A 56,094-nucleotide genomic window follows, 5' to 3' on the forward strand; every position below is an offset into this window, starting at 1 on the left:
GACCAGGACCTCGTAGAAGACGGCGCGTTTGAACCATTCGGGGTCGCGGTCCTTCGCCGGAGTGTCCTCGAAGGTGTCCGGTACGGGCTCGTTGACGATCATATGGTGGGTGACCCTCCGATCTGCGGTGCCGGTCCGACGGCGAGCACATGCGCACGGCCCGGCTCCAGTCGGACGAAGTTGGTCCTGCCCCAGTAGTACGTCTCGCCGGTCAGCTCGTCATGCACCGGCACGCACTCGTCCCGGTCCAGGCCGATTCGCGGCATGTCCAACGAGACCGTGGCCTCCTGGGTGTGGTGGGGGTCGAGGTTGACCGCCACCACAACCGTGTCCGAGCCCGTGCGCTTGCTGTACGCGATCAGGGCATCGTTGTCAGTTTGGTGGAAGTGAAGGTTGCGCAGTGCGCGCAGGGCGTCGTGGCGCCTTCGGATCCGGTTCAGGCTGGTGATCAGCGGAGCGATCGTCCTGCCCTCGCGCGCGGCCGACTCCCAGTCACGCGGCCGAAGTTGGTACTTCTCCGAGTCGAGGTACTCCTCGCTGTCCGGGCCGGCCGCGGTGTTCTCGCACAGCTCGTACCCCGCGTAGACGCCCCAGGCGGGTGACAGGGTGGCGGCCAGCACGGCCCGTGCCTCGAAAGCGGGCCGTCCGCCGTGCCGGAGGTAGCCGGGCAGGATGTCCGGGGTGTTGACGAAGAGGTTGGGCCGCATGAAGGCGGCGCTCCCGCCCGACAGCTCGGTGAGATAGTCGGTGAGCTCCTGCTTGGTGTTGCGCCAGGTGAAGTACGTGTACGACTGCTGGAAACCGACCGTCGCCAGCCTCTCCATGATCGCGGGCCGGGTGAACGCCTCGGCCAGGAAGATCACGTCCGGGTCCCTGCGGTTGATCTCGGCGATGACCCGCTCCCAGAAGACCACCGGCTTGGTGTGCGGGTTGTCCACGCGGAAGATCCGGACACCGTGGTCCATCCAGAAGCGCAGCAGCCGCACGCACTCGGTGATCAGCCCCGGCATGTCCTCGTCGAAGGCGATCGGGTAGATGTCCTGGTACTTCTTCGGCGGGTTCTCCGCGTACGCGATCGTGCCGTCGGCGCGGTGGTGGAACCACTCCGGGTGCTTCTCCACCCAGGGGTGGTCGGGGGAGCACTGGAGCGCGAAGTCGAGGGCGACCTCGAGACGCAGATCCGCTGCCCGGCGGACGAACGCGTCGAAGTCGTCGATGGTGCCGAGAGCCGGGTGGATCGCGTCGTGCCCGCCCTCCGGTGAGCCGATCGCCCACGGCACACCGACGTCCCGACGGCTCGCCGACAGGCTGTTGTTGGGACCCTTGCGGAAGGTCGTGCCGATGGGATGGACCGGCGGGAGGTAGACGACGTCGAAGCCCATCTCCGCGATGGCGGGCAGGCGTTCGGCGGCGGTGCGGAACGTGCCGTGGGCGGACGGGTCCAGCTGTCCGCTCTCCGAGCGCGGGAAGAACTCGTACCAGGATCCGAACAGCGCGCGCTCGCGCTCCACGAGCAGAGGCAGCGGCAGTGAGCGGGAGACCCGTTCGCGCAGGGGGTGGGCGGACAGGACCGAGGTCACCTCAGGGGTCAGGGCGGCCGCGAGACGGGTGGCCGGTGGCCGCGACGCGTCGCGCAGACCTTCGGCCGCCGCCCGCACCGCCGACCGTCCGCCCGGGTCCGGTACACCGGCCGCGGCGCGCTCGAGCAGCGCGGCGCCCTCTTCCAGGATCAGCCCCGTGTCGACGCCGGCCGGGACCTTGATGCCGGCGGCCAGGCGCCAGGCGGCCACCGGGTCGCTCCAGGACTCCACCAGGTACGTCCAGTGGCCCACGGAATCCGGCGTGACCTCGGCGCCCCACCGGTCGGTACCGGGAGCGAGCTCGCGCATCGGGGTCCAGGGGCCGGCCAGTCCCGTCGGATCGCGCAGGACGACATTGGCGCCGACCACGTCGTGGCCCTCACCGAAGACGGTCGCGCTGACCTGGAAGCTCTCCCCGCAGACCGCCTTGGCGGGGCGACGCCCGCACTCGACCACCGGGTGGACGTCGACGACCGGGGTCCGGTCGACCTGAGTGGGATCGACCGGGTCACGGCCGTCGGCCGGGTGTGCGTCCATGTCCTTCGCCTCCGCCGTTCTCGATCGCGCCTGCCGTTCACAGCTGTCCGGGAACCTTCCGGTCACTGCCCCGTCTCAGGGACACCCCCCGGCCGTACGGCCCGTTCGGCCGGCCTGAAGGTCGTGACCGTCCCGGGAGTCCGCGGACGGCGCGCTCCCGTCCCGGACGCGGTGGCAGAAGCCGACGCCGCCGAGGGGGCGGGCTCCGCCTTCGAAGTGCCCGAAGCCCGCGCACCGCCGCGCAGATACTGCTCGGCGGCGTCCACGGCCTCCCGCGCGCAGCGCTTCCCCATCAGGACGCACAGGGTGTACCCCGAGTTCTCGAAGTCGCCCCGCACCGCGTGGTCCATGGGGGCCACGAGCAGCAGACGTTCCCAGGCCCGGTATTCCTCCAGGTGCCTGGCGACCTCGGCTTTGGCGGGCAGCAGCATGGCGCTGGTCACCTTTCCACTCTCCAGGACTGCGCACGGGCCCGTCCGGCTGGTGCGGGGCGGGCGTGTACAGAGAGGCACCGGCCTGTCATCGAGGTCGGCGCCCTCACTCATGGTGCCTGTGTCACCACGAAGCGTCTTGTTAGCTGTTCAACTACCCCAGAAGCGGTCAGGAGTGCTCTCGTGTTGCACGAACGGAGTAGCACTCGCATCCTTGGACTTACTCAGGAGCGACCAACACTCACGCTTCGTATTCGGGGCTCGTCCGGAAAGGGCGAGAGGGAGCAGGAGCTTCGCCGGTGAGGAGCCAACGAAGATGAAATCTGCAGTTCCCTGCTACTACCACCTCGACGTCGAGGTCAGTCCGGACCGAGTGGGACAGGTCAGGCGCATCATGGCCGCCCATCTCCGGTACTGGAACCTCGAGTTCCTCGTCGAGTCCGTCTGCCACTGCGCCGAATCACTGCTGGACACCATCGCCCAGCACTCGGCCGACAAGAACACGACCGTCGAGATGTGGTGGAACGGCAAGCACCTCATCACCGCCGTCTCGGACAACGACCAGGACATCCGCCCGCACAACGCACCCCAGGGCTGTCTCGCACGAATCGCCGCCCTGAGTGACAACTGGGGCTGCTGTGCCACGGGCGCCGGCGGAAAGATCATCTGGTTCTCCTGGCGGGCCCGTTCCGCCGAACGCGCCCCCCTGGTCCCGGCCGGCCCCGTGCCGAGCCTGCGGGAGGCATGCCGGACACCCCGGGCGCTGTCGTTGCCCGTGCCCGCCTTCGCGGCGGCACGGAACGACGCGGAGGCCGCGATCACCGTACGGTGATCGGGTGCGCACCTGGACCGGACGCCCGTACCCGCTGGGGGCGTCATACGACGGCGAAGGAACCAACTTCGCCCTGTTCACCGAAGCCGCCGAACGGGTCGACCTCGTTCTCGTCGATGACGACGGTGCCTCGCGCACCGTCACGATGACCGAGGTCGACGGATACGTGTGGCACTGCCGACTGCCCGACGTCGGGCCGGGCCGCCGCTACGGCTACCGGGTCCACGGACCATGGGACCCGGACGCCGGACACCGCTGCAACCCGGCCAAGCTGCTCCTCGACCCGTACGCGAAAGCGGTCGACGGACAGATCGACAACGACGCCTCGCTCTACGAGAGGGCGGCCGACGGGCCCGATCCCGCGGACAGCGCCGGGCACACCATGCTCGGCGTGGTGACCGATCCGGCCTTCGACTGGGGCGAGGACCGTCCACCGCTGCGGCCGTACGCCGAGACGGTGATCTACGAGGCCCATGTGCGCGGTCTGACCCGCACCCACCCGGACGTCCCCGCCGAACTGCGCGGCACCTACGCGGGCCTGGCCCATCCGGCCGTCGTCGGGCATCTGACCTCGCTCGGCGTGACCGCGGTCGAGCTGATGCCGGTGCACCAGTTCACCCAGGACGGCTTCCTGCGGGACAGGGGCCTGTCCAACTACTGGGGCTACAACACCATCGGCTTCTTCGCCCCGCACCACGCCTACGCGGCGCACGGCACCCGCGGGGAGCAGGTCACCGAGTTCAAGTCGATGGTCAAGGCGCTGCACGCGGCGGGCCTGGAAGTGATCCTCGACGTCGTCTACAACCACACCGCCGAGGGCAACGAGAACGGCCCCACGCTCTCCTTCCGCGGCATCGACAACGCCTCCTACTACCGTCTGGTGGAGGGGGACGCGGCGCACTACTACGACACCACCGGCACCGGGAACAGCCTGCTGACGCGGCACCCGAACGTACTGCAGCTGATCATGGACTCGCTGCGGTACTGGGTGACGGAGATGCACGTCGACGGATTCCGGTTCGATCTGGCGGCCACGCTCGCGCGGCAGTTCCACGACGTGGACCGGCTCTCGGCGTTCTTCGACCTGATCCAGCAGGATCCGGTCGTCGGACGCGTGAAGCTGATCGCCGAGCCCTGGGACCTTGGTGACGGCGGCTACCAGGTCGGCAACTTCCCGCCCCTGTGGTCGGAGTGGAACGGCAAGTACCGGGACGCGGTGAGGGACTTCTGGCGCTCCGGCGACCACACGCTCGGTGAGTTCGCCTCCCGCCTGACCGGATCCGCCGACCTCTACCAGCACGACCGGCGCCGGCCGCGCGCGGGAATCAACTTCGTCACCGCGCACGACGGATTCACCCTGCGCGACCTCGTCTCGTACGACGACAAGCACAACGAGGCCAACGGCGAGGGCAACCGGGACGGCGAGAGCGTCAACCGTTCCTGGAACTGCGGTGCAGAGGGCCCCACCGACGACGAGGCGATCCTCGAACTCCGCGCCCGCCAGCAGCGCAACCTGCTCGCCACCCTGCTGCTCTCCCAGGGCATCCCGATGCTCGCGCACGGCGACGAGCTGGGCCGCACCCAGCGGGGCAACAACAACGCCTACTGCCAGGACAGCGAACTGTCCTGGATCGACTGGCGGTTGGACGACGAGCAGCGTGAACTCATCGAGTTCACCCGCCGTGCCGTGGCGCTGCGCGCCGCTCACCCCGTCCTGCGCCGCCGCCGCTTCTTCCTCGGCGACACGGCCACGCACGAGCGGCAACCGTTGCCCGACCTGGTGTGGCTGCGGCCGGACGCGCGCGAGATGACGGAAGCGGACTGGCGGCGCGCCGACGCGCACGCCCTCGCCGTGTTCCTCAACGGCGACGCGATCGCCGAGCCGGACCCGTACGGCGGCCCGGTGGTCGACGACTCCTTCCTGCTGCTCCTGAACAGCTACTGGGAGCCGGTCGTCTTCCGCCTTCCGGGTGCCGAATACGGTGAGCGATGGACGGCACGGATCGACACCGCCGACCCCGCGGACCTCCCCGACGAACGGGAGCGCAAGGCCGATACCGACGTCCGTCTCGAAGCACGCAGCCTGCTGCTGCTGTCCAGGTCCCCCCGGGCCGCCGAAGGGGAGACGACCGGCGGCTGAGCCGGGTGGGCCGAGCAGAACGAGCGCCGTGCACCCATCCGAGGGACACTGGAGCGGGGACCCCGGTCACCGGGGTCCCCGCAACCGGCCCCGGACCCGGGGGATGCGCATGTCCATCACGCCGGCACAGGCAGCGCGACAGGAGCTGACCGGATTCGAGGGTCAGCTGACCGGACCCGACGACCCCGGGTACGACCGCGCGCGCACGGTCTACAACGCGATGATCGACCGACGGCCCGCCCTGGTGGCGCGCTGCACCGCACCCGAGGACGTCTCAGGCGTCCTGGGCCGGCCGCAGGAGATGGCGCACCTGGGCGCGGGCTCTCATGACGACGGGATCGTCGAAGGCGCAGGCGGTCCGGGCGGCGGCCCGCCGATCCGAGAGCGGCGAGCTCTCGGCGAGGCGTTGCCCGTCGGCCCGGTCGGCCGTCACCTGCGCGTCGAACCACGGGCGGAGCGCCTGTGCTGTCCAGGTGTGGTACCCGAGGGGGTCCGCGGCGATCCGGTCGACATGGGTGGCGAGGTGCTGGGCGGCGCGCAGGCCGAGGGCCACGCCGTGTCCGAAGGTGGGGTTGGTGTGGATGAGGCTGTCCCCGGCGTTGACCAGGCCGGTGACGACGGGTCCTTCATCGTCGGCGAGTCCGGTCCAGCGGTTGTCCAGGCCGGCCATCGGCAGGACCGCTGACCGTGGTTCGGGGGCCAGGCCGAGCCAGGCGGCGGTGGCGGGGAAGCGGCGGGCGACGGCCTCGAACACGGCGGGGTCGGTGAGCGCGCCGCGGGTCGGATCACCCGTGGAGAGCACCAGGCTCACCGCGAAGGTGTCGTTGTCGGAAGGGAAGACACCGGCGAGCGCGAACGGTGCGGCCGAGCCGGTCTTCACCCGCCCGGCGTCACGGGGGCCCTCGGCACGCAGGCGGTACCAGCGGCACAGGTAGGCGATCCCGGTGCGATGGCTGTCGACCACCGGTGGGCGGCAGCCTGCCGCGATCAGCCACCCCGGCACCGGTGAGCGCCGCCCGGACGCATCGACGACGAGGTCCGCCCGGTGCGCTTGCGCCCCCACCCGCACGCCGGTCACCCGGGGCGGCCGGCCCTCCTTCACGAGGAGACCGCGCACCCGGCACCCTCCCCGCACGACAACGGTGCGCTCCCTCCGCACGGCCCTGGTCAAGGCGGTCTCCAGCACGATGCGACGGCTGCGCAGGGTCACCAAGTCCTCGTCGCCGGCCCGATGTGGCGGATGCGCCCCGAACCAGTCGAACTCGTGGTACTCCCGGGCTCCCCGTGCCAGCAGGTCCGCGTAGACGTCCGGGGTCTCGGCGCGCAGGACGGTGCGCACGGGCGCGAGGAGCGAGTGGGGCTGGACGGCCTGCGGGCATCGAGGCCTGTCCCAGTGGAAGAAGTCCCGGTTCAGGTCCTCTCCGGCCTGCCTCGCGTCCTGCTCGAACAACGTGACCGTGTGGCCCCGCCGACCGAGCATGAGCGCCGTCCCCAGCCCGCTGATACCCGCACCGATCACCGCAACCCGCGCCACTGAGCTCCCCTTCGCGTCGTGTTGCGCGACGAGCCTACTGTTCGGCGATCTTGGCGTCGGTGCCGGGGAGTCGTGCGGGCGCGCGGGGTGGGCGCGCGGGGCGGAAGAGGTGACCGCACGAGATCGGCCGTGTCGGGCGCACGGCCGGGTTCCCCGCTCGCGGCGTCGAGGCCGGCTCGGACTCCCTCGACTTCGCGCGGTCCGCCGGCGACGGGCGCGGTCGTGCCCAACTCCCTTGCGCCCGACGGTCATCTGGATGCGCGGGCAGTAACGGGACGGCCGGACGGACGGGTGACGCACCCGTCACCGGCGTGCGGGCCCGTGTTCCGGTCGACGCCCTGATGCCGTCCGTCGGCTCAGTAGCCGTCCGGCGACGGCGCGTTCTGGGCGCGGTCGACGGGCAGATGGGCGCCGGAGATCCCGCTCGACCAGTCCGAGAGGAGGAACGCCACGACCCGGGCGACCTCCTGCGGGGCGACCGGCCGACCGGTGGGCAGCTCGGCCGCCACGAACCCTGCGAACGCCTCCGGTTCCTCCCGGCGCATCCGGTCCCAGCGCCTGCCCGGGACGAGCATCGAGCCGGGCGAGACGGCGTTCACCCGGATCCCGTCCGGTCCGAGCTCGCGGGCGAGCGAGGCGGCCAGCTGGATCTGGGCTGCCTTCGCGACGCCGTACTGGACCGGCGGGCCGGGCTTCCAGCCGGAGATCGAGGAGACCACCACGACCGATCCGCCGCCCGCCGCCCGCAGCGGTGGCACCGCGGCCCGGATCAGGCGCGCCGCATGGCCGACGTTCACCTCCCAGGTCGCCGCCCAGTCCCCTGAGTCCGTCGCCTCGAGACGGCCGCCTCGGGAGCCGCCCGCGCAGGCCACCACTCCGTCCAGTCCGCCAAAACGTTTCTCCACAGCCGCGACGAAGCTCTCCAGGTGCTCCGGCTCGGTGACGTCGAGCGCCCGGGTGTACAAGGGGGCGTCCAGTGACCGCGCCAGTACGGCGAGGTCCCCGGCACCGCGCGCGCAGGTCGCGACCCGGGCCCCCTCGGCGGCGAGGAGCCGCACGATCTGCTCACCCAGTCCTCGCGTGCCACCGGTGACCAGGACACGCTTGCCGCGTACCCCGGACCACCCGGTGCGTTCGGCGGTGCGCGCCGACGCCCGGACCCCGCTCACGTTCGTCACGCGGTCGAACATGCATCCCGCACCACTACGCGCTCGCAACCGGACAACCCCGATACCCCCTGGTCGGACCGTACCCGTGACCTGTTGGCTGCTGGAGCAGCCACCGCACACGTCCCCCACCCGAGCCGCGCACGGAGGAGGATCGATGACGGCATCCGGGGCCCCGCGCCGCGAACCGCCGCACGACGTTCCCGTGCCGTCCGGCCTTCCGTCCGCGAGCGGGGTGCGCCCCGGCGAGCCCGCGGTGTTCCCCGTGGTCCCGCCCGGTCTCCTGCGGGCCACGGTCCCCGCCCAGGCCTCGCGCGCGGCGGGCGTACGGACGCTGGTCGCCGAGTGCCTCGCCCGCCTGCGCCTGCCGCCCGAGCCGCTCGACAACGCCGTCCTCGCCACCGGTGAACTGTTCGCCAACGCGGTCGGACACGGCAGTTCGGGCCCCGCCGACACGATCACCGTCACCCTCGAGCGCACCGGGCACGAACTGCGCGTGACGGTCGCGGACGCCTCCGCCGTCCTGCCGCGGCCACGGACGACGGACCCGGCCACGGAGTCGGGTCGCGGCCTGGCCATCGTGGCCGCGCTGTCCGACGACTGGGGCATCGCACCGCCCGACCCCGGCACCACGGGCAAGAAGGTGTGGTTCACACTGGTGCTCCGCGGTATGCCGTGAGGGGGGCGCCGACCGAGTCACGGGGGTGGGCGCGGCCGAACTGCCCCGACGGCGGGCCCTGTTCGGCGACTGCGCCCGCCACGCGCACCGCCCGCCACGCGCACCGTGCGCGAGCCTCACCTGGTTCTGGGGACGACCGCGCTCCGGGCGGCCGGTCCCCAGCGGGGGAGCGTGAAGGCCGGACCGGGGTACGCCACGGTCATGTCACCGGCCACCCGTGCCCATTCGGGTGAAAAGCTCGGCGAAACCGGTCGCCGTGCCTCAGGGCGAGCCATGTTCCTTTCAAGGAAGAAGGCATGACGGACGGAACGGGGCATCGCGGTTGAGGCGTATCGGAACGATTCTGGGCACAGTCGCACTCACCGTGCCGGCAACCACCGTCGGCGCTCACGCCGCGGCGGTCGCCTGCGGCGGAGGCGTGTCGACCGGCCGTGTTGCCGTCAATGGCTGTATCAGCGCCCAGCGGGGATCTGTCGGCAGAATCCCCACCCGGGAGATCACGGCACACATCAAGGCGCGTAACACGGGAACAAAAGGACTGAACGTCTCCTACGAGGCATTCTTCCGCGTCGTCGACGGTGGCCACTGGGTGAAACTGGGCAGCGGTCGCGCCTACGTCGGGGCGGGCGAAGCCGTCGGCCCTGCCGAAGTGGGAAGCACGACGCGGGTGTGCGGCCCCGTGAAGGTGGAGATCCGTGTACACGCTCGGGCGGACGGTGCCGCCTGGAGCAACTGGTCTCCCGCGTCCACGAGGCAGTGCCAGACCTGAGCGGCTGAACTCCCCCCGGCGGCCTGACAGCCTCGACAAGGGTCATCGATGCCACCGCTCGAGCAGCGGCACGGCTCAGATGCGGACTCCGAACTGGAAAGGCATGTTGCCGATCGACTCGTAGCGGACGAGCGCGCCGGTGTGCGGGGCGTGCAGCACCTGGCCGCCGCCCGCGTACAGCCCGACGTGGTGGTGGTCCCCGTAGAAGATGACCAGGTCGCCGACCTGCAGATCGCTCTGCGAGTAGATGCGGGTACCCGCGTTGGCCTGGGCCTCCGAGGTGCGGGGGATGGAGACATCGGCCTGGGCGTAGGCCCAGGAGGTGAGGCCCGAGCAGTCGAAGGTGCTGGGGCCGGCGTGGGCGTAGGAGTACGGGGCGCCGATCACACTCACCGCGGCGGCGAACGCGGCGGCCGCGCGTCCGGAGGCGGCCTTGGTGTGGCCGAGGTCGACACGCTCGTTGGCGCGGGTGGCGCGCTCCTGGTCCTGGGCCGCGAGAGCCGCCTTCTCCTTGGCCGTCAGGGAGTTGAGGAGCTTCTGCGCGGAGGCGAGCTTGCCCTGGACTTCCTGCTTCTTCTTCTTGAGCTCGGCGCGGGTGTCGGAGAGGTCCTTGAGCTTCTCGGACGCTTCCTGGCGCTGCTGGGCGAGCTCGCGCTGCTTCTCCTGGACCTTCTTCAGCGCCTCGACCTGCTGACCGCTCAGCTGGTCCATCGCGGACGCCTTGTCCAGGTAGTCGTCCGGGTTCGAGGAGAGGAACAGCGCTATGGAGGGGTCGATGCCGCCGGTGCGGTACTGGGCGCTGGCCATCGAACCGAGGGCGTCACGCAGCTGGTTGAGCTCTTCCTGGCCGCGGGCGACGTTGTCCTGCAGGGTGCTGATCTGCTTCTCCAGCTTGTCCTGCTTCTCCTTGGCCCCGTCGAGCTTCTCGGTGGCCTGCTCCGCCTCCTGGTAGAGGGCGTCGACCTTCGACTTGACCTCGTCCTTGCTCGGCTTCTCGCTGGGCGCGGCGTTGGCGGCGTTGGCGCTGAGGGCCACGGCGGCCGCCGCGACGGTGGTGAGCACGGTCACACGCGTGCGGCTCGGCTGCTTGGGTCGACGGTGGGACGCCACGAAGGCGAGCTCCTTCTTCGTCCGGCCGCCTGCCGAGACGTCAACAAGCGGTGTCCCTCCGCCGTCACTCCCAACGAGCGAACACCCGAGCAAAGGTTCGGATGTGAACTCTAGTGACCTGGTCGTGATCAGAGCAAGTGGCGTTGTGACAAATGCCGTTCGATGTGAGGGGTATGTGATGGTGTCCGAGGAGGGTCTGCCACTCGATGGCCGACGTCCTCGAAGGGGCTGAGCATCCCGCTGAGCACGCGGACACAGGTGTCCGCGTCCGCGGCGCCCGCCGGACCCCGTGACGGCACGTGCTCCCGGGTGACCGCGGCCTCCACGGCTTCACCTCGCGCTCCATGGCGTCACCCACCTCGGGCTACTGGGCGTTCCGGTGCAGGTGAGCGCGTAGCGCGAGGGCCAGGTGATCCGCCTGTTCGGCCGTTACCCGCTCCTGTTCCGGCCCCCGAAGCAGCTCGAAAATGCCCGGCCCGCGGTGTTCCGGGCGCAGATCTGTCATGCGCGGCACGATGTGGAAGTGCACGTGCGCGAAACCCTCCGCCTCGGCGAACTGGACGACATAGGTCTTGGCGCAACCGGTGACGCCGCGCAGCGCCCGGGAGAGCCTGACCTGCCACACGCCCAGGGCGGATGCCTCCGCGTCGGTGAGGTCATGGACCGCGGTGACGTGGCGCCGGGGCAGCAGCACCAGCCAGCCGCGCACGGCGGTGTCGAAGACGTGGGCCACCCGCCAGAGTTGGTCGTGCACCACGCGCTCGCGTGGCGGGAGGCCGTCGAACCCTGCTTCCATGCCGCACGTGTAGCAGTCGGGAGTCGTCATGGACCGAGATCGTAGATCTGGCCGTGCCGCCACGGATTCGAGCGCTTCCGCGCGGGAAGTCCGGTGCTGAGGACTAAGGGGAGTGACTCGGCACGCCGGTGACGGTCGGCCGACGCCGAATCCTGAGGAACAGTGCGACTCCGGCAGCGAGGACGACCAGGCCGACGGCCAGCAGGATCCAGGGGTCGAGCAGACCCTCGGTGCAGCTCCCGCCGCCGGCGGAGGTGGTGCAGTGGGTACCGGGACCATCTCGATTGAGGTAGGCGAGAAGGAACAGCGGCAGGCTCGCACTCGATACCAGACCGGGCAGGCAGCGAAGGGCCCCGCGTCGCGTCGCCAGCGCCACGGTGGCGATCAGGGGGATCGGCAGGATGAAGACCCCGATCGACAGCACGGTGAGCAGGGCGAGCAAGTAGCCGGACCCGGTCAGGAGCCATCCGGTGAAGAACAGCCAGTCACGTCGGTCGCTGGTGATTCCCACGGCACCCCCCTCTACAGATGATGCCACCACGACTGCCGCTCCAACCTGTCCAGTTCGCGCTCTGCCCAGGAATCGAACCCTGAACTGACGGCGTCGTCCTCGACGGGTGGGATCTTCCCGCCGACCGCCTCGGCCCACTGACTTCCACGGGCGGACCGGGAAGTCGAATGCCGCACGAGCAGTCCCTCCCCGACGAGTTGGCGCCCGACCCGCACGGCGGGCCTGTCCTGTGGGACTCCAGGCACCCGGAAGGCGGGGCGGGCATAGACGTTCGCGACCGTGGGGACCGGCGGGTCACGCAGCCAGGTCACGCCCGGCGGAGGGTTCTCACGCAGCCACCCGGGAGCCTCGTCCGGGTGATGGATCGTGAGGATCATCGCGAGACGTCCGCCACCGTAGTGGGGCTCTGGTTCGGTGACCACGGCCACGTAGACGCGGGTGTGCGGGGCGCTGTCCGGTCCGTCGACCTCACACACGACGACCCGGCCCACCGTGGTGATCAAGGGCTGCAGTCGAACTCTCAGCATGATCTCAGCATCGCAGGTTCCACACCGCGTGGATCACCCGTTCCCCTGCGGCGCGGACTCCTGCCCGGTCATGACGGCCTTCGGGGACGCTCGCACGTCGGGTCGAACCCCGCCGCCGACGGGGGAACCGTGCCGCCGTCGTCACGGCCACCACCGCGCTACGGGAGAGGCGGGGGTCCGAGGAGCGGGAGGGACGCGGTCACGGTCAGCCGCATCCCACCTGGGCCCGGTCCTCGAGGGTGGGCAGGCCGTCGTCCCCGCCATCGCGCTGCCGCCGGATCCCGCTGTCGCTCAGGCGCTGGACCGTGACCATGGCGGCGTCGTCGTTGAGCCGCGTGTCCCCGCCCACATGAGCGGTCAGACCGTCGAGAATGTACGGGAGCAGCTCATCCAGGTCCCTGTCCGGCCATGCGGCGATCCGGTCCTCGAGATCGAAGAAGCGGCCCTTCGGGTCCCGGGCTTCGATGACGCCGTCGGTGTAGAGGAGCAACAGCGCTTCCTCGGCCAGGGGCAGCACGGTCATGGTGTAACTCTGCGTGCCGCTGCTGTTCAGTCCGAGGGGTGGCGCGGGCCACCGGGCCGGCACGGGCCGGACCGTGTCGCCCTCGACCAGATAGGGGGGAGGGTGGCCGCAGTTGATCATCCTGACGCACGAACCGTCCGCGGGTATCTCCAGCAGGAGCGCGGTGATGAAGCGCTCCGCGACATCGGGGTCGGTGGCGGCCACCTCCTCGAAATGGGCCTGCACGGCTTCTTCGAGGAGGGCCATGAGGTCGGCCAGCGACGGTGTCCGGCGGGCTGAACTGCGGAATGCCCCAAGAAGCGCGGCCGCGTCGTCCACCGCCGCAAGGCCCTTTCCCTTGACGTCTCCGATGAGGAAGCGGACAGCGTCGTCGGAGGAGGAGACGGCGTACAGGTCGCCCCCCACGCGTGCCTGGGGGTGGGAGGCCCGGTACTCCGCCCGGATGCGCAGCGAACCGATGGACGGGGGCATGGGACGTATCAGGACTCGCTGAACGGCCTCGGCGACGGCCCGTACTCCGAGCAGTTCACGGGTGGACCGTTCCCGCAGGGTGCGGAAGGTGATGACGCACAAAGAGACGAGAGCGATCGCCACCAGGTGCACGACGAACGTGGAGGTGCCGAAGAGCCCGTCGTGCCCGTCGAGCACGACGCACGCGCCACAGGAGAGACCGGCGATGGTCGCCGTGACCCGTGCTCCGGCGAGTGCGGCCGTGGCCGCGGGAACCGTGGCCATGAGTGAGCCGAGGTGTTCCGATGTGGGCAGCATGAAGCCGAAGCCCAGGATCGCGGCGATCATGGCGATCGCGAAAAGGAACGGCCCGTAACGGCTGGCGGTCAGCGTGTGCCCCGCCGCCCTCATCCGCGCCGATCGTGCCGTGCGGGGCGGAGCCGTACGGCCGAGCCGCGGGAACCGGGCGGTTGGTGCGGCGAACCGCGAAGTCTCGTCGAAGCGCGCGGTCCCGGTGCGGCTCTGGCGGTGCTCAGAGCGGCTCTTGCGGGCTCTGAGCGCACGCGGCCCGGACTGGTCCACCATCTGCATCTCCGCTACGGCGATCCTCGGGACGACCGGCCCGCGCGGAGAACCGTGTGCGCATGACCGTGCGTCTGGGCGGCCGGAGGAGCGGCAGCGTTTCCTGTGCGCTGCCCGGCTGCGGCCGCTGCGTTCGTCCCGCACGACGACTGACGAGACGGCCGTCTGACCGCTCCGGTGTGGGGGCGAGCGCTCTTGCGAGGCACGCGTACACCGGGGACCACAGGGTGGGTCCACGCTGTCCGGGCCGCCGGGTTGCCGGCGACTCGGGACGCCCTGGCGTGCGGAGCCTCATTCCGGCCAAGGGTAGAACCGGAGGGCTGACTTGCGCAAGAAAGTCTGCTTTTGTCCCTCGGGACCGGATCGGGCCGTACCCGTCCACGGGGCTCCCGGCCCCACGCGTTCCGTCGTCCTCGCGGCCGTGCCCGCCGTACGAGTGATGCGGGCCACGACGGAACGGGACCTGGGTGAGGCACTTCGGGCCGGGAGGGACTCCGAGACCGCTTCCGGCCTCTGCGCGGAGGGATGCTGAACGAGCCGTCCCGCCCGCAGACGTGGTGGGGCACACCCGTGGCCGAGACCGTGGGGCCCTCCGGCCGCGATCGAGGCCCGTGAGGCCCGACGACGTGAGCCTCGCAGTCCGCCGCCGTCATTGAAGGAGTTCCGCCGATGAAGACCGTCACCCACTGGATCGGTGGCAAGCCCTACGGGGATGGTTCAAGGGCCTTCGGCGCCTGGGGCCCGGTGACCGATCCGGCGAGCGGAGAGGTCACCACAAGGGTCGCGTTGGCGGGCGCCGACGAGGTCGACGCAGCGGTGGCCGCCGCGAAGGAGGCATACGCCACCTGGCGCACGTCCTCGCTCGCGCAGCGGACCGCGATCCTCTTCCGCTACCGCGAGCTGCTGAACGCGCGCCGCGACGACCTCGCCGCGCTGATCACCGCCGAACAGGGCAAGGTCCACGCGGACGCGCTGGGCGAGGTGGCCCGGGGCCTGGAGATCGTCGAACTGGCCTGCGGACTCGGCACGGCCCTCAAGGGCGACATGTCCACGGAGGTGTCGAACGGCGTCGACGTGACGTCGGTCCGCCAGCCGCTCGGGGTGATCGTCGGCATCTCACCGTTCAACTTCCCCGCCATGATCAGCATGTGGATGTTCCCCATGGCGATCGCCTGCGGGAACACGTTCGTCCACAAGCCGAGCAGCAAGGCCCCGTCCGCGTCCATGCTCCTCGCGGAACTCGCGGCCGAGGCCGGCGTGCCGGACGGTGTGCTCAACATCGTGCACGGCGACGAGGTCGCGGTGAACGCGCTGCTGGACCACCCGGACGTGGCGGCCGTGTCGTTCGTGGGCTCCACACCGGTCGCCCGCCACGTGTACGGCAGGGCGTCCGCGAGCGGCAAGCGTGTCCAGGCCCTCGGCGGCGCGAAGAACCACATGCTGGTCCTGCCCGACGCCGACCTCGACGCGGCCGCCGACGCCGCGGTGACCGCCGCCTACGGGTCAGCGGGCCAGCGCTGCATGGCCGTCTCCGTGGTGGTTGCGGTCGGCTCGGCGGGAGACGCGCTGGTGCCCCTGATCGCCGAGCGCGCCGCGAAGGTCAGGATCGGCCCGGGCAACGACCCGACGTCCGAGATGGGCCCCCTCGTCACCAAGGCGCACCGCGACGAGGTCGCGGACTACGTCGCGGGCGCGGCCGCCCAGGGGGCCGACGTGGTGCTCGACGGCAGGGACTTCACCGTCGAGGGCCTCGAGAACGGGCACTGGATGGGGATATCGCTCCTCGACAAGGTCGGCACCGACTCGGACGCCTACCGGAACGAGATCTTCGGCCCCGTCCTGTGCGTGCTGCGCGCGGAGACCTACGAGGAGGCCATGGACATCATCAACGGCTCTCCGTTCGGCAACGCCGGCTCGGTCTTCACCCGCGACGGCGGCGCGGCCCGCCGCTTCCAGCTGGAGGTCGAGACCGGCATGGTCGGCGTGAACGTGCCGATGCCGGTGCCGGTGGGCTACCACTCCTTCGGCGGCTGGAAGGACTCGGCCTTCGGCGACCACCGCATGTACGGCAGCGAGGCCGTGCACTTCTACACGCGCGGCAAGGTCATCACGAGCCGCTGGCCCGACCCGGCCGAGACCGCTACCGGCCCGGACCTGGGTTTCCCCACGTCCCGCTGACCGTCGCAGGGCGGCACCCACCGGCCCCGGCGATCGGGTCCGGTGCCGGTGGGCGAGCGGATACGGGCGGTGCGCCGCGACGCCGGAGAAACGTGATGTGCAGCACGCGCGGAATTGTCCCGCGAAGGCACGGGCACGGGTTCTGGCTGGGCACGGCTTGATCGCCGATCTACGAGGGCAAAAACGCTGGCCACGGCATGTTCCACTCATTTGACACCCAGTTGAGGGCACAGATAGGAAACAGCTCTCTGAGGTGGAGAGGTGGACTGTGCACGAGCCGAACGTGGTCGGGGACTGGCAGGAGTACGACGAGCATGCCGGCCTGCGTGTCCGCGTCCACGGCGTGGAGACGGCGGAGCCGCCGCGGGGACGCGACGACGCCGCCGAAGGCCTGTCCTACTTCCGCTGCCGTGTGACCGTCGAGAACCGCTCCGGTGAACACTTCGGTATCCACCTGGAGGACGGCCAGATCGACATCCGTATCGGCCCCGACGGCGAGAGCGCCTTCCTGGACTGGCGCAACTCCCAGTTCATCGAGGGCTATGACGTCTACCCGCTGCGCCGGGCCACCGCGGTCCTCTACGCCGCGGGTCCGGAGGCATCGCTGCCCCGGGTGGACATCCAGATCCAGCTGAAGGTCGACGACGAGTGGACCGACCGGTACCTCTGGGCGGGCGGTATCGATCTCTCCGAGCGCTTGGCCGACGCCGACACCCGCGCCGGTCTCGGCGGGGACACCCTCGCCTGCCAGGTGAGCAACTTCCTCAAGAAGGAAGCCGGTTCCTGACAGACGGCGCGCACGGCGTCGCCGGGCTGTCCGGACGGCCGGCCCGTCCGGTCGGCCGTGACGCGCCGGTCAGGCGGCGCGGGCGGCGGTACGGCGGGCGGCACGGCGCTCCGTCGTCCAGTAGAGGAGGGCCAGCACGGGCAGGGCGGCGCCGAGCACACTGACGGCGGTCCAGCCCGCCGCGTGGTACGCGATCGAGCCGAACTGGGACCCGAGCGCGCCTCCGATGAAGAACGTCGCGATGAAGGCGCTGTTGAGCCGGGCACGGGCGTTCGCGTCGAGCTGGTAGATGGTGTGCTGGCCGAGGATCAGGGTGGTCTGGACAGCCATGTCGATCAGGACCGCGGCCACCGCGAGCAGGGCCACGTGTTCCTGGCCGAAGCCCGCCGCCGCGAAGGCCACGGCCGCGACGACGAACGCGACGCCGGTCACGGGACGCACGTGCCCCCGGTCCGCCCAGTGCCCGGCGAACGGGGCGACGGCCGCACCGGCGGCACCCACCAGGGCGAACAGACCCACTCCGACGGGGGAGTAGTGGAAGTGAGGGCCCGTCAGGACGTATGACACGGTCGTCCAGAACGCGCTGAACGCACCGAACATCGCCGCCTGGTAGAGGCCGCGGCGCAGCAACACGGGGTGGGTCCGCACCAGTTGGAACGTGGAGCGCAGTACATGGGTGTACGGGATGGTCGTGGTCGGCGCGTGCTGCGGCAGTGCGGCGCGCAGCGCGAGGGCCAGCAGCGCCATCAGGACGGCGGAGCCGAGGTAGACCACGCGCCAGCCGGCCACGTCGGAGACCAGACTGCTCAGGGTGCGGGAGAGCAGTATGCCGGTGAGCAGACCGCTCATCACCCGGCCGACGATCCGGCCGCGGGCGTGATCGGGGGCCAGGCTCGCCGCGAAGGGGATCAGGATCTGGGCGACGACCGAGGTGCCACCGCTGATCAGGGACGCGATCAGCAGCATCGGGAAGTTCGTGGCGAGGCCTGCCCCGACCAGGGCGAGCGTGGTCACCGTCAGCAGTACGGTGATCAGCTTGCGCTTCTCCAGCCGGTCGCCGAGCGGCACCAGGAAGAGCATGCCCAGGACGTAGCCGACCTGGGTGACGGTGATGAGTCCGCCGGCGGCCGCCGTGCCGACGTGGAAGACGTCGCGGAGCGAGGACAGCAGCGGCTGGGCGTAGTACAGGTTGGCCACCGTCATACCGGATGCGACCGCGAAGAGCGCGACCAGCCATCCCGGTACGCCGTGCGCGGTCGTGCCGGTGGCGGTCGGGTCCGAGCGCTTCAGTTCGGGGGATACGGACACGGGCACCTTTTCGGGAAGGGGAACCGGTGGGACGGTTCGGGGACGGACCGGGTGGCGGCGGAACGGCTTCCTTGTCGCTCGCATGGTTGGCTCAGCGCCGCGGGAGCCCCATTGCTTCCCCCGTCGAGACGATGATCGAAGATGTCTGTCATCTCCGGCGGAGATGCGTGCGTCCGGGGCGCGCGAGGGACGTCTGTGCGGGGGGACGAGCGGCTCCGTCTTCGCTCAGGTCATGTGCCGCAGCAGCGCGGCGACGGCCGGCGGCGCCTCGCCCCGCGGCCGGACCACCATCACCTTCCAGCTCGGCGCGTGCCGGTCGAACCGGTGCGTCCGCAGGTCGGGGAAACGGGTGGCGATCGAGCCGGGCATGACGCAGACGCCCAGGTCGTTGCGGACCAGCTCGGACGCCGCCACGATGTCGTTGACCTCGAAGGTCGGCTCGCGCTCGACGGCGGCGGCACGGAACGCCCGGTCGACGGAGAGCCGGATCGCCCAGCCGGGCGTGAAGTCGACCAGCGGCAGCCGGGCGGCCTCGGCGAGGGTGACCGTCCCCGCCGCGCCGGATCCGGCCAGCGCCCGCTCCGGCGCGGACACCAGCACCATCTCCTCGTGGGACAGCAGCCTGGTGACCAGCCCGCGCTGCTGCTGGCGGTCGAGGGCGACCACGGCCAGATCCACCGTCCCCTCGCGCAGCGCCTGGCGGATGTCGGTCACCGCCGCCTGCCGCAGCCGCACCGAAACCTCCGGATGCTCCGCCCGCAGTGCGGCCAGCGGCAGGTGAAGATCGGCCCACACACCCTGCATCGTGCCGACCGTCACCCGTCCCCGCAGCCGTCCCTGGACGACGTCGACCGCCGACCGGGCCTGTTCGGCGGCCCGCAGGGTCGCCCGCGCCGCCGGAACGAAGGCCTCACCGGCCGGGGTCAGCGACACCCGGTGCGTGGTGCGGTCGAACAGCGCCGTGCCCAGCTCACGCTCCAGCGCGCGCACCGTGCTCGACACGGCGGACTGCACCACGTGCAGCCGCTGCGCCGCCGCGGTGAAGCCGCCCTCCTCGGCCACCGCGACCACGACCTCCATCTGCCGCAGATCCATGTGCTCTCCCGACGCCGCGGATCATCCCCCATGATGATGACCTCCCGCCGACGGTGCCCCGCGCTCCGGACGCCGCCGGGCCCGTCACGTGGTCGGGCCTGTCACGCCGTCGGGCCTGTCACGCCGTCGGGCCTGTCACGCCGTCGGGCCTGTCACGCCGTCGGGCCCGTCACGTGGTCGGGCCTGTCACGTGGTCGGGCCCGTCACGTGGTCGGGCCGTCGCCCTCCCGCTCCTGGTGGGAGTAGCGCTGTTCCTTCCAGGGGTCCGCGAGGTTGTGGTAGCCGCGCTCCTCCCAGAATCCGCGTCGGTCCGCGGTCATGTACTCGATGCCGCGCAGCCACTTCGCGCTCTTGTAGCCGTAGAGGTGCGGTACGACCAGGCGCAGCGGGAAACCGTGCTCGGCGGTGAGCGGCTCACCGTTGTGGTGGGTGGCCAACAGGGTCTGCGCGGTCGTGAAGTCCGCGAGACGGAGGTTGGCCCCGTAGCCGTACTCGGCCCAGGCCATCACATGGGTGACCTCGGGGGCCGGAGGCGCCAGGTCCAGCAGGGTCGTGGCGGCGATGCCGAACCACTCGTGGTCCGTCGACGTGGGGCCCGTCGCGCAGTGCAGATCGGCGACGACGGTGATGTGCGGAAGCGTGGTGAGGTCGTCGAAGGACCACGAACGCTCCTCGCCCGCGACGGTCGCGCCGAAGACCCGCAGGTCCCAGCGCTCCGGGCGGAACCTGGGAACCGGGCCGTAGTGCGAGACGGGCCAGCCCTGCACCCTGCGCCGGCCCGGAGGGACGGGGTGGGGCGCACTCGGTGCGCCGCCGATCGCGCCCGGTCGGTAGCCTGTCATGCTCCGGCTCCCCTCTCCTGCGGCCGCCTCTCCACCTGTGCAGGCCAAGCGTTCACTCCGGGTGACGCCGCGGCAGGGGTGCGGCCTGTCCCGACGTGGGCGCCGCCGCTGTTCACGGCGTTCGCGAGACCTGTGACGCGCCCGACCCGGGCACCCGGCCCCGACACCGCGCGTGAGCGCCGGGCCCCTGAGGGTGCGGCGGACGGAAATCCGGTGGAGCCGCCGGGGAGTCGCTGGTTAGGGTCGCGGAATGAGTACTCGCACCTTCCGTGTCACCGTGCGCGGTGTCTTCGACGGGCTCGACACCGATCAGCGATCCGAGCTCCTGGCACGGGCGGCGGAGCACGACGTGCTGCGCGCGGCGTTCACCGCGGAGGGGCACCTCAGCTACGACCTGGCCGCACGCTCCGCCTTCACCTTCCGCTTCCTGGACTCGGGCGAAGAGGAGGAGGACATCCTGGAGGCGACCGAGCGCGCCGAAGAGGCGGCGAAGGCGTGGCTGACCCAGCGCGGCTACCCCTTCAAGAACCTCAGGTCCAGCGCCGAGGATCTCTCCCAGGCGCCCCTGGGGAAGCGGCAGCGCCGCGCCGCGGCCGCGAAGTACTCCTGATCGCATGCCGCCACCGAGGTGTCCCGGGCCGGGGCGGATCCTGGGTGGCGGGCGGCCCCGGTATGACGTCGCCGAGTGAACGACGGGCTCCCACGCCAGGACTTTTACCGGTTACATGGTGATCGTCCACTGTGTCGCAGGACCCATGAAGGGAACCGTCATGCGTTTTCGGAAGCTCGGCAGCTCGGACCTGGAGGTCTCGGAGATCTCCCTCGGTTCCTGGCTCACCTACTCCGGAGGCATCCAGGCCGAGCAGACGCGCGCCTGCACCGAGGCCGCGTTCGACGCGGGCATCAACTTCTTCGACACGGCCAACGTCTACGGCCGGGGCGCGGCCGAGTCCGCCTGGGGCGAGATCCTGTCCCAGCACCCCCGTGACTCGTACATCCTGGCGACCAAGGTCTGGGGGCAGATGTCGGACACCGACCAGGGCCTGTCGGCCGACCAGATCGGCAAGCAGATCGACGCCTCGCTGCGGCGGTTGCGGACGGACCACGTCGATCTGTACCAGGCCCACCGCTTCGACGTGACCGTGCCGATCGAGGAGACGCTCGAGGCACTCCAGAAGGTCGTGCGGCAGGGCAAGGCCCGCTACCTCGGTTTCAGCGAGTGGACCCCCGAGCAGATCCAGGCGGCCGTCGACATCGCGGGGCCCGAGCTGTTCGTCTCGTCGCAGCCGCAGTACTCGATGCTCTGGCAGGCGCCCGAGGCGGAGGTGTTCCCGGTGTGCGCGGCCAACGGCATCTCGCACATCGTCTGGTCCCCGTTGGCGCAGGGCGTGCTCACGGGCAAGTACAAGCCGGGACAGCCGCTCCCCGCCGACAGCCGTTTCGCCAACGACGCGATGAGCGGCTCCAAGGACCTCGTCCTCAACGACGCCGCGCTGGAGGCCGTGCAGCGGCTCGTTCCCGTGGCCGAGGGCGCGGGTGTGAGTCTGCCGACCCTGGCGCTGGCCTGGGTGCTGCGCCGCGACGAGGTCGCCTCGGCGATCACCGGAGCCTCGCGACCGGAGCAGGTGCACGCCAACGCCGCGGCCGCGGGCGTGCGTCTCACGGACGACGTACTGGCCGCGGTGGACGCGGCGCTCGGCGACGTACCGCTCCGGCGCCCGACCCTCGCACCGTTCGCGGCCGAGGGTGTCCTGCGCCGCTGAGGACCCCTGCCACCGCCTCCCGTCCGCCGTCCGAGTGCGGCGACGCCACGAGGGGCGCACTCGACGCAGTCAGAGGGCCTCGAGGAGTCGCTCCGCCAGGACGGCGGCCGAAGCGGGGTTCTGCCCGGTGAACAGGTTGCGGTCCACCACCGTGTACGGCTTCCACATCTCGCCGCGGGTGAACTCGACCCCCAGGTCGTTGAGTTCGTCCTCCAACAGCCACCTGGCCCTGGAGGCGAGCCCGACGGCGTTCTCCTCGTCGTTGGTGAAGGCCGAGACCCGGTAACCGGCGAAGGGGGAGACGCCGCGGATCCTGGTGGCCAGCATGGCGGCCGGGGCGTGGCAGACCACGGCGAGGGGTTTGCCGGAGGCGAGCGCCGCGGTCAGCAGCCGCCCCGCGTCGGCGTCGACACACAGGTCCTCCATCGGACCGTGACCGCCGGGGAAGTAGACGGCGTCGTAGTCCTCCAGCCGGGCGTCGGCCAGCTGGATGGGCCGCCGCATCTCCTCGGCGGAGCGGATGATCGCTTCCAGATCGAGGGCGGTCTGCGCGCCACCCGCCATCTCGGGACGCAGGCTCATCATGTCCACGTTCGGAACCACCGCCCCGGGGGTGGCGACGACGATCTGATGTCCCGCTTCGGTGAGGGCCTTGTACGGGGCCGCGAACTCCTCGGCCCAATAACCGGTCGCGTGCCGGGTGCCGTCCTTCAGCGTCCAGTACGTCGCTCCGGTCATCACGAACAGCAGTTTCGCCATGGTGGGTCCGCCTCCTCGTCTCTGGTCCGACACCGCCGCGGGAAACGTGCGGTCCCACGCCTGGCGGCGCCGGTGCGGTGGGACCGTGATGACCGCGGAGTCTCCGGGCTCGTGGGCCTGTGCCCGCGAGCGATGCCGTCAGGGCGAGGGCGGTGGCACATCGTCCGGGACCGGGGCGCCGTCCCCGTCGTCGCTCGGGACCGGCCGCGGGATGAGCCGATCCTCGAGGGCGTCCATCCCGAAGAGAAACGCCATCATGAGACCCGGCGCTAGCAAAGCAAGCATGATCACAGGACCTCCCCAGGGGGTAGTCAAGCTGTGGGCCGCCGTGGTGCCGCTAACTGAGTATGGGCCCGTATGGCGTAGCACGCATGTCGTGCCCGGTGACCGAGAGTGAGCTGGTCGGGGCCCCGCCCACAGCGGGTACCCCGCCCCGGGACCCGACGGCGTGCCACGTCCCGCGCGGCGACCGGACCGCGCCCAAGTCCTAGAGATCGAGGACGACTTCGCCGGCCGGTCGACTGCAGCAGATCAGGACGGTACCGGCCTCGGGAGGTTCGAGGGGCTGAGCGGTGTAGGCGGTGTCGCCCGAGACGACGGGGGTGACACAGGTGTGACACACGCCGGTGCGGCAGGACCAGCGGGTCGGGACGTCGCAGGCCTCGGCGAGCTCGAGGAGGGACGCGCGATCCGGTGACCAGGGGGTGGTGATGCCGCTGCGGGCGAAGGTGACGAGTGGGCCGGTCGCCGCGGAACCCGTCGCCGCGGAACCCGTCGCCGCGGAACCGGTCGCCGCGGGAGCGGCCGGCTGGTGCGGCCGCACCGCCGGTGTGGCCGTGATGCCGGGGTTGATGGCGGGCAGGGCGCTGAACACCTCGGTGTGGATCCGCTCGGGCTTCAGCCCCCGCGCGCGCAGATGGCCGCCCAGGGTGTCCATGAAGGCGGGCGGGCCGCAGAGGTAGGCGTGGGCGTCCGAGGGAATGGCCATGTCGGCCAGCGATCGGGCGGTCAGACGCCCGTGGCGGATGTGGGCCTCACCGTCACGCGGGGTGACGACGTCGCCGGGCCCGGTGTAGGAGATGTACGCGCGGCCGCGGGGGAGCCGGGCCAGCAGCGCCCGGGTCTCGGCCGCGAAGACATGCTGTGTGTGGTCCCGGGCTGTGTGGATCCACCACACCGGGCGGGGGTCGCGGGCCGCGGCGAGCCGGTGGAGCATCGCCAGTACGGGGGTGGCGCCGATCCCCGCGGAGACGAGGACGACCGGGTCGGTGCCCTCCTCGAGAACGAACGTCCCGCGGGGGCTCGCGATGTCCACGAGGTCACCGGGGCGCAGGCGGGCGTGGAGGTAGCCGCTGACCCGGCCGTGGGGCTCGCGTTTCACGCTGATGCGATAGGTGCCCGCGCCCGGCGCCGAGGACAGCGAGTAGCTCCGTACGGCGGGGGTGTCCTCCCCCGTGGTGACCCGGAGGGACAGGTACTGACCGGGCCGGGCCTCGGGCAGCGGTGTGCCGTCGGTGGCGTCGAGGTGGATCGACGTGACGGTGGGGGTCTCGGGGACCAGGCGGGCCACGCGCAAGGGCCTGAAGCCGGGCCATCCCGGTTCCTGTTCCGGTGGCCCGCCCTGCGTGAGTTCACGGAACGACTGCTGCCATCCGGGGCTCAGGGCGGGGATGCGCAGCGCCTTGCGCAGCTTCGCGGGATCACGGCCGGGGAGGTAGAGCAGCGCGTCGGTGTCGGCGACGCTGAGCGCTTCCGGGCCTTGCCGGGTGCGGGTGATGGCATCGCCGGCCCGCACATGTCCCTCGGTGATGACGCGCAGGTAGAAGCCGGGACGGTGGTGGGCGACCAGGAGGGAGGCCATGGCCGGTTCGCCCAGGCGCATCCCCACGCGGTAGCAGGTGACCCGGGGCTGGGTGACCTCGAACTCCGCCTCGCCGATGCGGTAGCGGTCGCCGATGCACACCTCGTCGTCGGGGAGACCGTCGACGGTGAAGTTCTCCCCGAAGGTGCCGGGGGTGAGGTCCCGGCGGCTCAGCTCGTTCTCCCAGTACCGGTAGGACTGCAGCTGGTAGACGAGGACCGCTCGGTTCTCGCCCCCGTGTCCCGCCAGATCTCCCTGACCGTCGCCGTCGATGTTCAGGTGCCGCACCATCCGGCGGCCGTGCACGGGTGCCTTCCACGCGCCCGTGTGGACGGTCCTTCCCTGCCACGGGACGTCCTTGGGTTTCCCTACGTTCACGGACAGCAGCGTCGCCATTGCGGTTCTCCTGCGTGGATGGCCGGCCGGGAGCAACTCCCCTGTGGCTCTTCTTGCGCCATGGCCGATTTTAGTTCTTCGGCCGCGGTCCTACCGGCTCGGTGGCCCGGGGCCGCTCGCGGGCGGACGCTTGAGGTGAGTGCCCGGCCCGCTCCGGTCCTGGAGGGCGGACCCACGTCGATCTAACCGTTAAAGGCGTATTGACAGGTTAGATCGAGCGTGGTCGACTGATCGCGTAACCCTTGAAGGTGAAGTGAGAGGTTAGAGAGATGACTTCCGTAGTCCATCACCGCACCGCCACCGTCAATGGCCTCGAGGTCTTCTACCGCGAAGCCGGCGATCCGCGGGCGCCGGCCCTGGTCCTGCTGCACGGCTTCCCGACCAGCTCGCACATGTTCCGCCACCTGATTCCGGCGCTCGCCGACCGCTACCACGTCATCGCCCCCGACCACATCGGCTTCGGCCAGTCGGCGATGCCCTCCCCGCGGGACTTCCCCTACACCTTCGAGGCCCTCGCCCAGGTCACCTCCGACCTCCTCGAACAGTTGGGTGTCGACCGCTTCGCGATGTACGTGCAGGACTACGGGGCTCCCATCGGCTGGCGGCTGGCGCTGCAGACCCCGGACCGCGTCACGGCGATCGTCACCCAGAACGGCAACGCCTACGTCGAGGGCTTCGTCAAACCCTTCTGGGACGGCGTGTTCGCCTACGCCGAGGCGCCCGGACCGGAGACCGAAGCCCCGATGCGCGGCGCCCTGACCCCGGAGATCACCCGCTGGCAGTACGTGAACGGAGTCGCCGACCCCAGCCTCGTCAGTCCCGACAACTGGGTCCACGACCAGGCCCTGCTGGACCGGCCGGGCAACGACGAGATCCAGCTCAGGCTCTTCCGCGACTACCCCACCAACGTGGACCTCTACCCGAAGGTCCACCAGTACTTCCGCGACTCCCAGGTGCCGGTGCTCGCGGTCTGGGGTGCCAACGACGAGATCTTCGGCCCCGCGGGCGCGGAGGCGTTCCGCCAGGACCTGCCCCGGGCCGAGATCCACCTGCTCGAATCGGGGCACTTCGCGCTGGAGAGCCACCTGGAGAACATCACCCAGTACATCCGCGACTTCCTGGGCCGCGTCGTCGCCTGACGCGCCAGGGCCGAGGCGGCCGGAGCGGACCCCGACAACACCCCCTCGGGGCGCGGGTGTCCACCGCCCCCGGTGCCCGTCACCCCGTACCTGGAAGGAACCAGCCATGGGACTGTCCTGGCAACAAGGGCCGCTCTCGGCGAGTGCGATCGGACACTTCCTCACTCCCCAACCCCTGCCGCAGCGACTGCTGTTCGCCGAGCGGCTGCGCCGCCGTATGCGCGTGCGGTTCAACGGGACCTGGATCGCCGACAGCGAGAACGTGCTGCTTCTGCACGAGCCGGGCCGCTACCCCGTCGCCTACTACCCCCGCGCGGACGTGGACCCGCGGGCCCTGGTCGCGGGTGACAAGGTCACCCGGCATCAGGATCTCGGTGAAACCACCTGGTACGCCGTGCGGGCGGGCGACCGCACCACCGAACGCGCCGCCTGGGGATTCACCGCTCCGCCCGAGCACGCCGCCGCGTTCGAGGACCGCATCGCCTTCGCCTGGCGGGCGATGGACGCCTTCTACGAGGAGGACGAACGCATCCTGGGACACGCGGCGGACCCGTACCACCGCATCGACATCCGTGACACCTCCCGCACGCTGGAAGTCCGCCTGGAGGACACCGTGGTGGCCCGCTCCGAGCACCCGGTCGTACTCTACGAGTCCGGTTTCGCCCCGCGCTGGTACGTCCCGCGCGCGGACGTCGACGAGAGCCGGCTGACTCCCGTCGAAGGGCAGACCTTCTGTCCGTACAAGGGGCTGTGCGACTACTACGACATCGGCACGGCGCACCGCGCCGCCTGGTCGTACCGCGACGCCTACACCGAGGTCGGCCGGATAGGCGACATGGTCTCCTTCGAGCCGGACCGGGTCGAGGTCCGTCTCGACGGCCGGCGGCTGGAGACCGAGCCGGGCCAGCAGGTCGTCCCGCACGGCGTCGACCGGGGTCTGGACGCCGACGAGATCAGGTCCCGCTGAGCCCGCACGACCCTCGAACGCACTCCGCGCGCACCCTCGCCGGGCCGCCCCGCCACGCGCGTCCGGCCGTGTCCCGTTCCGAGGGACCTCGAAGGACTCACCGTGCGGCGGGAGCAGCCGAATCGATGACGACCACCCGCGCCCATGCGGGCGGCGAGTCGGGGACGTAGTCGGGATCGTCCTCGTCCCACGAGGCGGACGAGCGCGGTCGGGGGAACAGGCCGACCACCGTCCGGCACGGCGGCCGGTTGCTCGGCCAGGGCGTCTGACCGTCGGTCAGGACCACGATGACATCCGGTCGGGGTCCCCTTCGCAGGGCTCGGGCGAAGCCCGTACGAAGATCGGTGCCCCCACCGCCCACCAGCGGTATTCCCTCGGCCCGGCAGAGCGAGTGCACGATCCGGGAGGACGCGTCGCACGGCAGTACGGTGACGAGGTCGCGGCGGCCCCCCACGGCACGGGAGATCGCGGTCACCTCACGCAGCGCGCTGCCCAGTTCGGCGTCACTGACCGACCCGGAGGTGTCGATGACCACGGAGACCCGAGGAGGTCTGCGCCTCAGGCTAGGCAGTACGGCCCCGGGTACCCCGGCCGAGCGCCGCGACGGCCGGCCGTAGGTGTAGTCCTCGCCCGCGCCGGAACCGGAGGCCGCGGAACGGACGGCCGCTCCCAGCAGGTCCCGCCACGGCTGCGGTGGCTGGAACGCTTCCTCCGCCCATCGCCGCCATCCCTTGGGGGTGTTCCCTGGACGTGCGGTGATGCCCTGCGCCACGCGGAACCGCACGGCATCCCGTTCCTGGTCGCTCAGGCCGTACGCCCCGTCCGGGCCCAACTCCCATTCCCTGTCCAGTCCGTCGGCGCCGCTGCCGCAGTCCAGCCAGACCAGGCTCTGGGTGTGCGGGCCGAGCCGGAACCGGCGCAGGTAGTCCTCCATCAACTCACCCTCGGGCAACGCCAGGGTCCCCGGCGTGACAGCGCCCTCGGGCCGGAGGAGCCCTTCGCCGAACACGTCGTCGTTGATCTCGCAGTCCGCCGCGATGTTCATCCGCAGCCGTTCACCCGGGCCGGTCAGACCGCGCTCCCGCGCGACCCGGTCACTGCGCCCGTGATGGTCGCGCAGCAGGTGCGACACCTCGTGCACCCACACTCCGGCCAGCTCCTCCACCGACATCCGGTCCACGAACGGCGCTGACACATAGCACCGCCAGTGCCGGTCGACGGCCATCGTGGGCACCTGCCGCGACTCCACGGTGTGCAGGGCGAAGAGCGCCGTCGCCAGGTAGGGCCGGACCCGGGCGGCATGCAGCCGGGCGGCGAAGAGCTTGTCCCGGTCCAGTGCCCCGGGTGTGTCCGGCGCGCCCGGGGCCTCGGGTCTGCCCGGCGTCCCCGGCGCGCCCGGGGCCTCGGGTGTGTCCGGCGCCCCCGGGACGTCCGGGGTCCCCGGTGTGTCCGGCGCCCCCGGGACGTCCGGAGTCCCCGGTGTGTCAGGCGTGTCCGGCGCGTCCGTGTTCATCGGCCGGCCGGCGCGGCAAGCGCGGTCCGGGCCGCCGCGCGGTCGGCCCGCCGGGACAGGGAGACCGCTCCGGCGAGCTTCTCGATCGACGCCGGAACGTCCCAGTCCTCCTGGCGCAGTGAGGCGAGGGTGTTCGCGGGCACGACCACCAGGTCCGGTGCACCGGTCTCCACCGCCCGGACGAGGAGCGCCCACGCCGCTTCCCAGCGGGACCGCTCGGGTCGCTTGCGGACCGCCTCCACCACACCGTCGAGCACGGCCTGTCGCAGATCCCCCCGTTCCGGCAGGGCGGCACTCTCCGGGTCGGCGAGCAGCACCTCGGGGTCCGGGAGGTCCATCCGGTCCAGACCGGCCAGCAACTCCAGTCCCGGACCGTCCCCCACGGTGCCCCTGACCAGCAGGGAAAGCACTTCGCGGGAGGAGCGGGCCGCGGTCGCGAAGGCGATCAGGCACAGTGCCGTCTCCCAGCTCCGGGGAGACGGCCAGGGGCCGCCCCTGCGCGTTTCGTCGCTGGGCAGGCGGTGTACGAGCCCGGGGCGGGCGGCGAGGAGCCCGCACACCGCACGGCGGGCGAAGTCCACGGCTCCCGGCAACCGCTCGGGGTCGAGCCGCGGCAGGGTGGCCCGGGGCCAGGTCCCGCCGAGCCCGCGGACCACGACCTCGTGGTCGTGGGTCCACTGGAGGTGGACGAACCGGTTGGCCAGCGGCGGGCTCAGCTCCCAGCCGTCGGCGGCCGAGGCCCGCGGATTCGCCGCGGCCACGATCCTCACCCCGGGCGGCAGCCGCAGCGCGCCGATCCGCCGTTCGAGGACCAGACGGAGCAGAGCGGCCTGAACGGCCGGCGGCGCGGTGGACAGCTCGTCCAGGAAGAGCAGTCCCCGGCCGGCCCGGACCAGCCGAACCGCCCAGTCCGGCGGGGCCATGGGCACCCCTTGTTCCGCCGGATCGTCTCCGATGACGGGCAGCCCCGAGAAGTCGGACGGCTCGTGCACGCTGGCGATCACCGTGGTCAACGGCAGGTCGAGGGCCGCAGCGAGCTGTGTCAGCGCCGCGGTCTTGCCGATCCCCGGTTCACCCCAGAGCAGTACGGGCAGGTCGGCGGCCACGGCCAGGGTCAGGGCCTCCAGTTGGACGTCGGGGCGCGGTTCGGTGGCCGTGTCCCGCAGCAGGGCCAGCAATGCGGCGGCGACGTCGAGTTGGGCGGGGTGGGGCGGGACGGTGCGGATGCCGGTCGCGGGGGAACGGGTGTCTGTGGACATGTGCGATCACCTTTGGGATGTGCGGCGGCCCGAAGCGGGCGCGGGGGGACGGAGGCCGGGGCGGCGAATGGCGCGGGAGAGCGTGGCGCGGGAGACGGTGGCGGGGGGAAAGGTCCCCGGGTCAGCGGAGGGTCGCGCGGCGCGGGTGCGGGCGGGCGGGGCGGCCATGGCGGCGGCCGGGGCGGACACGGGCGGGTCCGGTGCCGGGCCCGGTTTCCGTGTCCGGTTCGGCGTCGAGCAGGCCGGCTCTGTAGAGCCCGTAGGTGATCCGCCGCCGGGCGGCCGCCTCCAGTTCGTCCCGCAGGGCGCCCTCGCGCAGCAGCGCGTCGGGGCCGAGCAGGCCCTCGACGACGGCCAGCGCGCCGGCGGTGTCGCCGTGGTCCAGCCGCTCACGGACGCCGGTGAGGCAGTCCGGCCGGCGGTGGGCCACGTCGATGGCGCGCAGGCAGGGGAGTGGGGTACCGGTCAGCGCGGCCAGCAGTTCCTCGCGGCGGATCTCGTCCGGGTCGTGGTCCAGTGGGGCCAGGGCCCCGTCGACCAGGCCGATCCGGTGCCGCGCTCCCCGGCACTCGACGAGGTGCGGGCGTCCTGGCCGGTACACGGTCGGGGACGGGCGTAGCGGGGAACGGTCCGGCGCTCCCGGTGCCAGTGCCGAGGCGACCAGCGGGTGCAGCCGGTCCCACTCGATCGCGCCGGCGCGGATCAGATCCAGGTCGGGCAGCACCCAGGTCGCCGCGTCCGGCAGGACCGGCAGCGTGGAGGTGTCGGTCCGCGTGGACGCCGGTGTGATCCGCAGCGCGGGCGGCCCGGCGCCGTCCCCGTCCGCGACCAGGTTCAGCACCATTCGGTGCCGGGCCCCGATCCGCACGGCGACGGCGTCGGCCGGTCGCCCCTCGGCGCGGAGCACGATCCCCGCCTCGGCCGCCCATCGGTCCACGGCGCACCGGTGCCCCTGCGGCACCCTCGCCGACATCTCCAAAGGCACCACGGGTGGGGCGTCGAGGGGAAGTCGCCCGGCACCGGAACGGATCCGCAGTTCGTCCGTCCTTCGCGCGTCCCACAGATGGCGGTGGAGGTCGAGACGGAACCGCCGGTCGGGATGGGGGTGAGGGTGGCGACGGGTGCCGACGTCGGCGCGGGAGCCGTCCCAGAGCGCCAGGCTGATCCGCTGACCGGCGTCGGCCCAGGCCGGCGGTGTCCGTGCGACGAGGTGCAGCGGGCCCGTGCCGTGCCGCCCGGCCTCGTCGTACCGGGCCAGAGCGATGGTCAGCCCCGGACGCAGCAGGCCGTCGGGGGCGATCCTCGGCATGTGCCAGCGCAGCAGGTCGGGAGCGAGATGGCGGAGGTCGGCCCGGATCAGGGCGGCGAGGTCCCGGCCATGGGTGCGTGCCAGCGCACGCGGACTGAAGTCGACGTCGATCCGCGCGGCGGCGGGCGGTCGACGTCTCGATCATGGAGGGCGGCACGGCGAACTCGCGCACGCGCAGCCAGAGGGAAAGTCGGGGATCCCGGTTCGCGGTCCGAGTGAGCATCAGCACTCACCTTGCGCGGACGGGGCCCCCGATCTGTGAACAGAGTGAGTCGTCATCGGCGGGATCGTAGCGTTCCTCGCCGTCGAGGTGCCAGGGGTTTTCGACGGGATCGCCAACCGGCGCGGCGGGTACCGTCGTTGTGCCGTCCCGCTCTTCGCGTCGGGAGGGACGGGTGCGGCCCGCCCCTCCCGACGCGCGGCCTCCCAGGGGACGCTGAGGCCGCGTCAGGCCGGACGGGTCAGTCCGTGCCGAACTCCATCGCGGCGCGGTCCAGCATCTCGTCGTCCTCGGAGACCTCGCCGCGGGAGGCGATGGCCTCCGCGCCGCCTTCCGGCATGGTGCCGATCAGTCCGGTGGCGGCCGCCTGCGCGGCGCCGATGGCGGGGGAGGTGCCGATCAGGCCGAGCCCGGCGTACTGCTCCAGCTTGGCGCGAGAGTCGGCGATGTCGAGGTTGCGCATGGTGAGCTGACCGATCCGGTCCACCGGGCCGAAGGCCGAGTCCTCGGTGCGCTCCATGGACAGCTTGTCCGGGTGATAGCTGAACGCGGGGCCCGTGGTGTCGAGGATCGAGTAGTCCTCGCCGCGCCGCAGCCGCAGGGTCACCTCGCCGGTGACGGCGGCGCCGACCCAGCGCTGCAACGACTCACGCACCATGAGTGCCTGCGGGTCCAGCCAGCGGCCCTCGTACATCAGCCGGCCGAGGCGTCGACCCTCGTTGTGGTACTGGGCGACGGTGTCCTCGTTGTGGATCGCGTTGACCAGGCGCTCGTACGCCGCGTGCAGCAGGGCCATACCGGGCGCCTCGTAGATGCCGCGGCTCTTGGCCTCGATGATCCGGTTCTCGATCTGGTCCGACATGCCGATGCCGTGCCGGCCGCCGATCGCGTTGGCCGCGATCACCAGGTCCACGGCGGAGGCGAACTTCTCGCCGTTGATCGTCACCGGGCGGCCCTGGTCGAAGCCGATCGTGACGTCCTCGGTGGCGATCTCGACCGTAGGGTCCCAGAACCGGACGCCCATGATCGGCTCCACGCTCTCCACACCCGTGTCGAGGTGCTCCAGCGTCTTGGCCTCGTGGGTGGCGCCCCAGATGTTGGCGTCGGTGGAGTACGCCTTCTCCGTGCTGTCGCGGTAGGGCAGGTCGTGGGCGAGGAGCCACTCCGACATCTCCTTGCGGCCACCGAGCTCGGTCACGAAGTCCGCGTCGAGCCAGGGCTTGTAGATCCGCAGGTGCGGGTTGGCGAGCAGGCCGTACCGGTAGAAGCGCTCGATGTCGTTGCCCTTGAACGTCGAGCCGTCGCCCCAGATCTGTACGTCGTCCTCGAGCATCGCCCGGACCAGGAGGGTGCCGGTGACGGCGCGTCCGAGCGGGGTGGTGTTGAAGTAGGCGCGCCCGCCCGAGCGGATGTGGAACGCCCCGCAGGTGAGCGCAGCAAGGCCCTCCTCGACCAGTGCCGCGCGGCAGTCGACCAGGCGCGCGATCTCGGCACCGTAGGTCTTCGCGCGGCCGGGCACCGAGGCGATGTCGGGTTCGTCGTACTGGCCGATGTCGGCGGTGTAGGTGCACGGGATGGCTCCCTTGTCGCGCATCCACGCGACCGCGACCGAGGTGTCGAGCCCGCCCGAGAAGGCGATGCCGACGCGCTCGTCGGCGGGAAGGGAGGTGAGGACCTTAGACATAGAAAGAGTATGCATTGAAACGCATGATCATGCAAAGCCCTCTGGGGTCGGACCGGTGGTGGTGTCCCGGACACCGGTGTCCGGATCTGTGGGGCATATGGCTCCAGCGTCATGGCGGCTCCCTCGATCCGAGCGGAACCTTGAGGAGGAACACGGAAGATCCGCCGGCCCGGCCCGGCGGACGGCAACAAGGAGGCGGATGTGATGTCGAGCCGTACGGACACAGCGGCAGGGGTGACGGTGCCCGACACGCGCCTGGCGCGCGAAGCCACCGAGCTGGTGCGCGACACCTCGACCGAACTCCTCTTCCACCACTCGCGCCGGGTGTTCTGGTTCGGGAGCCTGCAGGGGCGCAACCGGGATCTGAGCTTCGACCCCGAGCTGCTGTACATCGGGGCCATGTTCCACGACCTGGGACTCGGTGAGCGCTTCCACCACAGCGGCCGCCGGTTCGAGGTGGACAGCGCCGACGAGGCCCGCCGGTTCCTGCGCGCGCACGACGTACCCGAGGACAGCATCCGCAGGGTCTGGACGGCCATCGCCCTGCACACCACCCCGGGCGTGCCGCAGTTCATGGAACCCGAGGTCGCCCTGGTGACCGCGGGGGTCGAGTACGACGTCCTCGGCATCGGCTACGGCGACGTCTCCGACGAGGACCGCGCGGCGATCACCGCCCTGCATCCCCGGCCCGACTTCAAGCGCCGCATCCTCGAGTCCTTCACCGAAGGCGTCCGGGACAAGCCGGAGACCACGTTCGGCAACGTCAAGGCCGACGTCCTCGCCCACTACGTCCCCGGGTTCGAGCGCGGAGACTTCGTCACCACCATCCTGGAATCGCCATGGCCCGAGTGAGGGCCGATCACCGTAGGAACGCGCGGAGTTCGCCCCACACGGTGGCGGTGCTCGCCTTCGACGGAGTGCAGTTGCTCGATGTGGCCGGTCCCGCCGAGGTGTTCACCACCGCCAACGAGGACGGTGCCGACTACGACGTGCGCATCGTGTCGGAGACCGGGGCGGGCATCCGTACCTCGTCCGGGGTGCGGCTCAGCGCCGACACGTCGGCGGCGGAACTGCCCGGTCGGCTCGGGACCCTCGTGGTGCCCGGCCGTCCGGACTGGCGGCGAGCGGTCGACGACCGGCGCCTGGTGGACCTGGTCGCGGCGCTGTCCACGCGTTCGTCCCGCACGGCCTCGGTCTGCGCGGGCGCCTTCCTGCTGGCCGAGGCCGGGATCCTGGAGGGCCGCCGCGCCGCGACCCACTGGCGGCTCGCGGACGAACTCGCCGCGCGCTACCCCCGCGTGCGCGTCGAGGCCGATCCCGTGTTCGTCCAGGACGGTCCGGTCCTGACCTCCGCGGGTGTCACGACCGGCATCGATCTGGCGCTCGCGCTCGTCGAGGCGGATCACGGGGCGGACCTCGCACGCGCCGTCGCCCGGCAACTCGTGGTCTTCATGGCCCGGCCGGCCGGCCAGTCCCAGTTCAGTGCCCGGATGACCCCGCGCGGCTCCGGACATCCCGTGCTGCGCGGGGTCATGGACGCCATCGCGGCCGACCCGGCTCAGGCCCACCACATGGACGCCCTCGCGCTGCAGGCGGGCGTCAGCACCCGGCATCTGAGCCGGCTCTTCCGCACGGAGGTCGGCATGACACCGGGGCGGTACGTGGAGTTGGTGCGCGTCGAAGCCGCGCGGGCGCTGCTCACGAGCGGGAACGATCCGGTGGACGCCGTCGCCGAGCGGTCCGGCTTCGGGTCCGCCGAATCCATGCGGCGCAGCTTCCAGCACATCATCGGTGTCGCACCCACGGTCTACCGCGCCCGTTTCCGGAGCACCGCGGAGCAGGGGACCCCCGGGTGAGTACGCCGCCGCGGTGTCCGCGCGGGGGCGGCGACGGACCCATGCCCCGGCGTCCTTCACGTCCGTGCCGCCCGACGCGCGGGACGAGGTCCTCACCTCCGGTTCCAGCAGGCCACGCCCGTCCGCCAGACCTATCGTGGAGGGGAGGACCACGCGACCGCACACCCCGCACGTGTGCGCGCCCGAGACCACACCGACCTCAGGGAGCGCGTCATGCCGCGCAGCAGCAACATCGCCGTCCTGGAGAACTTCGGATCAGCGGTGAACAGTGACCACCTCAGCGAGCTGGACGAGTACGTCGCGCCCGGCTCCGTGGACCACGACCCGGCCCCGGGCCAGGGTCCCGGACCCGAGGGCTACGAGGAGATGTTCGCCACGATGAGACAGGCCTTCCCCGATCTGCACATCGAGGTCGAGCACGTCATGGCCACCGACGACGAGATCGCGTTCGCGTACACCATCACGGGCACCCACCTCGGTGAACTGATGGGGCACAGCGCGACGGGCAGGACGGTGAGCTACCGGGGGATGCAGATCAGCCGGTTCGCCGACGGGAAAATGGTCGAGCGCTGGGGCAGCAGCGACGAGCTCGGCATGCTGCGCCAGCTCGGTCTCACCCCGTGAGCACCGCGGGCCCTCCATGAGGGCGCCTGCCTCAGGAACCCGTACACGGCGCCGAGTTCGGTTTCACGGTCTCCGCGTCCCGGTGATCATCACGGCAGTTGCTGGCTCGGCACCGCCGGGGCAGTGACCGGTCCGCTCACCGGGAGACAGTCATGACCACCGACGAGGGAGCCGCGGCCGGCCGGCCGGAGGGACCGTGGGGTGGGCGCGTCGAGGCGGAGGGCATGGCGGCGGCGGTCATCGACGCGGACGGGCGCGTCGCGGGCTGGACCATGGGTGCCCAACTTCTGCTGGGTTACGCGGCCGAGGAGGTGATCGGCCGGCCGTTCGCGGACCTGCTGGCACCCACCTGCGCGGCCCGGCTGCGTCACCGCCGCGGGCACCTGCTGGAAGGGGAACTGCATATCTCCCGCCTGGCCGCACGGGACGGCGCGCCCCGATGGCTGGCCGCGTTCGATCCTCATCCCGACGCGCGCCGACGGCTCGCGAGCGAACGCCTCGCCCTGCTGAGCGAGGCCAGCACCCGGATCGGCACCACGCTCGACGTCATGCAGACCGGGCAGGAACTGGCCGATTTCGCCGTCCCGCGGTTGGCCGACTACGTCACCGTGGATCTGGCGGAGTCCGTCTCCCTCGGTGAGGAGCCCTTGGCGCGGCTGGGAAGGGACGCCGGACGCATTCCCGTCTTCCGCCGGGCGGGGGTGGCGTCGATCCACGAAGGCATCCCGGAGGCGCTGTGGGACCGCGGTGAGCCCGTCTTCGTCCCGCCGGCCTCACCCTTCACCCAGGTGCTGACCACGGGGAGGTCCTACATCGAGCCGATGCTGCGGAAGTCCCTCGGCACCTGGCTGCGGTGCGATCCGCAGCGGACCCGGGTCATCCGCAGGACCGACATGCACACCGTGATGATGGTGCCCATCCAGGCGAGGGGCGTCGCACTCGGTGTCGCCGTCTTCGTGCGGACGGACAATCCCGCCCCGTTCGAGCAGGACGATCTGGTCCTCGCGGAGGAACTCGTCGACCGTGCCGCGCTGAGCCTCGACAACGCTCATCGTTACACCCGCGAACACACCGCGGCCCTGGCCCTGCAGCGCAACCTCCTGCCGTCCCGCCTGTCCGGCGGGCCGGCCCTGGAGGTGACCTCGCGCTATCTCCCCGCCGACCTGGACCACGGTGTGGGAGGCGACTGGTACGACGTGATAGCGCTGCCCCGTGACCGGGTGGCCCTGGTCGTCGGCGACGTGGTCGGCCACGGCATCCAGGCGGCGGCCGCGATGGGCCGGCTCCGCACCGCGTTGCGCACGCTCGCGGACCTGGACCTGCCACCCGTCGAGCTGCTGACGAGCCTGGACCGCACGGTCGGCCACCTGACGCAGGAGGACGCGGACTCCCCGGGCGCCACCGTCTCCGGCGTGGGCGCGACCTGTCTCTACATCGTCTACGACCCGGCCGAACGGCACGCCGACATCGCCGCGGCCGGACACCTTCCACCCGTCGTCGTCGGCCCCACCGGCGAGGCGACCGTCACCGAGATTCCCTCCGGAGTCCCGATCGGCCTGGGTCTGGGGCACTTCGAATCCGTCCGGATCGAGATCCCCGACGGCAGTCTGATCGCCCTGTACACCGACGGACTGGTCGAATTCCCGACCGAGGACATCGGGTTGGGGATATGTCGCCTGGCCGCCGCGCTGGCCCACCCGAGGCTGCCCCTGGAAGAGCTGTGCGACAGGGCTTTCGCCGCCCGCCGCACCCCCTCACTGTCCGACGACACCACCTTGCTGCTGGCCCGGACAGGTCCCGACGGCGCCAACCGGCACCCTGGTGACCCGGTCGCGCCGGACGACGCCTGATCGGGCCGGACGACGCTCGACCGCGGCGGCCGGTCCGGGTCGACGCGATGGAGCCGGACCACCACGGCGGCGGCGAGCGGGGAGGGAAACCGGCGGTCCGTGCTCGGGCGGCGTCATGCGCGCGGGCCGGCGAAGAGCCGGATCGCGTCGGCGTGGCGGTGCGGTGCGTCCCGTGCGATCCGCGACATCGGCAGGAGGTGGCCGAGTCGCGGTCCGGCCCGGATGTGTGGGCCGTTGGTGGCAATGCGGCCCTCGCCCGCTTGCGCCTGTCGCCGGGGTACGCGCGCCGCGCTGAACAATCGCCCTGGTCAGGACGCGCAGACGTGTCCGAGTGGCGGCGAGGGGAAAGACGATGGACAGAACCGGACGTCCGGAACGACCGGCACGCAGAGTGCTTCTGGCCGGCGGATTCGCGGTCGCGGCGGCCGCGGTCGCCGGGTGCTCCCCCAGGGAGGCCGTGGTGTCGGCGGCCGGGACTTCGCCGGCGGCCGGCACCGCGTCGGCGAGCGGCGCGTCGCCGGTACCGCGGCCGAAGACTCCCGCGGCGGCCTTCGCGAGACTCATGGACGGTAACAAGCGCTGGGTGAGCGGAGACCTCGAGCACCCCGACCGGGACCCCGACCGGCGAGAACTCGTCGCCCAGGAACAGGTGCCGTTCGGGTCGGTCCTCTCGTGCATCGACTCCCGGGTGCCGCCCGAACTGCTCTTCGACACCGGACTGGGCGACCTCTACGTGATGCGCACGGGCGGGGAGGCGATCGGCCCGGTGGTCACCGGTTCGGTCGAATACGGACCCATGACCAGCGGCACTCCGCTCATCGTGGTCCTCGGACATCAACGGTGCGGAGCGGTCGAGGCGGCCTACAAGTCCATTCGCGACAGCAAACCTCTGCCCGGTCATCTGCAGGCGATCGTCGAGGCGCTGCGTCCGGCGTACGACCGGACGGCCCGGGAGGGCGGTTCCGACCCGGTCGAGACCATGGCCCGCGCCCAGGTGAAGCTGACCGCGGACGGCCTGCGCACCAACAAGGACCTCGCGCCGCTCGTGGCGAAGGGCTCCCTCGCCGTGGTCGGCGCCTACTACTCGCTCGACACCGGCAAGGTGGAGGTCCTGACCGGCGCACCCTCCTGAACCGCTCGGGTGGCGGCCGACCCGCCGTGGATCGCCGGGAGAACGAGAACGCGCGCGGCCCGGCCCGGCCCCTTTCACCCGGCCGGGCGCGCGGCCCGGCCCGGCCCCTTTCACCCGGCCGGGCGTGCGGGACGGGTGGCGGGCGGCCCGTGGCGCCCCGCGCGGACGCCCGTGTCACCCATCGTTCGGCCGTCACCCCCCGGTGTGAAAGGGCCCGAACTGCGGGCTTTTGCTGCGCCGAGGTGGGGCGGCTCTCTTTCCTGATGGCCGTTGCTCTCTGGTGGTACGCGGATTCGCCGTGTAGCGTCGCTCGCAGATGTCGTGGTTCGCAGTACCTGCCCGCGCTCCGGTGCGGGCTTTTTGCTGTGCAGTGCCTGAGGACCAGGGCGATCACCTCCGGATCCGCGCGGTGCGGATCCGAAATCGACTGAGAGGCATTGACATGGCCACCGGAACCGTGAAGTGGTTCAACTCGGAAAAGGGCTTCGGTTTCATCGCGCAGGACGGCGGCGGCCCCGACGTCTTCGCGCACTACTCGAACATCAACTCGAGTGGCTTCCGTGAGCTCCAGGAGGGCCAGGCCGTCACGTTCGACGTGACCCAGGGCCAGAAGGGCCCGCAGGCCGAGAACATCACCCCCGCCTGACCTACGGCAGGGCGATACGCCCGTGCCTGCGGAGCGCAGACTCCGCAGGCACGGGCGGTCCCTGAGGCGGGTGCTCACGGGCGAAGGCGGGGCCGAACGGCGTGATACGCGCCGGGTCCGCCGCAGGGCCCGGGACTGCCCGCCTGCGCACCCATTTCCGGCATCGGCGAGCCGATTCCGGGCCTCGGTGAAAGCGGCTACCCGGCCGCGGTGAAACCGGCCTCCGAGCGGCCGCCAACCCGTCGCGTGCCGTGGTGCGGCGGAATCCGGGCCGCAGCGGAGCGAGCCCCCGCGCGTGCTGGAGCGAGGGCCGAAGCCGTGAACGCAAGGACCCGTGCGCCCAGATCCTCAGTGCGTGGCCGGCGGCCACCCTGCGCCTGATCGCCCCCGGCCGGAGCGCGTCTCGCGCCCTGAGCGGAACCTCACGCCGGAGCCGTGCCGAGACGGTCCACGAGGACCTCAGGACGACGACCTCGCTGTTTCCTGGGGGGTACGGCGAAGACAGCCCCCGACGCGCCGTACGGCTCAGGCCGTAGGCGCCGGGAGCAGCAGGCAGCTGCTGGTGGCGTGGGCGAGCAGTCGGTCGGCGGAGTCGTACAGCTCGGCTTGGGCCAGTGCCGTGCGGCGGCCGCCGTTCAGGACGGTGCCCACGGCGCGGACCTTGCCGGTGTCCACCGTGATCGGGCGCAGGAACTTCACGGTCAGGTCGAGTGAGGTGTAGGCCATGCCCGGCGGAAGCGTCGTCTGGACGGCGCACCCCGCCGCGGAGTCCAGCAGGGTCGCGTAGACCCCGCCGTGAACGCTCCCGATGGGGTTGTAGTGCTCCTCGCCGGGCTCCAGCGAGAACACCGCGTGCCCGTGTTCGACCTCTTCGAGCACGATCCCGATCGTCGCACCGATGGGAGGACCGGGCAGCCGGCCGGCGATCATCGCGCGCAGGAACTCGAGCCCGCTGGTCCGTCCGACCTCGGAAGCGGAGACCGAGGGGTCTTCCCACTCGTACGTACGTGACCGGCCCATGCCTGTACTCCTCATCTGACTGCGTAAATCGAAGCTAGCCGGGCCCGCAGCTGACTGTCAATGACGAAGCCAGCATGCCTATGATGCGGGGATGGAGTGGCTCGAAGTGAGCACGGAGAACTGCACGGTCCAGCGCACACTCGACGTGGTGGGCGAGAAGTGGACCCTGCTGATCCTGCGCGACGCCTTCAACGGCGTCCGGCGATTCGACGACTTCCGCCGTCATGTGGGGCTTTCGGAGGCGGTGTTGGCCGGCCGGCTCCGCAAGCTGGTGGCGGCCGGGATCCTGCGGACCGAGCCGTACCGGGAAGCGGGCAGCCGTACGCGTCACGAATACCGCCTGACCCGCAAGGGCCGGGACCTGTGGCCCGTCCTGGTGGCGCTCCGACAGTGGGGCGAGGCGTATGTCGCGGACCCGGAGGGCCCGGTCCTCGACATCCGGCACAGTGAGTGCGCGGCACCGGTGCGGGTCGTGGTGGAGTGCGCCGACGAACACGTCGCGCTCACCCCGGCGGACGTCACGGTCCTGGCCGGCCCGAGCGCGCGACCCCGTGCCTGAATGAGTGATGTCGGGTGCCGGGCGTGCCCGGGGTCCGCCCGGCCCGACGACCCGTCACGCGCCGCCGTCCTTCGCGACCCTGACGACGAGGAGAGCGGCTCCGCGGGATCACGTGGCTCCTCCGGCGTCGCAGGCGAGATCGGCCCAGACCGTGTGCCCCTGTGCTGTCGGTTCGTCACCCCAGCGGCTGGAGAGCGCGTCGACGAGACACAGGCCCCTCCCGTTCTCGTCCATCGTGCAGGTGGGGTGTCCCCAACGGGAGCCTGAGACACCACAGTTGAGGGTGTGGCCCGCGTCGGCGACCTCGATGTGCACGGTGGGGCCGTCATGGCGTGTGCGCCGAAGGGTCACGGACACCCGGACGGGCGGCGCGCCGTGGCGCAGGGCGTTGGACAGCAGTTCGCTGAGCACCAGCACGGCGTCGTCGGCGAGCCCTTCGACGTGCCACCGGCTGAGACAGCTGCGCACGTTCTGGCGTGCGGCGCTCGTACCGAGGGCCGGGTCGCAGACGAAACCGTCAGGTTCATCAGATGTCATCATGATGCGCATCCCTTGTGGGCCTCCGGCGCTCTTGGCGCCAAGGGAGGAGCGGATGCCTCAGGGAGCGGCGTCACCCACGTGCGGCCGAGCCTCGCGAAGCCGTCCGCACCCGAGGTCGACCCGGGTGAGGGAATGGGCAGCGAGCGGAAGCGAGGGTGCCGTGTGCCCCGCGCGCACTCCGGAACCCGGAGCGGGTCCCGGTGACCTCAGTAGCCGATGATGCGGGCGGCGAAATAGGCCGCCACGATGATCGCCCCGATGACGATCAGGCCGAGCCACCACAGGGGGTGCTCCCAGATCCCGCCGTCCGGCCGTTCCTGATGTGCCTCGGCGATCGAACCCTCGACCGGAGGGGTTTCGCCCGGTGGCACCAATGGCTGTGACATGTTCCCACTCTCCACCCCCGGGGACGCCGCCGCATCTCAGCACTCCGAGATATACAGCTGAAACTGTACAACTCAAGCTGCGGGTCCTACGGTGAACGCATGAAACCGTGCAACGCATGAAGGAGACCCCGCGCCCGTCGCCGTCCGCGGTTCAGGCCTCGCGACAGGTCCGTACGGTCATCAGCCGCCTGCGCCGCCGCATCCTGAACGCCGCGGAAGCCGAGGACATCACTCTGGGACAGGCGTCCGTTCTCACGCACCTGTCCGGCAGGCCGGGCGTCACGGCCAGTGAGCTCGCCGCGGCCGAGGGCGTACGCCACCAGTCGATGACGACGACGATCGCGTCGCTGACCGCCTTGGGACTGGTGGAACGGCATCCCGACCCCGACGACCGGCGCCGTCTGCTGATCGCGCTGACCGAGGAGGGGCACCGACGGGTCGAGGAAGGGCGACAGGTCCGGCAGGAATGGCTTGCCGGCCGGCTGCAGGAGAGGTGCACGGAGGAGGAACGACGGACCGTGATGGCCGCCATGACGGTACTGGAGCGCCTCACCCATGACTGAACGGAAGACAGCCTCACCCATGACTGAACGGAAGACAGCGGAGCGGGGCACGACGGCGACGGCGGGCTTCGACCGGCGGCTGCTGCCGCCGATGATGCTGGGTTCCGTCCTGAACCCGGTCAACTCGACGATCATCGCCGTCTCGCTCATACCCATCGGCGACGCCCTGGGCGCACCACCCTCGCAGACCGCGTGGCTGGTCTCCGCCCTCTACCTGGCCACCGCTCTCGGGCAGCCCGTGGTCGGCCGGCTCATCGACGTCTTCGGGCCGCGCCGGCTCTTCCTCGTCAGTACGAGTCTTGTCGGGGTCGCCGGTGTCGTCGGCACCCTGGCACCGAACCTGGGGGTGCTGATCGCCTCGCGGGTCCTGCTCGGGTTCGGCACGTGCGCCGGGTATCCAGCCGCGATGGCTCTGCTGCGCAGCGAGGCCAGGCGCACCGGGCGGGACAGCCCCGGCGGGGTACTGACCGCCCTGGCCGTCACCAACCAGACCATCGCCGTGATCGGCCCGCCGCTGGGCGGCCTCCTGATCGGTCTGGGCGGCTGGCGCGCCACCTTCGCGCTCAACGTGCCGCTGGCCGTGGCGGCCGTGCTGCTGGGGCTGCTCCGGCTGCCCAAGGAGCCCGCCGGCGGGGACTCCCCGCAGCGCGGGCACCTCGCGGCCCGGCTCGATCTGCCCGGCATGGCACTGTTCGCCGTGACGCTCCTCGCGCTGCTGCTCTTCCTGATGAACCTGCACCTGCGCGACTGGTACCTGCTGGTGGCCGCCATCGCCGCGAGCGCCGCGTTCGCGGCGCGGGAGCTACGGGCCCCCACCCCGTTCATCGATCTGAGGGTGCTGGGCGGCAACACCCCACTGCTGGCGACCTACGGACGCGCGCTGGTCGCCTACATCGTCTCCTACGCCTTCCTCTACGGGTTCACCCAGTGGACGGAGGAGGGCTTCGGGCTCTCGCCCGTCCATGCCGGGCTGGCGCAGATTCCCATGTTCCTGGTGGCCATCGGTGTCTCGATCGCCTCCGGACGGCGCACGGGCGTGCGCGGGAAACTGCTCGTCGGCGGGCTGGGGCAGGTCGTCGCCTGTCTGGTGATGCTGACACTCAGCGGGGACAGCCCCGTGTGGTCGCTGATCCTCGTCGCCCTGATCTTCGGCGTCCCGCAGGGGCTGAACAGCCTGGCCCTGCAGAACTCCGTCTACTTTCAGGCCGATCCCGAGCGGACCGCCTCCTCGGCCGGCCTGCTGCGCACCTTCGCCTACGTCGGCTCGATGGTCGCGTCCGCCACGGCGGCCGCCTCCTTCGGGCGGCGCGCGGACACCGGAGGCATGCACCACCTCGCCTGGGTCATGCTCGGCGCGGGCGTGCTCTACCTCCTCCTGACGGTCTTCGACCGCACACTCGGCCGTGCCACGGACAGGGACACCTCGGCAGAGGGGTCACAGGCGTCATAGACCGTCCCGCGGCTTCCCGCACACCCGGACGAAAGCGCAGACCATGCCCCGCACCGCCCTCCTCGTGATGGACCTCCAGCTCGACCACCTCGCCCAACTGCCCGCCGACTACCTCCCGCACGCCGTGGAAGCACTCGGCACGGCGCGCGCCGCGGGCGTCCCCGTCATCCACGTCGCGCTCCGACTGCGCCCAGGCCACATCGACGCCCACCCCCGCAACAAGGTCTTCGGCTCCCTCCCGCCCCATGTCTTCACCGCCGACGACCCCGGTGCCGCCATCCACCCCGATGTGGCCCCGGCGGAGGGCGAGATCGTCGTCCACAAGAACCGCGTCAGCGCCTTCGCCGGGAACAACCTCCAGCAGATCCTGGCCGCCCAGGACATCGAGCACCTGGTCCTGGCCGGCATCGGCACCGGCGGCGTCGTCCTGTCCACGGCCCTGCAGGCAGCCGACCTCGACTACAAGCTCACCGTCCTGTCCGACGCCTGCGCCGACCTCGACAGCGCGGTTCACCACACCCTCGTGAACGACGTCCTCACCCGGCGCGGCGAGGTCACCACCGTCGAGGAGTGGGCCCGCACCCTCGACGCCGGTTCGTGAAAAGGTTGGTGAGCCCCCATGAGCGTCGGCGAAGGACCGCGGGCGCGGCGGACGGCCGGGGCGGACCGAGTGGGTGGTCCGCCCCGGCCACGCCGGCGTCAGGAGGCCGTCGGCTCCAGGCCGCTTCGGACCTCGCGGGCCGCCGTCACCAGGTTCTCCAGTGCGGACCGCACTTCCGGCCAGCCGCGGGTCTTCAGGCCACAGTCGGGGTTGACCCACAGCCGTTCGGCGGGAATGGCCTCGAGCCCCTCGCGCAGCAGTTCCGCGGCTTCGTGGGCACTCGGTACGCGCGGTGAGTGGATGTCGTACACCCCGGGTCCGGCCTCGCGCGGGTAGCCGTGGGCGCCGAGTTCGCGGGCGACCTGCATGTGGGAGCGGGCGGCCTCCAGGCTGATGACGTCGGCGTCGAGGTCGTCGATGGCCCGCACGATGTCACCGAACTCGGCGTAGCACATGTGGGTGTGGATCTGGGTGTCCGGGCGTACGCCGCCGGTGCTGAGCCGGAACGCCTCGGTGGCCCACTCCAGATAGGCGGGGCGGTCGGCGGCGCGCAGGGGCAGTGTCTCGCGCAGCGCGGGCTCGTCGACCTGGATGACCGATGTACCCGCGCTCTCCAGGTCGTCGACCTCGTCGCGGAGGGCGAGCGCCACCTGGCGGGCGGTGTCGCCGAGGGGCTGGTCGTCGCGGACGAAGGACCAGGCGAGCATGGTGACCGGTCCCGTGAGCATGCCCTTGACCGGCTTGGTGGTGAGCGACCGGGCGTACGTGGTCCAGCGCACCGTCATCGGTTCGGGCCGTGAGATGTCGCCGGCCAGGATCGGCGGGCGGACGTAGCGGGTGCCGTACGACTGGACCCACCCGTGCTGCGTGGCGAGGTAACCCGTGAGCTGTTCGGCGAAGTACTGCACCATGTCGTTGCGTTCGGCCTCGCCGTGAACCAGGACGTCGATGCCGGTCCTCTCCTGGAAGGAGATCACCTCGCCGATCTCGGCCCTGACGCGCTCCTCGTACCCGGCGACGTCGATCCGACCGGTGCGCAGATCGGCCCGTGCGGCGCGCAGTTCGGCGGTCTGCGGGAAGGAACCGATGGTGGTGGTCGGCAGGAGGGGGAGGCCCAGATGCGCACGCTGGGCGGCGGCCCGCTCGGTGTACGGCTGGGAGCGGCGGGCGTCGGTGGCCGTGACGGCGGCGGCGCGGGCGCGGACCGCCGGGTCGTGGGTGATCGCGGAGGCCGCCCGGAGGGTGAGGTCGGCCCGGTTGGCGGCCAGTTCGGCGGCGATGGTGTCGGTGCCCCGGGCGAGGCCCTTGGCGAGGGTGGCGATCTCGGTCGCTTTCTGGCGGGCGAAGGCGAGCCAGCGCAGGATCTGCGGGTCGATGTCCCGTTCGGCGGAAGCGTCGAGCGGTACGTGCAGGAGCGAGCACGAGGCGGAGACGTCCACCCGGTCGGCGAGCCCGAGCAGGGTGGCGAGTGTGCCGAGGGACCTCTCCAGGTCGTTGACCCAGATGTTGCGGCCGTCGACCACGCCGGCCACCAGACGCTTTCCGGGCAGGCCGCCGACGGCGGCCAGGGCGTCGAGGTTGGCGGCGGCCGCGCCGGTGAAGTCCATCGCGAGGCCGTCCACCGGGGCCTTGGCCAGTACGGGCAGGGCGTCGCCGAGCCGGTCGAAGTACGAGGCGAGCAGCAGCTTCGGCCGGTCGGTCAGCGCGCCGAGGTCGCGGTAGGCACGCTCGGCGGCGCCGAGTTCGGCGGGGGTGCGGTCCTGGACCAGAGCGGGCTCGTCGAGCTGCACCCAGTCGGCCCCCGCCGCGCGCAGGTCGGCGAGCACCTCGGCGTAGACGGGCAGCAGCCGGTCCAGCAGGGTCAGCGGTTCGAAGTCCGCGGCGACACCGGGCGCCGGCTTGGCCAGCAGGAGGTAGGTGACCGGACCGACGAGGACGGGCCGGGCCGTGTGACCGAGGGCGATCGCCTCCCTGAGGTGCCCTACCTGGTGGGCGGAGTCGGTCCTGAACACCGTGTCCGGACCCAACTCAGGGACCAGATAGTGGTAGTTGGTGTCGAACCATTTGGTCATCTCCAGCGGCGCCACGTCCTGGGTGCCGCGCGCCATCGCGAAGTACCCGTCGAGCGGGTCGGCTTCGACGGCCTTGCGGTGCCGCTCGGGGACGGCGCCGACCATGACACTGGTGTCGAGGACGTGGTCGTAGTACGAGAAGTCGCCGGTGGGCACCTCGTGGACGCCGGATTCCGTCAGGTGCCGCCAGTTCGACCGGCGCAGACCGGCGGCGGTCTCCCGGAGGGCGCCGGCGGTGGTCCGGCCCTTCCAGTAGCCCTCGATCGCCTTCTTCAGTTCACGGTCCGGACCTTGGCGGGGGTAGCCGTACACGGTGGCTCGTGCTGCCGCGGCTGCGGGCTTGGCTGTCACGGAAATCTCCTTCGCGAGATGTCTCGTCGGGATCCCGGCGACGGGACGCGGACGCGAAGGGGTGACGAACCGGGCGGATCCCGCCCGCGCCACGAGGCGCGGTCGTCCGCCGGTATGTACGCCGACCCGCCCACGAGGTCACCGGGATGTCCGCGCGCGAACGGTCGCGTGCGGGCAACGGGCAGGTCTTCGGACTCGCGGGCGCGGCTTCCCCGAAGGGCATCCACCTACTGGCCGTCGCTTCCCGGACCCGGTCGGGCCCAGTGCGTATGACGGCGGTCGTTCCCACTCACCGCTGCGGGGCAGTCCCGGATTCCCACCGGGTTCCCTCTTACGACGCATCCCGCCTGGCGGACGGGGCGAACCAGCTGCACAGGCCACCCTAGGGGGCGAGGCGGTCCCGTGGCGGGAGCGGCTCACATCGCTGACGGTGACATGGGACACCGGCCGCGGTCGCCCAGGGCTCGGCGGCGCGTGTTCCTGGGGCGGCGCGGGCGCGCACCGTGTCCGTCTCACCAACACGGTGCCGCGTCCCGTCGTGGACGGGCGGACTGCCCTGACGCGTCAGCGTTGCGTGCCGCCGAACACGCCCAGGATGCGTTCCGCCGCCAGCGTGGCCGTCAACTCCCCGTCCCGCACCTGCTGTTCGAGGGCGGGCGTGAGGGCTCGTACCGCCGGATCCGCGTGCAGCCGGCCGAGGAGCTCGTCGCGCACCATCGTCCAGGTCCAGTCGACCTGCTGGTCGCGGCGCTTGGCGGCGAGGCGGCCGGTCGAGTCCAGCAGGACGCGGTGCTGTTCGAGGCGCTCCCAGACGGCTTCCAGGCCGGTCGACTCGCGCGCGCTGCAACTCAGCACGGGGGGCGTCCACGCCGCGTCCACCGGGTGCATCAGACGAAGGGCGCCCGCCAACTCCCGTGCCGCGGAACGCGCGTCCCGCTCGTGCGGGCCGTCCGCCTTGTTGACGGTGATCACGTCCGCGAGCTCCAGGACCCCCTTCTTGATGCCCTGCAACTGGTCGCCGGTGCGGGCCAGCGTGAGCAGCAGGAAGGAGTCGACCATGTTCGCCACGGCGGTCTCGGACTGGCCGACGCCCACCGTCTCCACCAGGATCACGTCGTAGCCCGCCGCCTCCATCACCACCATCGACTCCCGTGTCGCCTTCGCCACGCCGCCGAGGGTGCCCGCGGTGGGGGAGGGGCGGACGAAAGCGGCGGGGTCCACCGCCAGGCGCTCCATACGGGTTTTGTCACCCAGGATCGAACCGCCCGTACGGGTCGACGAGGGGTCGACGGCGAGCACCGCGACCCGGTGCCCGAGCGAGGTGAGCATCGTGCCGAGCGCGTCGATGAAGGTCGACTTGCCCACACCCGGCACCCCGGTGATGCCGATGCGCCGGGCGTTGCCGCCGTGGGGCAGCAACTGGGTCAGCAGGTCCTGCCCGAGGGACCGGTGATCGGCCCGGGTCGACTCGACGAGAGTGATGGCCCGCGCGATGTACGCACGCTTCCCGTCGAGTACGCCCTTCACATAGGAGTCGAGGTCGATCGCCATGGGCCTCAGCCGTGTCCGAGACCGGTGGCCAGCCGTTCCACCAGGTCGTACGCCGCGTCCGGGATCACCGTTCCCGGCGGGAAGACGGCCGCCGCGCCCATCTCCAGCAGGGTCGGCACGTCCTGCGGAGGGATCACCCCACCCACCACGATCATGATGTCCTCGCGTCCCTCCTCGGCCAGTTGCTCGCGCAGCGCCGGGACCAGGGTGAGGTGCCCGGCGGCCAGCGAGGACACCCCGACGATGTGCACGTCCGCCTCGACGGCCTGCCGTGCCACCTCGGCCGGGGTCTGGAACAGCGGGCCGACGTCCACGTCGAAGCCGAGGTCGGCGAAGGCGGTGGCGATGACCTTCTGCCCGCGGTCATGGCCGTCCTGGCCCATCTTGGCCACCAGGATGCGCGGCCGGCGGCCCTCGGACTCCTCGAAGGCGTCCACCCGGGTGCGGGTGCGCTCGACGGACGGCGACTCGCCTGCTTCGTTGCGGTACACACCCGAGATCGTACGGATCTGGCTCGCGTGCCGCCCGTACACCTTCTCCAGGGCGTCGGAGATCTCACCGACGGTGGCCTTGGCGCGGGCCGCGTTCACCGCCAGCTCCAGCAGGTTGCCGGTGCCCGCCGCGGCCGCCGTCAGCGCGCGCAGCGACTCCTGGCACGCGGACTCGTCGCGCTCCGCGCGCAGTCGCCGCAGCTTCTCGATCTGCTGGGTCCGTACGGACGAGTTGTCGACCTTGAGGACATCGATCTGCTCGTCGGTGTCGACCCGGTACTTGTTGACGCCGATGACCGGCTGACGGCCCGAGTCGATCCGGGCCTGGGTGCGGGCCGCGGCCTCCTCCACACGAAGCTTCGGGATGCCCGCGTCGATGGCCTGCGCCATGCCGCCCGCCGCCTCGACCTCCTGGATGTGCTGCCAGGCCCGGCGTGCCAGGTCGTACGTCAGCTTCTCCACGTACGCGCTGCCGCCCCACGGGTCGATCACCCGCGTGGTACCCGACTCCTGCTGGATCAGCAGCTGGGTGTTGCGGGCGATCCGCGCCGAGAAGTCGGTGGGCAGGGCGAGCGCCTCGTCGAGGGCGTTGGTGTGCAGCGACTGCGTGTGGCCCTGGGTGGCGGCCATCGCCTCCACACACGTACGCGTCACGTTGTTGAACACGTCCTGCGCGGTCAGCGACCAGCCCGAGGTCTGTGAATGCGTGCGCAGGGAGAGGGACTTGGCGTTCTTCGGGTCGAACTGCCCGACCAGCCTCGCCCACAGCAGCCGGGCGGCGCGCATCTTGGCGATCTCCATGAAGAAGTTCATGCCGATCGCCCAGAAGAACGAGAGCCGGGGAGCGAACGCGTCCACGTCCAGCCCGGCCTCCTGCCCGGCCCGCAGGTACTCCACGCCGTCCGCGAGGGTGTAGGCCAGCTCCAGGTCGGCCGTCGCGCCCGCCTCCTGGATGTGATACCCGGAGATGGAGATGGAGTTGTACCGCGGCATCCGCTGGGAGGTGAAGGCGAAGATGTCGGAGATGATCCGCATCGACGGCTTCGGCGGATAGATGTAGGTGTTGCGGACCATGAACTCCTTGAGGATGTCGTTCTGGATGGTCCCGGCCAGCTTCTCGGGCGGTACGCCCTGTTCCTCGGCGGCCACGATGTACAGCGCGAGCACGGGCAGCACCGCGCCGTTCATGGTCATCGACACCGTCATCCTGTCCAGCGGGATGCCGTCGAAGAGCTGTCGCATGTCGTAGATCGAGTCGATGGCGACGCCCGCCATGCCGACGTCACCGGTCACCCGGGGATGGTCGCTGTCGTAGCCGCGGTGGGTCGGCAGGTCGAAGGCGACGGACAGACCCTTCTGACCGGCCGCCAGATTGCGCCGGTAGAAGGCGTTGGACTCCTCGGCGGTGGAGAAGCCGGCGTACTGGCGGATCGTCCAGGGCTGGTTGACGTACATCGTCGGGTACGGGCCGCGCAGATACGGCGCGATGCCCGGGTAGGTGCCCAGGAAGTCCAGGCCCTCCAGGTCACGGCCGGTGTACAAGGGCTTGACCGCGATGGCCTCGGGCGTCTCCCAGAGCAGATCGTCGCCTCCGGACGCCCCCTTGACGGCGGCGCGCCACTCGTCGGCGCCGCCCTCGGCGGTGGGCGTCCCCAGTTCGATCCCGGAGAAGTCGGGGATTCCCATCAGGACACTCCCATGCGGTCGAGGGTGGTGGAGAGGACGTCCACGGCGTCGCAGCCCGCGAACACGTACGCGTCGACATCGGTGTACTGCCCGGGGCGCCCGGCGAGGAACACATGCCGTGCGCCCGCGGACCTGAGCACCTCGACCGCCGCTTCGGCCTGCTCCTCGTACAGCGTGTCGCTGGAACACAGGCAGACCTCGGTGGCACCGCCGGCGCGGAACGCCTCGGCGGTGGGCTCCCCGGTGACCGGCTCGATGCCGCCCGCCTGGAAGAGGTTCGAGGCGAAGGTCGCCCGAGCGGTATGGGCGGCGGCGGGGCCCAGGGTGGCCAGGAAGATCCGCGGCCGGGCGCCGGTGGCCGCGAGATGGGCGTCGGAACGGGCGCGCAGCGTCTCGTACGCCTCGTCGCGCCGTACGCGGGGGAGACCGCCGGACGGCGGCTCGGGCGCGGGGGCGCGCTCCACGAGACGCTCCGCGAGGTGCGGGAACTCGCTGACGCCGGTGATGGGTTCGCGCCGCTTGGCGAGCTTCGCGCTGCGCGCGGCCCAGGTCTTCGCCAGGTCCTCGCCGACCCGGCCGGAGCGCAGCGCGGCCGCCTGGCCGCCCGACCGCTCGATCTGCTGGAAGAACTCCCAGCCCGCGTGGGCGAGTTCGTCGGTGAGCCGCTCCACGTACCAGGAACCGCCCGCCGGGTCGATCACCCGGGCCAGATGCGACTCCTCGACCAGGATCGTCGAGGTGTTGCGGGCGATGCGCCGCGCGAACGCGTCCGGCACACCGAGCGCGTCGTCGAAGGGGAGCACGGTGACCGCGTCGGCGCCGCCGACTCCGGCGGCCAGCGTGGCCACCGTCGTGCGCAGCATGTTCACCCACGGGTCGCGGCGCGACATCATCACCGGAGAGGTCACGGCGTGCTGGAGCTGTGCGCCGGGGGCCCCGCAGACCTCGGCGACCCGCGCCCAGAGCCTGCGTGCGGCCCGCAGCTTGGCGATGGTCAGGAACTGGTCGGCGGTGGCCGCGTAGCGGAACTCCAACTGGCCGGAGGCGAGTTCGACGGGTACCCCCGCCGCGGTGAGCTCCCGCAGATAGGCGACGCCGGTGGCGAGTGAGCAGCCCAGTTCCTGCGCGGCGGAGCCGCCGGCCCCGTGGTACGGCAGCGCGTCCACGGTGAGCGCCCGCAGTCCCGGGTACTCCGCGGCGCAGCGCCGCGCGAGTTCCGTCACCGGCGCGAAGCCGGCCGCCTTCCCCGTACGGGCCTCATGACCCAAGGGGTCGGCGCCGAGATTGCCGCGCACGTCCGCTGCCGCCACGCCGCGCTTCTCGTACAGCGCCAGCAACTCCTGTGCCGCGGACCCGGTTTCGTGTCCCGCGTCCAGGACCACCGGCGCCAGGTCGAGGTAGACGCCGTCCAGCACGCGCGGGAGCGACGACACCGGAATGCCGTTCTCGCCGACGAGCAGCCAGAGCGAGGTGACGCCGTTCTCGAGATCCGCGAGCACCGCGCCGTCCGTGACCGCCGCGTGCCGCTGCCGTACGTCCCAGCCGCCGGTGGTGTTCCCCTCGGCACGGCCTCCGCGTACGAAGGGCGCGAAGCCGGGGAAGCCGGGATCGGGCGCGGAGTCGAGCGCGGTGTACAGGGGGCGGGTCGTGAGCCCGTCCTCCACCGTGGTGGACAGGGCGTCTTCGGCCGCTGAGCCCGAGACTTCCTTCCCCGACTTGCGCAGTACGCCTTCGACGAGGCGCTGCCACTGCTCATGAGTCGCGTCAGGAAACTCGGCGGCCAGCGAAAACTCGTCGTCAGGCAGGACCGTCATGCTCGGATGCTAGGGCAGACCTACAAACGGGCAGCAGAGGGCGCGGCTGTGACCTAGCACTCTTCTCATATCTTTTGGTCGTTCGGCCGGTTCTCTATCACGAGAGCACGTCCGCGTCGGACAATGCCGGGTGCCGCAGGGCCTGGAGGACGCCGGGTACCGCGCGGCCCGCCCGTCGGAGCGCGGTCCGTGTCCGGCCCCGGGAGGAGAAGAAGGCGAGCACCGCGGCGTTCTGACGGCTGGTCAGCGGGGGTGCCGGGCCGCGACGACACCGGGTGACGGTGCGTCGAGCGGCCTGGCCGCGGCCGCACCACGAGGGAGCCGGGGCGACCGCCGCCGTTCCGGCCGTCGCGCTGCTCGGCGGGGGACCGTCGCCGTGGGTGACGAGGAGTGCCGGCGGCGTCGCTGACCTGCTGTGACATCCCCCACCCCCTCTTGCCGTAGGAAGGAAGGCAATCCTAAGTTTTGTGGTATGGCTTCACATGACCCCTCACTTCCGCACGACCCGGACGAGTCCGCCGGCCGGCCCACGCCCGAAGCCGGACGATCCCAGAACCCCGAGCTGGTGGACTTCGCCGTGGACCTCACCTCGCAGGAGGTGCTCCGGCAGGCCCACGTCCTGGACGCGCTCGGCGCCGACTGGAGCCCGGTGGAGGCGCTGCGCGGCGAGGAGGCGGCGTACGACCTCCTCTACTCCGGTCTCGACGAGGAGCAGCGACGGGTCCATGACGAACTCGTCGCCGCCGGTGTGCTGCCCCGGCGAGGCGACGGCCATGCTGCCGCTTGACCCGCAGGCGGACCGCGGGCGCCGCGCCTGGGTGGCCTGTCCGAACTGCGACGACAGCCGCGGGTGCGAGCCGTGCGAGCAGCGGCGCACGTGCTCCGAGCACTGGCGCTACCTGCTGACCAACACCGGCAGCCTGCTGCACCTCCAGTGCCCGTCGTGCACGCATGTCTGGGTGCACGAGAGCGGTTTCGGCGCCACGCGGTCCCTGTGGAACCGCATCGGCGGTGGCAGCCCGCGGGGCTGACCGACGGGCCCCGGGCTCGCCGGTCGGCCTCCCGCACGGTCCGGACGGGCACCCGCCGGACAGCGTGTCCTTCCCCCGCGCCGGCGCGGCCGCCCGGCCGTCGCGTCTCCTCACCCGTCGCGCACCCTGCCGCGCACCCGCCGGCCGCTGAGGACACGCGGCCCCGGGACGGCGAGGCACCCGGTCCTGGCCCGGTCCTGGCCCGGTCCTGTCCCTCGGGGCCGTCCGCCCCGGTGACCGGATCGATCAGGAATCGAGAAGCCCGGACCGGCGAGCCACGGCTAGCGTGACGGTCCTGGACGCCATCCTTCGCGCGGGCTTCCTCCGGCACGACGCGGAGGCCGAGGGCGGCCCGGAGGCCCCGGGGGCACCCCGCGCGGCCGGGATCCGGTGCCCACGGGCCGGAGCGGAAGCGAACCGGACGCAGCGGTCGAAGGTGGTTAGATCGAGCCGGGCGACGCCGACCGGGACCGTGAGCGCGGCCCCGCGCAACAGATGGAGACACGATGAGCAAGGTCACGAGGACGGGCACGCAGCCGCCTGCGCCGCACGGTGCCGACAGCCACGACCTGATCCGCGTGCTCGGCGCGCGCGTGAACAACCTCAAGGACGTGAGCGTCGAGATCCCCAAGCGGCGCCTGACCGTGTTCACCGGGATCTCCGGCTCGGGCAAGAGCTCTCTGGTGTTCGGCACGATCGCGGCCGAGTCGCAGCGCCTGATCAACGAGACCTACAGCTCCTTCGTGCAGGGCTTCATGCCCACGCTGGCGCGGCCCGAGGTCGACGTACTCGAAGGTCTGACCACCGCGATCATCGTGGACCAGCAGCGCATGGGCGCCGACCCACGCTCCACGGTCGGCACCGCCACCGACGCCAACGCGATGCTGCGCATCCTCTTCAGTCGGCTCGGGCAGCCCCACATCGGCTCGCCGGGCGCCTTCGCCTTCAACGTGCCCTCGGTCCGGGCGAGCGGCGCGATCACCGTGGAGCGGGGTGCGAAGAAGGCGGTGAAGGCGACCTTCAACCGGCTCGGCGGCATGTGCCCACGCTGCGAGGGCCGGGGCACGGTCACCGACATCGACCTTTCCCAGCTCTACGACGACGGCAAGTCGCTCGACGAGGGCGCCCTCACGATCCCCGGCTACAGCATGGACGGCTGGTACGGCCGCATCTTCAAGGGCAGCGGCTTCTTCGACCCCGCCAAGCCGATCCGCAAGTACACCAAGAAGGAGCTCCACGACCTCCTCCACAAGGAACCGACCAAGATCAAGGTCGACGGGATCAACCTGACGTACGAGGGACTGATCCCGAAGATCCAGAAGTCGATGCTCTCCAAGGACGTCGACGCGCTCCAGCCGCACGTCCGCGCGTTCGTGGAGCGCGCGATGACGTTCACCGTCTGCCCCGACTGCGACGGCACCCGGCTCAGCGAGGCGGCCCGCTCGTCGAAGATCGCCGGGATCGGCATCGCCGACGCCTGCGCGATGCAGATCAGCGACCTGGCGGAGTGGGTACGAGGTCTGGACGAACCGTCCGTCGCGCCGCTGCTGGCGGCGCTGGGGCACACCCTCGACTCGTTCGCCGAGATCGGCCTCGGCTACCTCTCGCTGGAACGGCCCTCGGGCACCCTGTCGGGCGGCGAGGCACAGCGCGTCAAGATGATCCGCCACCTCGGCTCCTCGCTCACCGACGTCACGTACGTCTTCGACGAGCCCACCACGGGCCTGCATCCCCATGACATCCAGCGCATGAACGGCCTCCTGCTGCGCCTGCGGGACAAGGGCAACACGGTGCTCGTCGTGGAGCACAAGCCGGAGGTGATCGCGATCGCGGACCACGTCGTCGACCTCGGCCCCGGCGCGGGTACGGCGGGCGGCACGCTCTGCTTCGAAGGCACCGTCGAGGGCCTGCGGTCGGGCGGCACCATCACCGGCCGCCATTTCGACGACCGGGCCTCGGTCAAGGAGACGGTGCGCGAGCCCACCGGGACGCTGGAGATCCGCGGCGCGAGGACGCACAATCTGCGGGACGTCGACGTCGACATCCCGCTCGGGGTGCTCACCGTCGTCACGGGCGTCGCGGGCTCCGGCAAGAGCTCCCTCGTGCACGGATCGATCCCCGCCGGCGAAGGCGTGGTGTCGGTCGACCAGAGCGCGATCCGCGGCTCGCGACGCAGCAACCCGGCGACGTACACCGGACTGCTCGACCCCATCCGCAAGGCGTTCGCCAAGGCCAACGGCGTGAAGCCGGCCCTGTTCAGCGCCAACTCCGAGGGCGCCTGCCCCACCTGCAACGGGGCGGGCGTCATCTACACCGACCTGGCGATGATGGCCGGTGTCACCTCCACCTGCGAGGAGTGCGAGGGCAAGCGGTTCGACATGTCGGTGCTGGAGTACCACCTCGGTGGCCGCGACATCAGCGAGGTCCTCGCGATGTCGGTGACCGAGGCACAGGAGTTCTTCGGCTCCGGCGAGGCGAGCACGCCGGCCGCGCACCGCGTCCTCGGCCGCCTCGCCGACGTCGGGCTCGGCTATCTCAGCCTCGGCCAGCCCCTCACCACCCTGTCCGGCGGCGAACGGCAGCGGCTCAAACTGGCCACGCACATGGCCGACAAAGGCGGTGTG

General features: G+C 71.4%; 47 protein-coding genes, 1 pseudogene and 1 riboswitch (1 of these 49 only partly in view). Of the genes and pseudogenes, 23 read left to right on the plus strand and 25 right to left on the minus strand.

Annotation, left to right across the window (positions count from 1 at the left end):
- Positions 1-98: 98 nt before the first annotated feature.
- Together ACFVTC_RS25230 and ACFVTC_RS25235 are read right to left on the minus strand one after the other, a co-directional pair.
- On the minus strand, positions 99-2,117 hold the full coding sequence (locus ACFVTC_RS25230; RefSeq protein WP_390130563.1) for an alpha-1,4-glucan--maltose-1-phosphate maltosyltransferase: 2,019 nt from the start codon (positions 2,115-2,117) through the stop codon (positions 99-101).
- A 62-nt stretch (positions 2,118-2,179) separates the two neighbouring features.
- Complete coding sequence (locus ACFVTC_RS25235; protein WP_390130885.1) at positions 2,180-2,548, minus strand: DUF5133 domain-containing protein; 369 nt, start codon at positions 2,546-2,548, stop codon at positions 2,180-2,182.
- A gap of 316 nt (positions 2,549-2,864) precedes the next feature.
- Between ACFVTC_RS25235 and ACFVTC_RS25240 the strand changes: the two genes are divergently transcribed.
- Together ACFVTC_RS25240 and glgX are read left to right on the plus strand one after the other, a co-directional pair.
- The gene (locus tag ACFVTC_RS25240; RefSeq protein WP_390130565.1) at positions 2,865-3,380 is read left to right on the plus strand and encodes a pep a2; all 516 of its coding nucleotides are present in this window, start codon (positions 2,865-2,867) and stop codon (positions 3,378-3,380) included.
- A 4-nt stretch (positions 3,381-3,384) separates the two neighbouring features.
- The gene (gene glgX, locus ACFVTC_RS25245) at positions 3,385-5,520 is read left to right on the plus strand and encodes a glycogen debranching protein GlgX (RefSeq protein ID WP_390130567.1); all 2,136 of its coding nucleotides are present in this window, start codon (positions 3,385-3,387) and stop codon (positions 5,518-5,520) included.
- 274 nt (positions 5,521-5,794) lie between these two features.
- Here glgX and ACFVTC_RS25250 read toward each other — a convergent pair whose 3' ends face one another.
- Both ACFVTC_RS25250 and ACFVTC_RS25255 read right to left on the minus strand, forming a co-directional pair.
- Positions 5,795-7,054, minus strand: a complete 1,260-nt coding sequence (locus tag ACFVTC_RS25250; RefSeq protein WP_390130569.1) for an FAD-dependent oxidoreductase — start codon at positions 7,052-7,054, stop codon at positions 5,795-5,797.
- A 356-nt stretch (positions 7,055-7,410) separates the two neighbouring features.
- A complete protein-coding gene (locus tag ACFVTC_RS25255) occupies positions 7,411-8,223 on the minus strand; it encodes an SDR family NAD(P)-dependent oxidoreductase (protein ID WP_390130886.1) in 813 nt (270 codons plus the stop codon).
- A gap of 154 nt (positions 8,224-8,377) precedes the next feature.
- Between ACFVTC_RS25255 and ACFVTC_RS25260 the strand changes: the two genes are divergently transcribed.
- On the plus strand, positions 8,378-8,899 hold the full coding sequence (locus tag ACFVTC_RS25260) for an ATP-binding protein (RefSeq protein WP_390130571.1): 522 nt from the start codon (positions 8,378-8,380) through the stop codon (positions 8,897-8,899).
- Between the two features lie 364 nt (positions 8,900-9,263).
- Positions 9,264-9,668, plus strand: a complete 405-nt coding sequence (locus ACFVTC_RS25265; protein WP_390130573.1) for a hypothetical protein — start codon at positions 9,264-9,266, stop codon at positions 9,666-9,668.
- Positions 9,669-9,743: 75 nt separating this feature from the next.
- Here the strand turns inward: ACFVTC_RS25265 and ACFVTC_RS25270 are convergent, their stop codons facing one another.
- From ACFVTC_RS25270 to ACFVTC_RS25290, 5 genes are all read right to left on the minus strand, one after another.
- Complete coding sequence (locus tag ACFVTC_RS25270; protein ID WP_390130574.1) at positions 9,744-10,778, minus strand: NlpC/P60 family protein; 1,035 nt, start codon at positions 10,776-10,778, stop codon at positions 9,744-9,746.
- A 364-nt stretch (positions 10,779-11,142) separates the two neighbouring features.
- Positions 11,143-11,604: an HIT family protein gene (locus ACFVTC_RS25275; RefSeq protein WP_390130576.1), complete on the minus strand. Its 462-nt coding sequence runs from the start codon at positions 11,602-11,604 to the stop codon at positions 11,143-11,145.
- Positions 11,605-11,677: 73 nt separating this feature from the next.
- Complete coding sequence (locus ACFVTC_RS25280) at positions 11,678-12,085, minus strand: hypothetical protein (protein ID WP_390130578.1); 408 nt, start codon at positions 12,083-12,085, stop codon at positions 11,678-11,680.
- Between the two features lie 11 nt (positions 12,086-12,096).
- A complete protein-coding gene (locus tag ACFVTC_RS25285; RefSeq protein WP_390130580.1) occupies positions 12,097-12,612 on the minus strand; it encodes a hypothetical protein in 516 nt (171 codons plus the stop codon).
- Between the two features lie 205 nt (positions 12,613-12,817).
- The gene (locus ACFVTC_RS25290) at positions 12,818-14,170 is read right to left on the minus strand and encodes a PP2C family protein-serine/threonine phosphatase (protein ID WP_390130582.1); all 1,353 of its coding nucleotides are present in this window, start codon (positions 14,168-14,170) and stop codon (positions 12,818-12,820) included.
- 666 nt (positions 14,171-14,836) lie between these two features.
- Between ACFVTC_RS25290 and ACFVTC_RS25295 the strand changes: the two genes are divergently transcribed.
- Both ACFVTC_RS25295 and ACFVTC_RS25300 read left to right on the plus strand, forming a co-directional pair.
- Entirely contained in the window at positions 14,837-16,345 is a 1,509-nt protein-coding gene (locus tag ACFVTC_RS25295; protein WP_390130584.1) for a CoA-acylating methylmalonate-semialdehyde dehydrogenase, read from the plus strand.
- Between the two features lie 268 nt (positions 16,346-16,613).
- Entirely contained in the window at positions 16,614-17,132 is a 519-nt protein-coding gene (locus tag ACFVTC_RS25300; protein WP_390130586.1) for a hypothetical protein, read from the plus strand.
- Between the two features lie 69 nt (positions 17,133-17,201).
- Here ACFVTC_RS25300 and ACFVTC_RS25305 read toward each other — a convergent pair whose 3' ends face one another.
- The 3 genes from ACFVTC_RS25305 to ACFVTC_RS25315 all read right to left on the minus strand — a co-directional run bounded on the left by ACFVTC_RS25305 (position 17,202) and on the right by ACFVTC_RS25315 (position 20,377).
- Positions 17,202-18,440, minus strand: coding sequence for an MFS transporter (locus tag ACFVTC_RS25305; RefSeq protein ID WP_390130587.1), 1,239 nt, complete (start codon positions 18,438-18,440; stop codon positions 17,202-17,204).
- 225 nt (positions 18,441-18,665) lie between these two features.
- Positions 18,666-19,535, minus strand: coding sequence for a LysR family transcriptional regulator (locus ACFVTC_RS25310; RefSeq protein ID WP_390130589.1), 870 nt, complete (start codon positions 19,533-19,535; stop codon positions 18,666-18,668).
- A 203-nt stretch (positions 19,536-19,738) separates the two neighbouring features.
- A complete protein-coding gene (locus tag ACFVTC_RS25315; protein WP_390130590.1) occupies positions 19,739-20,377 on the minus strand; it encodes a molybdopterin-dependent oxidoreductase in 639 nt (212 codons plus the stop codon).
- Positions 20,378-20,627: 250 nt separating this feature from the next.
- Between ACFVTC_RS25315 and ACFVTC_RS25320 the strand changes: the two genes are divergently transcribed.
- Together ACFVTC_RS25320 and ACFVTC_RS25325 are read left to right on the plus strand one after the other, a co-directional pair.
- Positions 20,628-20,987, plus strand: a complete 360-nt coding sequence (locus tag ACFVTC_RS25320) for a DUF6204 family protein (RefSeq protein WP_390130592.1) — start codon at positions 20,628-20,630, stop codon at positions 20,985-20,987.
- A gap of 160 nt (positions 20,988-21,147) precedes the next feature.
- Positions 21,148-22,140, plus strand: coding sequence for an aldo/keto reductase family protein (locus ACFVTC_RS25325; protein WP_390130594.1), 993 nt, complete (start codon positions 21,148-21,150; stop codon positions 22,138-22,140).
- 69 nt (positions 22,141-22,209) lie between these two features.
- On the opposite strand, the gene ACFVTC_RS25330 is transcribed toward ACFVTC_RS25325, so the two are convergent.
- Entirely contained in the window at positions 22,210-22,899 is a 690-nt protein-coding gene (locus tag ACFVTC_RS25330) for a type 1 glutamine amidotransferase domain-containing protein (RefSeq protein WP_390130596.1), read from the minus strand.
- Positions 22,900-23,386: 487 nt separating this feature from the next.
- Positions 23,387-25,156, minus strand: coding sequence for an MOSC domain-containing protein (locus ACFVTC_RS25335; RefSeq protein WP_390130598.1), 1,770 nt, complete (start codon positions 25,154-25,156; stop codon positions 23,387-23,389).
- Positions 25,157-25,425: 269 nt separating this feature from the next.
- On the opposite strand from ACFVTC_RS25335, the gene ACFVTC_RS25340 reads away from it, so the two are divergent.
- Together ACFVTC_RS25340 and ACFVTC_RS25345 are read left to right on the plus strand one after the other, a co-directional pair.
- Entirely contained in the window at positions 25,426-26,295 is an 870-nt protein-coding gene (locus ACFVTC_RS25340; RefSeq protein WP_390130599.1) for an alpha/beta fold hydrolase, read from the plus strand.
- 106 nt (positions 26,296-26,401) lie between these two features.
- Positions 26,402-27,262 (plus strand): DUF427 domain-containing protein, encoded by an 861-nt coding sequence (locus ACFVTC_RS25345; protein WP_390130601.1) that lies wholly within the window; start codon positions 26,402-26,404, stop codon positions 27,260-27,262.
- 97 nt (positions 27,263-27,359) lie between these two features.
- Here ACFVTC_RS25345 and ACFVTC_RS25350 read toward each other — a convergent pair whose 3' ends face one another.
- From ACFVTC_RS25350 to argG, 4 genes and pseudogenes are all read right to left on the minus strand, one after another.
- Positions 27,360-28,775 (minus strand): VWA-like domain-containing protein, encoded by a 1,416-nt coding sequence (locus tag ACFVTC_RS25350; protein ID WP_390130603.1) that lies wholly within the window; start codon positions 28,773-28,775, stop codon positions 27,360-27,362.
- Positions 28,772-30,034, minus strand: coding sequence for an AAA family ATPase (locus ACFVTC_RS25355; protein ID WP_390130604.1), 1,263 nt, complete (start codon positions 30,032-30,034; stop codon positions 28,772-28,774). The genes ACFVTC_RS25350 and ACFVTC_RS25355 overlap by 4 nt, the downstream gene beginning before the upstream one ends.
- Before the next feature lie 121 nt (positions 30,035-30,155).
- Positions 30,156-31,566 (minus strand): annotated as a pseudogene (locus ACFVTC_RS25360) (hypothetical protein).
- A gap of 238 nt (positions 31,567-31,804) precedes the next feature.
- Positions 31,805-33,247 carry an argininosuccinate synthase gene (gene argG / locus ACFVTC_RS25365; protein WP_390130606.1) on the minus strand — a complete coding sequence of 481 codons (1,443 nt, stop codon included), beginning with the start codon at positions 33,245-33,247 and terminating at the stop codon, positions 31,805-31,807.
- A gap of 204 nt (positions 33,248-33,451) precedes the next feature.
- Here argG and ACFVTC_RS25370 point away from each other — a divergent pair, with 204 nt between their 5' ends.
- The 6 genes from ACFVTC_RS25370 (at position 33,452) to ACFVTC_RS25395 (ending at position 39,355) form a co-directional block, all read left to right on the plus strand.
- Positions 33,452-34,099: an HD domain-containing protein gene (locus tag ACFVTC_RS25370; protein ID WP_390130608.1), complete on the plus strand. Its 648-nt coding sequence runs from the start codon at positions 33,452-33,454 to the stop codon at positions 34,097-34,099.
- Positions 34,087-35,103: a GlxA family transcriptional regulator gene (locus ACFVTC_RS25375; RefSeq protein WP_390130610.1), complete on the plus strand. Its 1,017-nt coding sequence runs from the start codon at positions 34,087-34,089 to the stop codon at positions 35,101-35,103. Before ACFVTC_RS25370 ends, ACFVTC_RS25375 begins: the two co-directional genes overlap by 13 nt.
- A 213-nt stretch (positions 35,104-35,316) precedes the next feature.
- Complete coding sequence (locus ACFVTC_RS25380) at positions 35,317-35,727, plus strand: ester cyclase (RefSeq protein ID WP_390130612.1); 411 nt, start codon at positions 35,317-35,319, stop codon at positions 35,725-35,727.
- 152 nt (positions 35,728-35,879) lie between these two features.
- Positions 35,880-37,577, plus strand: coding sequence for a SpoIIE family protein phosphatase (locus tag ACFVTC_RS25385; RefSeq protein ID WP_390130614.1), 1,698 nt, complete (start codon positions 35,880-35,882; stop codon positions 37,575-37,577).
- Positions 37,578-37,929: 352 nt separating this feature from the next.
- Entirely contained in the window at positions 37,930-38,709 is a 780-nt protein-coding gene (locus ACFVTC_RS25390) for a carbonic anhydrase (protein WP_390130616.1), read from the plus strand.
- A 442-nt stretch (positions 38,710-39,151) separates the two neighbouring features.
- Positions 39,152-39,355 (plus strand): cold-shock protein, encoded by a 204-nt coding sequence (locus ACFVTC_RS25395; protein ID WP_148009846.1) that lies wholly within the window; start codon positions 39,152-39,154, stop codon positions 39,353-39,355.
- Positions 39,356-39,880: 525 nt separating this feature from the next.
- On the opposite strand, the gene ACFVTC_RS25400 is transcribed toward ACFVTC_RS25395, so the two are convergent.
- Complete coding sequence (locus ACFVTC_RS25400; protein WP_390130618.1) at positions 39,881-40,375, minus strand: PaaI family thioesterase; 495 nt, start codon at positions 40,373-40,375, stop codon at positions 39,881-39,883.
- Positions 40,376-40,466: 91 nt separating this feature from the next.
- Here ACFVTC_RS25400 and ACFVTC_RS25405 point away from each other — a divergent pair, with 91 nt between their 5' ends.
- Positions 40,467-40,934 carry a winged helix-turn-helix transcriptional regulator gene (locus ACFVTC_RS25405; RefSeq protein WP_390130620.1) on the plus strand — a complete coding sequence of 156 codons (468 nt, stop codon included), beginning with the start codon at positions 40,467-40,469 and terminating at the stop codon, positions 40,932-40,934.
- Positions 40,935-41,042: 108 nt separating this feature from the next.
- On the opposite strand, the gene ACFVTC_RS25410 is transcribed toward ACFVTC_RS25405, so the two are convergent.
- Positions 41,043-41,474 (minus strand): ATP-binding protein, encoded by a 432-nt coding sequence (locus ACFVTC_RS25410; protein ID WP_390130622.1) that lies wholly within the window; start codon positions 41,472-41,474, stop codon positions 41,043-41,045.
- A 206-nt stretch (positions 41,475-41,680) separates the two neighbouring features.
- Positions 41,681-41,875 carry a DUF6480 family protein gene (locus tag ACFVTC_RS25415; protein ID WP_390130624.1) on the minus strand — a complete coding sequence of 65 codons (195 nt, stop codon included), beginning with the start codon at positions 41,873-41,875 and terminating at the stop codon, positions 41,681-41,683.
- Between the two features lie 101 nt (positions 41,876-41,976).
- Between ACFVTC_RS25415 and ACFVTC_RS25420 the strand changes: the two genes are divergently transcribed.
- Genes ACFVTC_RS25420 through ACFVTC_RS25430 form a run of 3 tightly spaced genes read left to right on the plus strand, consistent with a single transcriptional unit; the run spans position 41,977 to position 44,474 of the window.
- Positions 41,977-42,423, plus strand: coding sequence for a MarR family winged helix-turn-helix transcriptional regulator (locus ACFVTC_RS25420; protein ID WP_390130626.1), 447 nt, complete (start codon positions 41,977-41,979; stop codon positions 42,421-42,423).
- A 19-nt stretch (positions 42,424-42,442) separates the two neighbouring features.
- The gene (locus ACFVTC_RS25425; protein WP_390130628.1) at positions 42,443-43,873 is read left to right on the plus strand and encodes an MFS transporter; all 1,431 of its coding nucleotides are present in this window, start codon (positions 42,443-42,445) and stop codon (positions 43,871-43,873) included.
- Between the two features lie 43 nt (positions 43,874-43,916).
- Complete coding sequence (locus ACFVTC_RS25430; protein WP_390130630.1) at positions 43,917-44,474, plus strand: cysteine hydrolase family protein; 558 nt, start codon at positions 43,917-43,919, stop codon at positions 44,472-44,474.
- 98 nt (positions 44,475-44,572) lie between these two features.
- Here ACFVTC_RS25430 and metE read toward each other — a convergent pair whose 3' ends face one another.
- From metE to ACFVTC_RS25450, 4 genes are all read right to left on the minus strand, one after another.
- Positions 44,573-46,897, minus strand: coding sequence for a 5-methyltetrahydropteroyltriglutamate--homocysteine S-methyltransferase (metE, locus tag ACFVTC_RS25435; RefSeq protein WP_390130632.1), 2,325 nt, complete (start codon positions 46,895-46,897; stop codon positions 44,573-44,575).
- A 183-nt stretch (positions 46,898-47,080) separates the two neighbouring features.
- A riboswitch (cobalamin riboswitch) is annotated at positions 47,081-47,231 on the minus strand.
- Between the two features lie 230 nt (positions 47,232-47,461).
- On the minus strand, positions 47,462-48,448 hold the full coding sequence (meaB, locus tag ACFVTC_RS25440) for a methylmalonyl Co-A mutase-associated GTPase MeaB (RefSeq protein ID WP_390130634.1): 987 nt from the start codon (positions 48,446-48,448) through the stop codon (positions 47,462-47,464).
- A gap of 5 nt (positions 48,449-48,453) precedes the next feature.
- The gene (scpA, locus tag ACFVTC_RS25445; protein WP_390130636.1) at positions 48,454-50,625 is read right to left on the minus strand and encodes a methylmalonyl-CoA mutase; all 2,172 of its coding nucleotides are present in this window, start codon (positions 50,623-50,625) and stop codon (positions 48,454-48,456) included.
- A complete protein-coding gene (locus tag ACFVTC_RS25450; RefSeq protein WP_390130637.1) occupies positions 50,625-52,439 on the minus strand; it encodes a methylmalonyl-CoA mutase family protein in 1,815 nt (604 codons plus the stop codon). The genes scpA and ACFVTC_RS25450 overlap by 1 nt, the downstream gene beginning before the upstream one ends.
- 472 nt (positions 52,440-52,911) lie before the next feature.
- On the opposite strand from ACFVTC_RS25450, the gene ACFVTC_RS25455 reads away from it, so the two are divergent.
- The 3 genes from ACFVTC_RS25455 to ACFVTC_RS25465 form a co-directional block, all read left to right on the plus strand.
- A complete protein-coding gene (locus tag ACFVTC_RS25455) occupies positions 52,912-53,226 on the plus strand; it encodes a DUF6400 family protein (protein ID WP_390130639.1) in 315 nt (104 codons plus the stop codon).
- Entirely contained in the window at positions 53,213-53,470 is a 258-nt protein-coding gene (locus ACFVTC_RS25460; RefSeq protein ID WP_390130641.1) for a hypothetical protein, read from the plus strand. The genes ACFVTC_RS25455 and ACFVTC_RS25460 overlap by 14 nt, the downstream gene beginning before the upstream one ends.
- Positions 53,471-53,976: 506 nt before the next feature.
- On the plus strand, positions 53,977-56,094 hold the 5' portion of the coding sequence (locus ACFVTC_RS25465) for an ATP-binding cassette domain-containing protein (protein ID WP_390130643.1). It continues 270 nt past the right edge of the window; the window shows 2,118 of its 2,388 coding nt (coding positions 1-2,118); it begins with the start codon at positions 53,977-53,979; the stop codon falls past the right edge of the window.

The organism is Streptomyces sp. NPDC057950 (genome assembly GCF_042887295.1).
Taxonomy (GTDB): Bacteria; Actinomycetota; Actinomycetes; order Streptomycetales; family Streptomycetaceae; genus Streptomyces; species Streptomyces kaempferi.

What these genes read in the sequence shown, in the direction of transcription:
- ACFVTC_RS25285 (WP_390130580.1), bottom strand. Translation starts at nt 12,612, where the DNA reads ATGCTGAGAGTTCGACTGCAGCCCTTGATCACCACGGTGGGCCGGGTC.
- ACFVTC_RS25345 (WP_390130601.1), top strand. Translation starts at nt 26,402, where the DNA reads ATGGGACTGTCCTGGCAACAAGGGCCGCTCTCGGCGAGTGCGATCGGA.
- ACFVTC_RS25335 (WP_390130598.1), bottom strand. Translation starts at nt 25,156, where the DNA reads ATGGCGACGCTGCTGTCCGTGAACGTAGGGAAACCCAAGGACGTCCCG.
- scpA (WP_390130636.1), bottom strand. Translation starts at nt 50,625, where the DNA reads ATGGGAATCCCCGACTTCTCCGGGATCGAACTGGGGACGCCCACCGCC.
- ACFVTC_RS25455 (WP_390130639.1), top strand. Translation starts at nt 52,912, where the DNA reads ATGGCTTCACATGACCCCTCACTTCCGCACGACCCGGACGAGTCCGCC.
- ACFVTC_RS25230 (WP_390130563.1), bottom strand. Translation starts at nt 2,117, where the DNA reads ATGGACGCACACCCGGCCGACGGCCGTGACCCGGTCGATCCCACTCAG.
- ACFVTC_RS25350 (WP_390130603.1), bottom strand. Translation starts at nt 28,775, where the DNA reads ATGAACACGGACGCGCCGGACACGCCTGACACACCGGGGACTCCGGAC.
- ACFVTC_RS25240 (WP_390130565.1), top strand. Translation starts at nt 2,865, where the DNA reads ATGAAATCTGCAGTTCCCTGCTACTACCACCTCGACGTCGAGGTCAGT.
- ACFVTC_RS25405 (WP_390130620.1), top strand. Translation starts at nt 40,467, where the DNA reads ATGGAGTGGCTCGAAGTGAGCACGGAGAACTGCACGGTCCAGCGCACA.
- argG (WP_390130606.1), bottom strand. Translation starts at nt 33,247, where the DNA reads ATGTCTAAGGTCCTCACCTCCCTTCCCGCCGACGAGCGCGTCGGCATC.
- ACFVTC_RS25380 (WP_390130612.1), top strand. Translation starts at nt 35,317, where the DNA reads ATGCCGCGCAGCAGCAACATCGCCGTCCTGGAGAACTTCGGATCAGCG.
- ACFVTC_RS25400 (WP_390130618.1), bottom strand. Translation starts at nt 40,375, where the DNA reads ATGGGCCGGTCACGTACGTACGAGTGGGAAGACCCCTCGGTCTCCGCT.
- ACFVTC_RS25295 (WP_390130584.1), top strand. Translation starts at nt 14,837, where the DNA reads ATGAAGACCGTCACCCACTGGATCGGTGGCAAGCCCTACGGGGATGGT.
- ACFVTC_RS25325 (WP_390130594.1), top strand. Translation starts at nt 21,148, where the DNA reads ATGCGTTTTCGGAAGCTCGGCAGCTCGGACCTGGAGGTCTCGGAGATC.
- ACFVTC_RS25290 (WP_390130582.1), bottom strand. Translation starts at nt 14,170, where the DNA reads ATGGTGGACCAGTCCGGGCCGCGTGCGCTCAGAGCCCGCAAGAGCCGC.
- ACFVTC_RS25355 (WP_390130604.1), bottom strand. Translation starts at nt 30,034, where the DNA reads ATGTCCACAGACACCCGTTCCCCCGCGACCGGCATCCGCACCGTCCCG.
- ACFVTC_RS25370 (WP_390130608.1), top strand. Translation starts at nt 33,452, where the DNA reads ATGTCGAGCCGTACGGACACAGCGGCAGGGGTGACGGTGCCCGACACG.
- ACFVTC_RS25460 (WP_390130641.1), top strand. Translation starts at nt 53,213, where the DNA reads ATGCTGCCGCTTGACCCGCAGGCGGACCGCGGGCGCCGCGCCTGGGTG.
- ACFVTC_RS25235 (WP_390130885.1), bottom strand. Translation starts at nt 2,548, where the DNA reads ATGCTGCTGCCCGCCAAAGCCGAGGTCGCCAGGCACCTGGAGGAATAC.
- ACFVTC_RS25430 (WP_390130630.1), top strand. Translation starts at nt 43,917, where the DNA reads ATGCCCCGCACCGCCCTCCTCGTGATGGACCTCCAGCTCGACCACCTC.
- ACFVTC_RS25450 (WP_390130637.1), bottom strand. Translation starts at nt 52,439, where the DNA reads ATGACGGTCCTGCCTGACGACGAGTTTTCGCTGGCCGCCGAGTTTCCT.
- meaB (WP_390130634.1), bottom strand. Translation starts at nt 48,448, where the DNA reads ATGGCGATCGACCTCGACTCCTATGTGAAGGGCGTACTCGACGGGAAG.
- ACFVTC_RS25425 (WP_390130628.1), top strand. Translation starts at nt 42,443, where the DNA reads ATGACTGAACGGAAGACAGCGGAGCGGGGCACGACGGCGACGGCGGGC.
- ACFVTC_RS25315 (WP_390130590.1), bottom strand. Translation starts at nt 20,377, where the DNA reads ATGACAGGCTACCGACCGGGCGCGATCGGCGGCGCACCGAGTGCGCCC.
- ACFVTC_RS25395 (WP_148009846.1), top strand. Translation starts at nt 39,152, where the DNA reads ATGGCCACCGGAACCGTGAAGTGGTTCAACTCGGAAAAGGGCTTCGGT.
- ACFVTC_RS25260 (WP_390130571.1), top strand. Translation starts at nt 8,378, where the DNA reads ATGACGGCATCCGGGGCCCCGCGCCGCGAACCGCCGCACGACGTTCCC.
- ACFVTC_RS25375 (WP_390130610.1), top strand. Translation starts at nt 34,087, where the DNA reads ATGGCCCGAGTGAGGGCCGATCACCGTAGGAACGCGCGGAGTTCGCCC.
- ACFVTC_RS25385 (WP_390130614.1), top strand. Translation starts at nt 35,880, where the DNA reads ATGACCACCGACGAGGGAGCCGCGGCCGGCCGGCCGGAGGGACCGTGG.
- ACFVTC_RS25310 (WP_390130589.1), bottom strand. Translation starts at nt 19,535, where the DNA reads ATGGATCTGCGGCAGATGGAGGTCGTGGTCGCGGTGGCCGAGGAGGGC.
- ACFVTC_RS25275 (WP_390130576.1), bottom strand. Translation starts at nt 11,604, where the DNA reads ATGACGACTCCCGACTGCTACACGTGCGGCATGGAAGCAGGGTTCGAC.
- ACFVTC_RS25410 (WP_390130622.1), bottom strand. Translation starts at nt 41,474, where the DNA reads ATGATGACATCTGATGAACCTGACGGTTTCGTCTGCGACCCGGCCCTC.
- ACFVTC_RS25390 (WP_390130616.1), top strand. Translation starts at nt 37,930, where the DNA reads ATGGACAGAACCGGACGTCCGGAACGACCGGCACGCAGAGTGCTTCTG.
- ACFVTC_RS25420 (WP_390130626.1), top strand. Translation starts at nt 41,977, where the DNA reads ATGAAGGAGACCCCGCGCCCGTCGCCGTCCGCGGTTCAGGCCTCGCGA.
- ACFVTC_RS25320 (WP_390130592.1), top strand. Translation starts at nt 20,628, where the DNA reads ATGAGTACTCGCACCTTCCGTGTCACCGTGCGCGGTGTCTTCGACGGG.
- ACFVTC_RS25340 (WP_390130599.1), top strand. Translation starts at nt 25,426, where the DNA reads ATGACTTCCGTAGTCCATCACCGCACCGCCACCGTCAATGGCCTCGAG.
- ACFVTC_RS25330 (WP_390130596.1), bottom strand. Translation starts at nt 22,899, where the DNA reads ATGGCGAAACTGCTGTTCGTGATGACCGGAGCGACGTACTGGACGCTG.